Source organism: Pseudarthrobacter kochi (assembly GCF_055412805.1).
This window is the reverse complement of sequence record NZ_JBVAYV010000019.1, coordinates 1-56,842: the sequence shown is the minus strand read 5'-3', so window position 1 is coordinate 56,842 and position 56,842 is coordinate 1. Positions and strand designations below refer to the sequence as shown.

The window sequence follows — 56,842 nt, the reverse complement described above, 5'->3', positions numbered from 1 at the left end:
ATGGCACTGTCTGCGGCGCTGCTCGGCCCTCTTCATATGTTGGAAGTAGTCACACGTAACTCGATGCATATGATGCTGAAAAAGAAGTTTAAACAGGAAGACTGGTGGAATGCCCGGGGTGTCTATCTCCTACAGAAGCAGGAAGACGCTCTGACAAAGGTTGAGGATAAGTTCAAAGAGCGCGAACGAACCGAGCGTCGACCGCCGGCCACGGCTGATGACATTGTTGCCGCGCTTGATTTCGGATTTTGGTGCGGGATTCTCGGAAAAGGGCGAGCAGGAGATCCACATTACGACTACGAGCGAACGCTCTGGCAGCCAGCACTGCAACACGCGTTTCCGCAGTGGCGCGGACAACGAGATGTGTTAGCCCGAAAGATGCATGTAGCTCGTACCCTGCGCAATCGTGTAGGCCACCACGAGCCAGTTCATCATCGAGATACCGAGCAGGATTATAGGAACATCATCGCCGTCATCATGTATGTCAGTAAGCCTGTTTCCGAGTGGGTGGACGACAGGTCACTCGTCCCCTACATCTACAGCCTTCGCCCGGGTCAGCCGACCGTTGTGAGGCACTTCTAGAGGCGTAATTTTGAACGGCAACCTCGATCACTTCATGATCATGCTGCATCGCCGCAAGGAACTGGGTTCCGTCGCGGTGGCTACAGCGCCCGGTCAGGAGTTGGCCAAGGGTGCCTCGTGCCCTATACCAGTCTGCCACCCGACTAAGTGTGCCGCACCCGGGCAGTTAAGTTCGGGAATTGACCGTGTGGTCGTTCCGTCCAGGAACCTTTGGCAGCTTAGGAGGCGAACGCCATGGCGGCCCGCCACCACTGGAACGCCAGTGGATAGGCCACGTCGAGAACATCAATAACGACCCTTTGTGCCTGTACGGACCGAAAACCGGGCAGCCCTCTGAGGAGTCGGTTTTGGTGTCGCTGCGCTGCATCAGAGCTCGACTGCGAAATCTATGAGGAGGTTGCTGGTCGAAATTCCGTGAGCGACGGCTTTTGAATGAAGAGAACGGAGATCTGAACTCCAGGATGCTGCCGGGGGTGTTCCATAAGGCCAGGATCGGACCCTCCGGTTTCTCTAGCGCAGCTTCTTCGTTCGTAAGCTTCCCGGTCCGGAGCGAAAACGGAGGCGTGTGAGCGGGGGGCTCAGCGCAGGGAGTCGAGGTGGGATCGAAGGACGTCAATGGCCCAGGTCGTCGGTTCTTTGGGGTCTTTGCGCAGTAGGTGGAGTGCGAGACCGTCAATTAGGGCGTGCAGCCTTTGTGCTTCCGTCACGGGGTGCAGTCCCGGACTTGCCTCGCCCCCTCGCATGAGGAGATCAATAATGTTCCTGCAGCCGGCGGCCATTGCTTCGTTGGCGTTCTCGTAGGCAGGGCGTAGCCCAACGTCGGAGAGTGCCATGGACCCGATGACCAGGAACACCTCCATTTCCAAGCGGCGTTCTTCATCCAGCGGCAGCAGTTGAAGCATCGCGACCTCCACCGTTTCGCGGAGGCTGGGGCCGGGGGCGGCGGATGCGATCCGATGGTTGACCCGTTGCTGGACGCAGTCCAGGGAGTAGGCGAAGAGCGAGCGTTGCGTGGGGAAGGCCCGCCGGAGTGAGGCCGTTGCCAGGCCGGCCTCGGCAGCGACAGTGCGGACGGAGAGTTTCTTGATTCCGTCACGCTGCAGAACCCGCCAGGCAGCTTCTGCAACCTCGAGTTCTCGGGCCTTGTGATCGATAAGTCGTGGCACTAACTAAGCGTACACAACCGTGTTAGCATGCTGCCTACTAATACGACTGTACTAACAAGGGGCTTGCTGTGATACTGACGATCATCGTCGTGTGTGAGGTCGCGTTCTGGGTGGTTATCCTTCTGGGACTTCTTGCCCGGTACGTGGGTCGGGCGCCGCGTCTGGGTTTGTTCCTGCTTGCCCTGGCTCCCGTGGTCGACCTGGTTTTGCTCATTTCGACGGCGGTGCACCTTCGGTCGGGGAACGAGGCGACGTGGCACCACGGGGTGGCAGCGGTGTATATCGGCTTTTCGATCGCATACGGGCACCGCATGATCGGCTGGGCTGACGCCCGGTTCGCCCACCATTTCACCGGAGGCCCGAAGCCGGTCCGGTTGTCCGGCTGGGCGCATACCAAGTCGTGTTGGACGGATGTGCTCCGCACCGCGTTGGCAGCGGCGATCTCGGCCGGTGTCCTGTTGCTGCTGACCTGGTGGGTCGCTGACGCCGGACGGACGGCGGCGTTGCAGTCGTGGTATCCGGTCCTTTTGCTGGTGACTGCCATCGAGATCTTTTGGGCGGCCAGCTACACGGTTTCGCCGAAGCGCGGAAGGACCGCGCCTTCCGGTTCGGGGCGTTCCTGAGCCGGTGCCACGGGGCTGGAGCTGGTGGCCGGGTCCGAGCCCCGGGCCCGGCCGCGTTTTCAGCGCCCCGGGCCCGGCCACTTGAGGGAAGGGGACGTGCATTTGGGGGAACGCGCCGGCGAAGGAGAGTTTGCTGGAGTATTGGATGGACCGGACCCGAAGAGGTGGACGGCGAGTCGGAGGAGGAGGAATCCGGCGATGATGATCGTGGTGCCAGCACCCGGCAGCTAAAAACCTCGCCTCCGTAATCAATCCTTGTCAGAACGCTGGACTGGGTGATTTGACCAACCTTTGTGAGCACGTGAGGTATCGATCCGCTCGCGACGAGACCACCGTTCGTCGCAACCATGATTACCAACAACTTTCTGTCACATGCGAAGAGATGGTTATCCTTTGCATGACTTAGAATAAATAACGGGTTAAGTGACATAATTGGATTCCAGCCTGGCTTGAAATTCACGTGTCACTTAAACGAACGTATAAATGACGAAGGAGAAGTTCCGTGCTGGTCGGATATATGCGTGTCTCCAAGGCGGACGGCTCCCAAACCACGGACCTGCAGCGCGACGCGCTCCTGGCCGCCGGCATAGGCGCGGAATCCCTCTATGAAGACCGTGCCTCCGGGAAAAAGGACGACCGGCCCCAACTGGCTGCCTGCCTCAAAGCTCTACGCCACGGCGACACCCTCATGGTCTGGAAGCTCGACCGGCTCGGACGGGACCTGCGGCACCTGGTCAACATCGTCCATGACCTCACCCAACGCGGAATCGGGCTGAAAGTCCTCACCGGGCAGGGCGCCGCCATCGACACCACCACCGCCTCCGGAAAGCTTGTATTCGGAATCTTCGCTGCCCTCGCCGAGTTCGAGCGCGAACTCATCTCCGAACGCACGACAGCAGGGCTCGCCGCCGCCCGCGCCCGCGGCCGCAACGGCGGACGCCCCTACAAGATGACCCCGGCGAAAATCCGGCTCGCCATGGCGTCCATGGGCAAGCCCGGAACCAAAGTCAGCGACCTCTGCACCGAACTCGGGATTACCCGACAGACGCTCTACCGGCACGTCTCACCCACAGGGGAGCTGCGGCCCGGCGGTGAGAAACTACTCTCGCGATAGCAGTAGACCCGCCCGTACCAGCAGCGGCCGGCACCACCGCCCTGGCCAGCGCATCCGGCCTCACCGGCGTTCCCTTTCACGCCCAGTCACCGGTCGCTTCACCGGACGGGGGTTACGGGACGCCGATGGACTCTAGCTCTCAATCATGCAGTTCAGCGGTGTGCGCGACCGGTGGGGGACCGGCTTACGAGCGCCGTTGAACCGCTCAGGGTGCCGGGTCCTAGTTGCATTTTCCGTACGGAATCACTCCCAACTACAAGTCGGCGCAGCCGGTCAGGACATTGGCTGCTGGAGCCCACTAGAGTCAGTAGCGAGTAGCGCAATCGAACACGATCCTGCACTCATGGCGAGAGGGATAGTGTGACCGATGCATCGGCTCCGCAGAAGCGGCTGGACCCCCGTGGCATGCTCCGAGAATGGGCAAATTCGTCTGACGAGTGGGTGCGCCACATCGTTCGTCACGTGCTTGCCGACGGCGCAGAGCTCGGGAGCGACGAAAAAGCGTTGTCGTATGACCTGTTTCGCCAGGAAAAGGCTTTCGATGCCCGCCTACTGCCCGCGGAGGAGCTGCTGGGGACGCTTGAGCGCGAGGAAGAAGCTATTGAGCCCCTAACCCTCACGTCGCTTTCCGCTATAACCGGCGTCAACGCCTTAGTTGAAGGCGGCGTCATCGAGCCACACGCGGGCCTAACTATATTGTTCGGCGAAAATGGCACTGGTAAGACGGGCTACTCCCGGGTCTTCAAGGGTCTTGCCGCCAGCCGGACTGCGGACGTGATCCTAAGCAACATCGAAGCAACTACCCCGCAGACCCAATCTGCGCTGGTCGGTTACACGCTTGGCGGGGAACCAAAGACATACGCCTGGACAGGGAAGCAGGGAGTCGCCCCGTTCACGAGAATGTCAATCTTCGACAGTCCTTCTGTCAGCTTCCATGTTGACGATGACCTTGAATACGTCTACGTTCCTGCCGCCCTAGCGTTGTTCAACCACGTGATCGCTGGCATCAAATCGGTGCAGAGCCAGATAGACCAGGCCGTCCACGAACTGAAGTCAGGGTCCTCAGGGATTCTTTCCCGCTTTCCACGCGGGGCCAGCGTTTACCCGCTCATCGAAACCCTCGGAGCAGCCACCGACCTCGAGCAGCTCAAGGCGGCTGCCGATCCTGATACAGACGTCGACGGTCGAATTGCTGGTTTGCGTCGCACTGTCGCAGCGCTCGAAGCCAACACGATCGGCGCCGAGATCAAACTTCACCAGCGCGTGGAACGCATGCTGACTCAAGCAGCAGCTATTGCCACCGCTGTCGTCGACTTCAACGTCGCTGGCTACGACCGTGAGCTCGAGGCTCTTGCCACCCTCGAACTGGACTACCGCGTCTTCCGTACCGTCTTGTTTGAGGCAGCAGATCTTCCCGCTGAGCCTGACGACACTTGGAATGCATTCATCCAAGCCGGGGAGGCTTACGAGACGCATCTCACCGCACTTGGTGCGCACGACGCGGACCGCTGCCTCTACTGCCGGCAGCCCCTGGGCGAAAAGGCGCATGCCCTCATCGGCAAGTACTCCGAATATCTGGAAGACAAAATCACCACGGACATAGCGGCCTCTAAGACCCGACTTGACGCTCTCACCGGTCCGATAGTTTCGGCCAAGGCCGGCGATGCCCAGACTTTCTCCAATGAATACGCTGACACGAATGACAAGCCGCCCTTCCATGTGGAGCTAGACCGGACGCTTGCCACCCTTGTCACTCTTACCGAGAACATTCAATCCACGTCGCAAGTGAAAAAGGAACTGACCGACCGCGCGGTGGAGGACCGGGGGGTACTCACAGCCGCACTGGCGACCACCACCCAGGCACTGGGTCAATTGAAAGATCAGGCAGCCACACGGGCGGATACGCTCGCAGATACCAAAAAAGCTCTTGTCGAGCTGGAGGCGGCGGCGGAACTGACCAGGTCGTGGGCGCTCATCGAGTCGTACGTGCGGGACGCAAAGCAAGCCGACCGGTTGACGCTTCTCGCCAGGCCCATGCCCGGCTTGCTGCGGAGTGTCACAGGCCTGGCGAAGACCGCAAGCGATCAGATGATTAACGAGAGCTTCGACGCACTTTTCAATGAAGAGTGCATTGCGCTTCGAGCGCCCACGCTACGAATGGAGTTCGTCGGCCGTCAAGGGCGTGCCCAACGCCGCAAGGTCCTCAGCGGAAAGCACAAGCCATCCAAGGTTCTATCGGAAGGTGAACAAAAGGTAATCGCGATGGCGGACTTCCTTGCGGAGGCACGGCTCGCTGGTATCACGGCACCGGTGATCTTCGATGACCCTGTCTCCAGCCTCGATCACCGGAGGATCAACGAAGTCGCACAAAGGATCACCTCCCTCGCCGAGACGACGCAGGTAATTGTCTTTACCCACGACATTTTTTTCGCTACCACGCTGCTTACGCTCATGGAGGCGACCAAACGATGCTCGTACTTCCACATCACTGATGAGGAAGGCAAAGGCCAGATTACCCGCGCCACCGGTCCCCGGTGGGACAGTTTGAGTAACCTCAAGAAGAACATCAACGAGACGATCCAAACTGCTAGGTCGCAACAGGGAGACGCTCGGGCAGCGCTTGTTCGTACAGGATACGACTGGATCCGTGCCTGGTGCGAAGTGTTCACAGAGACGGAACTGCTCCAAGGTGTCACTCAGCGCTACCAACCCAATGTGCGTATGACCAACCTGCCCAAGATCAAGGTTGGAGCATTGCCCGCCGCAGTCGAGACCGTCAATCGCATCTTCGAGGAAGCCTGTCGGTACATCGACGGCCACTCGCAGCCTCTCGCGAGCCTCAGCGTGAGCCCCACCTTCACCGGACTCGAAGCGCACTGGGCCGAACTGTCTCAGGCACGAACGGCTTACATTACCGCGGACGAATAGCCTCATTCACGACTAGCGTCGGATCCTAATAGTGCTTCCCAAGAGGAAACGAGGCAAAGTGTCCGTTGCCTAGACTCGAACGCATGATCAACGTTGTCAGCGACGCGTATTCTCGCCGGGCGGCGGAATACGTCGAACGCTTTGCTTCACTCGGTGCTGTGCACCCTTCAGATCGTCAACTGGTGGCGACGTGGGCGGATGGCATCGAGGGTGCGGTTATCGACGCCGGCTGCGGTCCAGGTCATTGGACGAACTTCCTCAGTGAAGCCGGGGTCCCTGCAGTCGGAGTGGATCTGGTTCCGGAGTTCATTGCGCACGCCCGCGATACTTATCCCGGCATTCCGTTCCGGACAGGCAGCCTCGACAACCTCGACGTCGGCACCGGGACAATTGGTGGAGTGCTCGCCTGGTACTCACTGATCCACTATGAGCCAGACACGATCCGCACTCCTCTCCTGGAGTTCAGTCGGGTCCTTAGCCCTGGCGGCGCCCTGCTCATCGGCTTCTTCGATGGTCAAGTCGTCGAGAAGTTCGATCATGCGGTCATCCCGGCATACCAGTGGCCGGTAAGGGATCTCTGCGACGAGCTGGTAGCCGCGGGCTTCAATGTGGTCGAGACGCACGCACGGACAACCACGGGGCAGCGATCTCACGGAGCCATTCTCGCCAACCGCTGAGGTGCTTGGTGGGGATCCCCGAACGGGTCGCTCCGGTGATCCAAAGTTGTTTCAGGACAGGTTCTCCAGTGAATATTGCGCCGTTCCGGTTCAGACGGACTCGTTCTGTCCTGACTCCGCCAAGGTGATGCCGGCGACAGACCAGTTCTCGCGGGGGAGCTCGTGCAAGATCACCCGGATCGTGTCGGGACGGATTTCCATGACCTCAGCGTAAGTGGCCGTTAGCGCAGCCAGCAGCTGACGCTTCTTTTCAGTGGAGGAGGGGGATGCATTGAGAACCTGAATGAGGGGCATGCACAGATTCTGGCATCCTCCGCAGAAGAACGGGTGGATCCCGGACCGGCTTGATGCGTCTCGAAGGGAGCAAATCGGCTGACGCTAGCCATCCTGGCCATGCTGGACCCGCCCCGCTAAGCCGTCCCGTTCAACGTTCCCCTTACGGGCCGGCTAACGGGCGCGACTCGACAACGGACACCGGTCCCTTGGTCGCGGCATTGAGTTGTTCGTTGTCTTGTGCGTCAAGATGGCATCATGCCTCTTGACGATCTGCTCGCCAGCCTTCAGGAAGTTCCTCAGTCAGGATCGCGAGACGCGTATCTGCGGTTCCTGACCTTTGTTGGGGACGCGGCGTTGCGTCGCGATGGCGGCCCGGAGCATGTCACAGGGTCCTGCTTCGTCTTTTCACCTGCTTTCGACCGTGTTCTTCTGTGCTTCCACCGCAAGGGGCAGTTCTGGGTGCAGTTCGGCGGTCACATCGAGTCGAAGGACGCATCGGTGGCGGAAGCAGCACAAAGGGAGGCCCGCGAGGAGTCCGGCATTGTCGACGTCGTCCTGCTATCTACCGCGATCGTTGATCTTGACCGCCACGATCTGCACGCGGGATTCTCGTGCACCGCTCATTGGGATGTTGGATTCGCTGCAACCATCGACCCTGATGTCGAGATCGCCGTGAGCGATGAAAGCGAGGACGTCCGATGGTTCCCAATCGACGAATTGCCCGATCAGGTGCCAACAGGCTTCGGTGCGCGCTTGGAATACGTCCGGCGCAGGGCAATCTCACTAATTGGCTGACCCATCGGCTGCGAACAACCGTCGTCCACTGGGATTCTCGCATTCCTGGGGAGACGGGCAATACAAGCAATGACTGCAAGCGTTGGCCTCACGCTTGAGCGCTCCGCTACGAACCTGAGTATCTCGGCTTGGTATGAGGGCGCCGTCATTGTTTTGCGCTCTGATCTCTAGGAGGCTGCATCCTCGCAAGCAAGCCCTCCTTTCTTGCAACTGCCCGCGTATGTGTCTTACATGTAGTATGTTTCGTAAGACAAGACGAATGGGAAGGAAGATTGATGGCTACGATCACGGTGCGCATTGACGACGCGGTAAGGGATGCCTTGCAGGCTAAAGCGGAGGAGGAACGCCAGACGCTGAGCGACTTTGTTCGAGACCGTCTCCAGGACGCAGTGTTTGCATTCCGAGAAGATGAACGAGGCAAGAGCGAGAGGGATAAGGAGTTGGGACCTGACACCCTGTCAGCTCTCGACCGACACACTCTGTCACTGTTGCATCGAATTCTCGGTCGGGTTTTGCCCGAGGACGCGAACGATGTGGATGGTGACAGGGAGTACCAGCTTGAGCGGGCGAAAGTTCTTGAACGTGGATTTACCAAGGAGTACTGGATGGAGTTCGCCGGCCTTCGCCCCGAGCTGAGCCCTCGCAACAGCGAGTTCGTCATGGACGTTCTCGAAATGTTCCGGATAGCGCTCTACAGCATCAACGATCTGCAGGAGCAGGGGGTAGTGATTGATGAATCGCTTCAGCGAGCACTGACATTCGACGGTTTCGATCACAATGACGCGCTGGAAGGCCAGATGTCCGACTACGTGCGTTTCCTTGTGCAGGACGATAAATGGACCGAACAGGAGGCGTTCGTACTCGGCCCGGATCGCGGGAACTCTCATCACCAGTCGGTTCCCATTTACTCTCGGATGTTGACCGAGTACCGCGAAGTGAAGCAAAACAAGTCCCGAAAAACGGGCAGAAAGAGTTATCTCCTGACCGAAGAAGAGCTCCGGAGGATCGCGGCTTCCCGGGTTCACCCCTCACGTCGCTAGCCGCCGGCCTCTTTGAAGTGCAGCAGCGGCTCCAGTAAGTAGGGGTGCGGCTGTTAATCCATCGGTGCCTTCGCTAGCGTGGAGGCAAACGGAGGGGGACGGCGCACATGGCACCGAGGAAATCTAAGAACCACATTGAGGGTCAGCTGAGTCTGGAGTCTTTGTGGGCCGAACCGGAAGAGGTAGTAAATGAACGAGCACGGCAGACACGCCATGGAAACTATGAAGAATCACGACCCGGAGAGCTTCGCGCAGATAGCGGACCCCGAGACACACTTTTCGACCTTGGGCCGGGAGATCCAGGAAGCGATCGTGGCTCTGAGCGCAGAACTGATACCCATGCGCGGCCAGGAAGAGCCAATGGAGTTCATCGGGATGGTGAACATGGCCAAGCTGCGGGCACGCGAGATGGTGTATCAGGAGATGATCTACGCCAGCCTTCCCGCGGAGCCGGAGGAGATGGAGCCGGCCTACGGGGCCCAGGAGGACGAGGAGAGCTAGACACCGAACCTCAGCCGGCAGCGGTTGCGACGGCTGGACGGTTCCGCCCAGCATCCCAGGCCGACCTTGCGCCATCGGGACAGAAGGCCCGCTTCGCAGCAAACGTTGAAGCAATCCGCATCGTCCGGGAGCTGGAAGACCAGCAGAGGCCGGCCACCGAGGTAGAGCAGCGTTCCCTGGCGCGGTGGTCCAGTTGGGGAGCGGTGCCCCAGCTGTTCGATAAGGCCGAATGGGCGGCCGAGCGCGCCCAGCTGCAGGAAGTCCTGAGCGAGCGCGAGTACGCCGCAGCGTCGCGGACCACGACGAACGCGTATTACACCGATGCCGCCCTGGTGAAGGAAATCTGGTCCGCCGTTGACCGGCTCGGCTTCACCGGGGGAGAGGTGTTGGAACCCGGATCCGGCGCGGGAACGTTCATTGGTTTGGCCCCGGAAGGTGCCCGGATGACCGGTGTGGAGCTTGATCCGCTGACTGCCTCAATTTCCCGTGGCCTGTATCCCGACGCGACGATCCGCGGCGAGTCCTTCGCGGACACCCCGATCAAGACCAACTCCTTTGACCTCGCCGTCGGTAACGTCCCGTTCAGCAAGAACACGCTTTACGACAAGACCCACAATGCCGACTCCCGGCATTCCATGCACAACCACTTCATCCTCAAGAGCCTGGCCGCTGTGAAACCCGGCGGCTACGTCGCCGTGCTGACCTCCAGCTTCACCACGGACGCAACCAACCCCACCTCGAGGCGGGAGATGAGCGCCATGGCGGATCTGGTGGGAGCCGTGCGTCTGCCCACCGGCGCCCACCGGCGCGCTGCCGGCACCGAAGCACTCACTGACCTGCTGCTGCTGCGCAAGCGCGAGCCGGGCCGGGAGCCTGCCAACACGGACTGGGAATCTGTCGGGCCTGTCATCATCGACGGCCGCGACGTGAAGATCAACAACTACTTCGATCTGAACCCGCAAAATGTCCTCGGGCAGATCACCGTTGGGAACGGCATGTACGGCGAGGAAACCGTCAGCGTCAAAGCCGACGACCTCGCTGCTGTCCCGCAGCTGCTCGCCCAGCGGCTCGACGTCGTTGTGCAGGAAGCACTGGACCGCGGCCTGAACCACGCCCCTGCAGAGCCGGCCCCGGGGAAGACCCCGGTGGCTCTGCTGCCGGCGGCCGGGCAGCAATGGGACGGCACCATCACCGCCCAATCCGACGGAACCTTCACCATCACCCGCAGCGGGGAACAAGAAGAACTCCCCGTGCCCAAGAAGCATGCTGCAGAGATGCGGGACCTGCTGGGGCTGCGCGACGGTGCACGGTCGCTGTTGGAAATGGAAGCATCGGACAACGAGGACACCCCCGAGCTGGAAGCCCTGCGGGCTAACCTGACCGCCCGATATGCCAACTATGTGGGCAAGTACGGGCCAGTGAACCGCTACACCGAATCGGTTCGCACGGATAAAGAGACCGGCGATGACATTGTCACCCGTCGCATAGCGCCGGCATTCCGGCTGCTGATGTCCGAGGACCCTTTCGGGGCGCTTCCCGGTGCTCTGGAAAAATTCAATGACGAAACGCAGACGGCGACACCGGCTGGCCTGCTTCAGCACCGGCAGGTGGTGGCCCGCAAACCGCTCATGGGCGCGGACACCATTGACGAAGCCCTCGCCATCGCCCTGGACACCTACGGCGCCCCAGAGCTGGAACAGATAGCGGACCTGCTGGGCGTCACGGAAGAGGAAGCCCGCGAGCAGCTGGGCACGCTCGTGTTCGATGACCCGGAAACCGGCAAGCTGGTCACGGCACCGGAATACCTGTCCGGGAACGTCCGGACCAAGCTCGAAGCTGCCCGCGCTGCGGCGGTCGAGGACGAGCGCCTGAGCGTGAACGTCACCGCGCTGGAGGAAGTCCAACCGCCGAGGGTCGGCATGGAAGACGTCGAGGCACGCATCGGTGCGGTCTGGATCTCCCCCGAGGAACACCAACGCTTCGTCCAGGACATCCTGGCTGATCCCAACGCCAGCGTGACCAGCGTCGGCAGCGGCATCTGGCGGGTCAAAGCCAACCGGGGAACAGTCCGTTCCACGAACGAGTGGGGGACGGGCCGCCGGCCCGCCCCGGACCTGCTGCAAAGCATCCTGGAACAAAAGAGCATTCAGGTCGAGGACAAGAACGAGGACGGCAAACCCGTCGCCAACCTCGAAGAAACCGAAGCGTCCCAGGAAAAGGCCGAGGCCCTGCAGGAACGCTTCGCCGAGTGGGTCTGGGAAGACCCCGAACGTGCCAGCCGGCTCATTGACGAATACAACCGCCGCTTCAACTCCCTTGCGCTGCGCGACTACACCAAGGAAGGCGGCCGGCTGACCCTTCCGGGGCTCGCTAAATCCTTCGTCCCGCATCCGCACCAGCGCACCGCCGTGGCGCGCATCATCTCCGAACCGGCCGTGGGCCTCTTCCACGAAGTCGGGGCCGGCAAGACCGCCGAAATGGTGATTGGAGCGATGGAACTCAAACGCCTGGGCATGGCCTCCAAGCCCATGGTTGTCGTCCCGAACCACATGCTGGAGCAGTTCACCCGCGAGTGGCTGGAACTGTACCCGCAGGCCCGCCTGCTCTCGGCAGGGTCCGATGACATCAAGACCAAGAGCGGAGACCTGGCCGCGCGCCGGCAGTTCGTCGCCCGCGCCGCGGCGAACGACTGGGACGGCATCATCATGACCCAGCAGGCCTTCAAGAGCATCGGCGTGAAAGCCGAAACCATTGAGGCCTACCAAGAGTCGATCATCGCCGACGTCCGGCAGACCATCGTCAACGCCCAGGCCGAAGGCGAAGACCGGACCACGGTGAAAAAGCTTGAAACGAAACTCCAGGCCGAAGAAGAGCGCATGAAGAAGCTCATGGACACCGCACCGGACCTTGGACTGACATTCGAGGACACCGGGGTGGACTACCTGTTCGTGGACGAAGCCCACGACTACAAAAACCTGCGCACGGTCACCAACATCAAGGGCGCAGAAATCGCGGGCTCCATCCGGGCCACCGACATGCACCTGAAGCTGGAATACCTGCGCAGCACCCACGGGGAACGCGTCGTCACGATGGCGACCGGCACACCGATTGCCAACTCCATCACCGAAGCCCACGTCATGCAGCGCTACCTGCGCCCGGACCTGCTCCAGGCTGCCGGTGTGGAGAACTTCGACGTCTGGGGAGCGACATTCGGGGAAACCGTCACCGCCATCGAGATGGACGCCGGAGGCCGGCTGAAGAACAAGCCGCGCTTCGCGAAATTCAAGAACGTCCCCGAGATGCTGCGGTCCTTCCACGTCTTCGCCGACGTGAAGCTCTCCGAAGACCTGACCTACCTCGAAAAGCCGGACCTCGCCCGCCGGCCCGGAGACGGGGAACGGCAGCCGGAACTGGTGCTGATCCCGCAACCGCCCGAACTGGCCGAATACATGAAGGGCCTCGCGGACCGGCTGGATTCCCTCTCCGGCTGGGCTGAGAAAGGCGCGGACAACGCCCTGAGCGTCTACAACGACGGCCGCAAAGCCGCCCTGGACCTGCGCATGGTCGGCATCGAACCCGAATCCGGGACGAAGCTGGACCACGTGGTCGCCAAGACCCTGAAAGTCTGGGAGGAGAACCGGGAGAACGAGTACGAAACCAGCTTCGAATCCGGGATCCCTTCGGCGAACAAGGGTGCGCTGCAGATCATCTTCTGCGACCTCAGCACACCATCCAAGAACACCGGTCCCGACGGCAAACCGGTCTGGACCGCCTACCAGCAGATCAAGGACCAGCTCGTTGCCGGCGGCATCCAGGCAGAGCAGATCCGGTTCATCCAGGACGCGCCCAAGCCCGAGCAGAAAGCCCAGCTCTTCGCCCAATGCCGCACCGGCGAAGTAGCCGTGCTGATCGGCTCCACCGCCATGATGGGGACCGGCGCCAACGTCCAGCTCCGCGCCAAAGCGATCCACCACGTCACGTGTCCCTGGCGGCCAGCTGACCTGACCCAGCGCGACGGGCGCATCATCCGTCAACGGAACGCCAACGCGGAGGTCCACAACTTCCAGTACGCCACCGTCGGCAGCTACGACAGTGCCGCCTGGGATGGGATCCAGCGCAAGGCCACCATGATCCAGCAGGTCCTTCGCGGACGACTCGATATCCGCGAGATCGAGGACGTTGGAGACCTTGCCCTCAACGCCGCACAGATCAAGGCAGCGACCAGCGGCAACCCGCTGGTGATGGAGAAGATCGAGGCCGACGCCGCCCGGACCAAACTCGAACGGCTCAAACGAGCCCACGAGAAAGGACAGAGCACCCTCTCCTGGACACGGGCCGCCGCCGAAACCAGCATCACCAAAGCCGAAAGCAAGCTGCCCGCATTGCAGGCCGCTCTCCCGCGCATCACCCCGATGGCCGGGGATGCCTTCACCGCGACCATCGACGGCAAGAGCTACACCAAACGTCCGGAGGCCGTCACGGCTATATCTGAATGGGTCCGTACCCACACACCGGAGTACGGAAATTACTACCGCCAAAAACAGGACCACGGCACGATGGCCACCCTCGGCGGCCACGAGCTGCAGGTCCGAAACGCGGCCGACGACTCCCGGCTCGGCTCTTACCAGGACCTCGCTGTCACCCTCAAAGACGTGCCGGCACCACCGCTTGTCTTTACCCGACTGGAGCTGTTGGAAGGAAGTGCCGGGATCATCACCCGGCTGGAAAACAAAGTAGCGGGGCTTCCCGATTACGAAGCCCAGCTGCGCCAAACCATCACGGACAAACAGGCGGTGCTTGCCGACGTCGAGAGCCAGGCCGGGAAACCCTTCAAGTACGAGGCCAAACTTGTCACCGCCCGCGCGAAGTGCGCGGAACTGGACGGGAAGCTCAGGGCCTCCATTGAGCCACCGAAGCAGAACTCCGCCGACGCGCCTGACGTTGCGGATGTCGTCGATCCTGCACTGGCACGCTTTAGAAAGCTTCACGACGCCAGCTTCCCTACAGGCCCCAGCCCCAGCCGGCCATCGCCGGCGTCAACCCAGGCGCCTTCAACCAGACATCCACACCACGAGAGAAGCGGAGGGCTGGAACGATAGATCATCCGTCCGTCAAGAGCTGGGCTGGAATGACTCCGGAAGCTCCACGGCGGCCGGATCCCTCTGCCGCGGACATCGCGCCAGGGACGAACTGCAACACCGGAACGAGGTGGACTGAGAATGCCGAAACGGACAGAGGACGTGACCGAGGAACCTGCGTCGACGACGGTACCGGTGTTCCCCAGAATGCTGACCCTGGAACAAGTTCAGGAGGTCCTGAACGTCAAAAGTGCACTGGTCTATTCGCTCGTTCGCAGCGGTGAGCTCCCCGCCGGGCAGTTCGGTGGACGGGGTGTGTGGAGGGTCCGGGAAAGTGACCTCGCGGTGTACATCGAGGCAGCGTTCGCGAAGACCGCAGAGCGCATCGCGGCCGGTCAGATCAAGGATGACGACGTCACCGCGGAAGACTAAGAGAACACGGTTACGACGAAGGCCGGCACCTCGAAAAGGTGCCGGCCTTCGTCGTATCTGCCCATCGGAGCCGCATCTGGTCTATGGCTGAAAAGAGCCAGCCACAGCGCTCTGCCGACGTCGGAAGCGGCATGTCTTGGACCATGGGAAACGTTGCCGTTGGTGACCGGCCAGTTTCCAGGCTGTGCATGGCCGCCGGTCTCGCTGGTAAGGTGCGAGGCAGAGGTTCCCTGGCGGTTGTGTGCAGCCGATCAGCTGGGTCCCGTCGTCCCCATGTGTGCGGGAAAAGCAGCGGAGCGATTGGGCTTTTGCCGTGCCCATGGGGGCGAGGGGCTACTACTCAGGTCCGCCGGCAACCGGAACGGACTCCTGCGTGGTTTTCCGGCCACGCGGACGCCCGCCGGCCTTCTTGGCCGGAGCGTCCAGACCGAAGCCCCGCAGGTCCGATTCGGTCCAGTCTGCGCGCAACGCTGCCTGATAGTCCTTGGCATACTTCTGCTCAGCTACGGCAAGTAGCTGGGCGGCCTCCTGAACCTCAACTCCGCTGGCGGCGGCCCTCTTGACGGCGTTCACTTTGGTGTCCCTGGCGGCGTCGATCTTCGCGGCGGCTTTAGCGGCAATGTCGTTGATATCCATACCCAAACCCTATCGGGCACGACCGACACCCCCAAAGCAGGTTTTCGGTGATCAAGCGCGAAAGGCGAAAAAACCCTCAAAGAGGACCGGTCGGAGCAAGCTATACATTTACACGGGTGTAAATGGTTTGCCGCGCTCGACACTGGCGGTCGTGTGCGGCACACTGGTCAGTGTGGTCCCCGGTTTCGGGTCGCTGCGCTGGGCCTTTGAAGGGATGGATTGAATGGCGGATGAGGGATTCACTCACCGTTTCAATCTGTCGCGCCGGCGCCGTGAGAACTCTCCGGCCGGTACCAAGAAGCGCCGTGACCTGTGGGTCACTGTTGAAGAGGAAGCCGCGCTTGTTGCGAGGGCTGAGCGGGAGAAGATCACTGTCCCGAATCTGCTGATTACCTCGGCATTGTCCGAGATGCAGGAGACGACAACGGAACGCCGTGCTATTGCGGCGGAGCTGATGTCCTTGCACAATCTGTTGGCTCGTTCGTCCAACAACATCAACCAGCTCGCACGGCAGGCCAACGCCACGAGCGAGTTCCCCGTCGAGGCGCGCGAAGCGTTGAAGCACATCCGCTCCGTTGCTATGCGAATCGACGATGCCATCGACGGACTGATGTAGGGATGATTCCGAACATCACCCGGGGTTCGCGCATGGGCGGACTCATGGTTTACCTGGCTTCGACCGAGGCCAACAAGACGAAGAACGCGCACAGCGATCCCCGCCTGGTAGCCGGGGATGCTGCGATCATGGCGTGGTACGACGACGGTGTTCTGGACCGTGACGATGCCCTTGCAATCGCCAAGCACCTGGACCGCCCGCGCAAGATGTTCGGTGTCTCGGTGCAGATCAAGGACATGCAGTGGGATGCGGCCAAGAAGGAGCGCGTTCACGTCGGATACAAGGACGCCAGCGTGTGGCATTGTTCGCTGAGCCTGCGCGTCGAAGAGGGCGCGCTGACGGACCAGCAGTGGGGCGATATCGCCAACGATTTCGTGGACTCCATGGGCTTCACCGAAACCAGCGGAAAGGCCCGCTGCCGGTGGGTCGCGGTCAACCACGGCACGAGTGAGAACGGCAACCACCACATCCACCTGGCTGTCTCCTTGGTCCGCGAAGACGGCACCAAGGCATCCACCCACGGCGACTACAAGAGGGCTCAGGAATCGTGCCGTGAGCTGGAGGTTAAGTACGGGCTGGAACAGCTCTCCACCGTGCACGCCACCCGTGGCTACGACCGGGCCGAGAAGGCCACCGCCGTCCGGGACGAGCGGGAAATGCACCGCTCATCTTTGGCGCGGAAAGTACGCGCCAGCGCCAGCGCCTCGGCGACGGAAGGGGAGTTCGTCCGGCGGGCCCGCGACACCGGCATGCTGGTGCGGCCGCGCTACGCGAAGAACACAACCGACGTCATCGTTGGGTACTCCGTAGCCGAACGCCCCAAGCAGGGCGAGCGGCCCATCTGGTTCGCCGGCGGCACCCTCGCATCCGATCTGAAGCTCGGTGCCTTGCGTGAAGAGTGGATGGACTCACCGCACCTGGCTACCGAAGCTGCAGCCGAGTGGAACGCGGCGGCCCGCAACAGGCGCACCGTCTCCAGGACCGGCCCCGAGAACGGAACACCGCCGGCGGAAATGTGGGTCGAATACACCCGTAACGCGACCGCGCTGGCGGATCAGCTGCGGACCATTCCGCGTGAAGATCACGCGACCTGGGCGAAAGCAGCGAGGGAAGTATCCGGCGCGTTCGCGGCATGGTCCTACCGGCTGGAACCGACGCCGGGTCCATTGGCGGCCACCGCCGCTGAACTGTCCCGCACCGCCCAGCTGCGCGCCCCGCGGGAGCACAGCAAGCCCGTAGCTCTGCCTTCGATTGCCGGGACAGCCATGTTGTTTATGGCCGGGTCCAGTAAGAATAAGACGGCCGCCCAAACAGCACTCATGGTGCAGCTGATCAACACCGCCTTCGCCGTGTACGAAATGCACGCCCAGTCGGGACGGAGCCGTGAGGCGCAGCGCATCCGTTCAGTGGTCGAGCTACAGCTGGCACCGTTCACCGGCACCATGCCCAAGGCCGTGCTGGTGGGTGCGGAACAGCAGTCTGCGACGCAGGCAGGATTGCCGCCTAGGTCAATCGACATCGCACGGCGCGGCATGGTTCCCATCCGCCCGGGATCAGTAGTGCCCTCAACGCCAACACCGGCGACGCCGGCCAAGACTTCCCAGCCCAGCCGACGCGATTCCGGGCCGGGCCTGGACCGATAAGACTCACACGACTAGTGCAAGGGAAACACGATGAGTGAATCAGATGGAATGGACGACGTTGTGGACGGCGGGCTGCGGCAGTCGCTGATGATCGCCTCACGCATTGCGGAGACTCTGGCCCGTCGCCGGCAGGAATCCCAGCGGCAGCAGGAACACCAGGATGCCCAGGTGGGGCACGAAGCGCAGGGACGTCTCGCCGCCGAACGCAGCGCCGCCCACGCAGCGCTGGCGCCCGTGGAGAAGGACCAGTGGTGGGACAAAGCACAGCCCCACGACATCACTACGGCATACGCCGTCGCTGAAGGCTGGAAAGACCACGACCCCACCGCACTGGCCGCCTCGGAAAAGATCCGTCAGGAAGTGCTCACCCGCTACGGAATCGACACCCACGACGTCGGCACAGACAGCGCCTATCTGGAGTCAGGGATTCAGACCGCCGCCACGGAGAAGGCCCGGCAGGACGAACTGTCCCGCAGCCAGGAAGAGACACGCAAGGCCGCCGCCGAACACGAGAAGGCCATGCAGCTGCTCGCCGCGGCCCGCGTCGAAGAACTTCGCGCACAGGCCGTCGAGCTGGCCCCGGAAATGGAGCGCCACCAGGTGCCCGCGGAGTACCTGGCAAACCGTGAGCTGGCCCAGGCATTGCAGACCGCGCACTCAGCAAAGACCCCCGCAGCGGTGGCGGCCGCCGATGCCACCGTGCAGGAACGCCTGTTCCTCATCGGCAAGGACGGCATCAACGGCCCCGACATCGACCAGCTGCGCAAAGAGACCACCGCGAACATCAACGGCGCCGGCGACTCCCACTTCAAGGATCCCGCGTTCATGCAAGCCGCCAAGGACATGCACGAAGCCAATCTCCTGGCCGAGGGCGGGTTCAAAGGCTCCGAACGGACGCCAGTGGCACAACGGTACGAACGCGCGGAGAAGGAACTCTTTGCCCGGATGGAAGGCCTCGGCCGCGAGATCGAAAACCGCGTCACCGGTAGCGACAGCAGCGGGCTCAAAGACCGAGGCCTCGATGCAGAGAGCACGCCGGATGCCGACTACGGCTCGGCCGAACACCACGAGAAATTCGTTGAGTCCCTGGCCAACACCGGCGCCAACGAAACCCAGATACGTGGGCGCCTCGCGGCAGCCCGCAGCGAAGGCACCCACCCCAGCGCTGCCGTGACCACGGGCAAGGGCGCCGCCAAAGCCAGGAAAGCACGCACAGGGGCAGCAGTGGGCTCCGAGAGGGGAAAGAACGGGCTATCCAGGTAACTGGCTCTTCAAGGTTCCCGGGGAATGGTCTGCTGAGATGATTGCTCATGCGGCTATCCGGGCTGCACTTCTCAAGAGGATACGCGATTTGTAGTTGTCGGGGTTTCGGTAGCCGCGGCCGGTTCGTTTGATGTGTTTTATGGCCGTGTTATTGGCCTCCACCTTGGCCGTGGTGGCTCCGGTGACGATGAGGACTTCGATCTCGGCCCACCAGCGGCACACGGTCCTGTAGAGCCTGTTTGTTTCCGGCATCGCGGCCCGTTCCACGAGGTCCGTCAGGGCAGACTTCGCCGCGGCGGCGTCGTCGAGGGAGCCAGTGTTCAGCAGGGTGCGGAGTTGTTCCTTGACTTGCCAGGCGGCCTGGAGGCTGCCGGTCGGATCATCGGCGGCGAACACGCCGGCCAGCCGGTGGTGGCCACGTTTTGAGAGGTTCTCCTCGGCCTTCAGCAGCAGCATCCGGTTAGCCCAGGCCGGGTCCGTGGCCCTGCCCCGCCGGCCCCGCACCTGCTGGGACAGGCCCTGACGGACCGAGGTGAGCATGTCGTTGGCAAGCATCGTGACATGGAAGAGATCCACCGAGACGGCGCTGCGCGGCAGCCACATCCGCAGCGCCTTCCTGAACGCCGCGGACGGGTCGATCGCGACGACCTGCACCCCGAGCCGCCACTGCAGCGGGCGCGCGAAGAGCCATTCCCCAACGCCCTTGTGGTCCCGTCCGTCCACGATACCCAGCACCTGGCCGGTATCCAGATCCACGATCGCGGTCATCCACGGCTCGTACCGGGTCCAGGCCATTGTGCCGGGGTCCTGGAAGAACCGCACGGACCGGTAGCGGTGCTCATCGATGCCCAGCATCCGCGGCGCCAGGAGGTCCACGTCCGGCAGGCGCAGGGCGGCGTCGCCGATGGCCTGCTGGACCAGCCACCACGAGATTCCGAACGCCATGGCGGTCTCGGACACGGCCCGGCCCGAGGTGATGACCGCGTCCAGCACCGTCTCCCGCAGCCGCCGCGTCGACCGTGCCCGGCGCGGGACCTGCGGCGTGGCCTCACAGAACGATTTCCGCTCGCACTCGAACTCGTCACAGAACCAGCGGCGCTTGTCCCAGAGGAGCACCACCGCGCCGGCGACCGGGATGTCCCGCAGCCGCTGGCACCGGCGTTCCTTCACCCGGGACGCGATCACCCCGCAGCTCGGGCATCCCGGCGGGAAGGTCGACTCGACCGTGACATGGCGGGCCCCATCCGGGAGCTGCACGGTGGCGGTGACACGGTAATCGGGCAGGTTGAAGATCATGCTGGCAGCATCATGGCCAGCCACAGTAGGCTCTAACAAGGCTCGTGGTTCCTGTTCAGGTTGAATGCGTAGTAACACTCATCCCAGCAGGACCACGAGTCCTCTGCTAGCTACAACACGAACCTATTTCCCCGGGAACCTTGAAGAGCCAGGTAACTTGTGATTATTGAAAGGGCGGGACTGCGGGAAGGCAGCGCCCTCCCTTTCCGCGATCCACGGTACCGATCACTCCCACGAACTTGAGCGCACCGTTCACCATGCCAATGACAGGACCGTCGCTGTCGCCGTGGTTTGCAGCCTTGTTCGGTGACCCAGTGCAAAGAATCCCGGGGGCTTGGTGGCGTTAGGACAAATACGTAGGGGATAAGGACTCGTCAGGCTCGATGCTCCACACCCGAGAGAACGTCCAAGTCGAGGCTTTCAGTCTGGCTGAAACGTTGATAACTCATCTCAACATCAGAGAGCACCTCCACCTCGAAGGAAATGACTTCACGGTTGAGTGAGGGTCGGAGCAACGTGCCCTGTATCAGCTGTCCGAACTTAGCCCATAGGTTTGCCAACGTGGTCGCGTCACCGCCAGAATTCTGCAGGATGAGCGTCGACACGCGATCCAGATCCAGCCGGTCCCCAGTTTCGCCTTGCTTCAGGCCTCGGATGCGTTTCAGGTCCCATTCCCAGCTGGGATCGGTATCTTCGATTGGGATTAGCTGAGCCTCAGGAACGATTACATAGAGAGTTAAACGACGGCCTGGCTTGGCCCATTGGTCGGCGGAGACGCGAAGATCCGTCACCAAGTCGATGACCTTCCCAAAGGCGCTTTCTGTCCCAGACTTAGTCTGGACACGGCCGCGCAGATCCTTGAATACGGGATACACCTCGTCAGGAAAGGGGAACCTGCTAAAGGCACGCCCAACTCGAGCAGCAATTATTCTCGTACCGTATTCGCTCGCTTCAGCTCCGCAGCGGGCCAGCAGCTTACGCCCAGCCAGCAAAGCCTTGGGGATCGAAGTGGCCCTCTCCATGTCAGCCACATACGCAACGCTGCCGTCTTTTACCGATTCTAGGTACAGCAGAAGCGGCTTTCGTCCCTTTCTAGCATCTGAAAGATCCTGCTTACTTGGATCAATTACGGGGGCAACTAAGCATCGGGTTTTGCTCGGCTGGACGATGTCGCAAGTTTGGCTGAGGATGGCCACACCCGCTGGCGTTTCGACGATTACCGGGGAACCATCGTCTACGCCAGAAAGGATCAAGCAGGTCACGTCTGCAACGTCGCCTTGGCGCAGATTTAGGCAATCATTCGCAACAAATTCTTCAGTCACAGAGAGATGCGATCCCGAACCGACGCTGCGCCAACCTGCAGCTGGGTGTCCGGCTTCAGCTGTTGGAGCAACTTATGAAACAGGCTTTGCCCCTTTGATGAGTCGAGCAGTGCAGCCCGCCGTTGTTCAGGCGTTTCTCCGTCAACCGCGTTTACTAGCGCAAGGATCTCGGATACGCGTTCTGCATGTTGACGAGCCATTGTGGCACCACTCAGCCAATTGTGTACGGACCGCCTGGAGACCCCTAGGAGCCGGCCCACTTGGTCCGTTGTCAATCCGGAAAGCAGACGCAGATCTGCTATGAGCTCAGATGGAGTGCGGGCCACTTGCGACTCCTGCGCGACCGAGACAGTTGTCGGAGAACTAGAGGTCGTTGGCCAGTCAGTGGCGTGCGATTGGCCGCCCATGGAAGTAACAGTCCATGAATAGGTCGGTGCCGGAGCATAGGAAGCGCATGACACTACAAGGGCCAGGCCAAAGGCAAGCGAGTAAGGAAGCTTACTGAGGGGTTCGCCTACGCTCAACGACGTGCTAGTGGAAGTAATCATTCGTTTCCTCCAAATTCACGCAAAAATCCGTCAGTGATTACAAGTTTGAAGTAATCGTATGCAGCATCAGATAGCTTGCCTGCCCTAGTCACGATCGACTGAACGTCGAAAGGCTCAAATTGCTCGGAGGACGCATCAAGATCGAGAACCCAAGAAGAGCCGGGCACTGGAGGTATTGCCGGATCTGCAGTCTCGTTGGGTGGCAAGACGCCGGACCGCACTTGGAGGTTGACGTCGCCAATCGCATATCGCACTTGGTTGGCGCTGCTAACGACGTTGACATCCGGTGATGCTGGAGTCAGCGAAAGATAGCCGAGAACCTCCGGGCGTACGTACTCCGAAAGCCTGGAGATTAGGGCGGTGTCGTCGAGCCTGTTGACATAGCGCACACCCACGCGCTCTATCAATGGTGCTCGGACGTGTGTGTGCACACTTTCGAGGACCTTCACCAAGCGTTCACTGAATTCATCGAACGCTACGTAGCTAGTCGAGTACAGGCTTACGAAACGACGCCCAAGCATGACATGCCACGTTCGATCAACAGAGGCCCAGCGATAAAGAGTGTCGCCAACGCTTTGATGGACGCCATCCGGGGTTACCTGGTATCCGACCTCCTGTATTTCCTCGTAAATTGGGTAGTCCGGCAAGGCAGAGCCAAAATTTAATGCAGTCGCCTTGAGATTCGTCTGCAAATGCGCCAGCTCTGGCCACCGAACTTGACTGAGGACTAGAGCCAAGGGGTTCGATTGCAGTCGAATGCTCTTGGAAGTGTCACCAGTAAATGGGCGGAAACGTTCTCTATCTGCCATGCTTCACACTGTACTTCACACCTGCGACATAGTAGTAGAGCTTGAACCGAGAACGACCGATGTTCCGAGATGGGGTTCCTTGGAGTAGCCGCCGGGCCAGAATCTTCAACAGTCACACCATCAGGACAACCAGTCATAGATGGTGCGGAGATTGCCGCACAGGTCATCCCACCGTCCCGGGAACCGTCCGTCGGTGGCCCATTCCCAGCCGCTCCACGCCCACGATTCCGGGCGGAAGCCGACACGCCAGACCCTACAGGCGGCCTCGCCGCGTCAGTCGTGCAGAAACCATCAGCCTGCGTCCGCGAACACACGTGCGGCGGCCAGCACCTGCGGGCCGGCGTCATCCAGCTGACCGACCCGAATCAGGCGAGCCGGCGGGACATCGTCCAGCTGCGGGTTCATGCCCTGGAACCAGGCCTGCACTACAGCCCGGGAATCACGCTCCGCGAGCAGGGCGGCCACGTGATAAGCCGTGCGGAGCCGGTGCATCACGTCGGCGGAGGGTTTCCGTTCCCCGTCGGCCCATTGCCGGACGGCTCGGGTTTCCTTCACGGAACCGATGTACGCGACCAGCTTCGCTCCCAGGAGGTCCCTCAGGTCCCGGACCAGCACGTCGTCGGCCAGCCGGATGGAATCGTGATGCGCCTTCAGCCCGCCGCGGGCGCCCGTCACTGCAGTCATAGTTCATGGTCCCACGAAAACGCCCGGGTAATCAATGGTCTAAACACAACCCAGATCACACCCGGAATCACAGATATCCGTGATTACGTCAACCTAGCGCCCCGAAGGGGCCACTTGGGGGTCGCTCTGGGCGTTTCACTATTACCGTCTCGCTTCAAGTTTCTCAGCGACATGGGCGTTGTCCATCAATGTCGTCGTGGTCGGAGGAAGTCAGAACTTCAATAACTACGAGTTGGCTGGTTGTGTCAGGGACGCCTGGGAATTGAACCTGGGGCGCATCAACGGCTGTCATCGTCAGCCGGCCAGCCCAATGAATGCGAAGGAGCGCGACGGCGGAAATGAGGAACCAAGCAATATTCGTGGCCACGGAGGGCCATGCTTGGTGGAAGGCGCCATTGACAATGAAGGCAAAGGCGCCGAGGAGGTTTGCCGTCTGGAAGCCCCTGCCGGCCTTCAACCAACCCATGGAGACGGTCAGATACGCGCTGAGTATTGCAGCCGCGCCTGCCCACCCGGCGATTTCCCACAGCAGTTCCATGGTGTCCTTTAGAGGTGGTGCCCGGCTGCTCGCGGCTGGGCGGGGTGTTGATGGTGGGCTTTAGGAGTTTGTTTCGGGTGAAGGACATTACCGAATGGATCAGGCATCGCCCTGCCGCCACGGTTCGTCCTCGGAGACATCCAAGCCCGCGCCGCCGACAGCGGGGAAAGGGGCACCGCGGAAGCGGCCGAACGGGGTGCGTGCCCCGCCGAGAATGACGGGGTTCTGCTATCTGAGTTCATGGGGTTGCCTTTCGAGGCGTGAACGGGAGAAACAGCAAAGATGTTTGCGCGGGGCGCATTAGTTGATGGCGGATATGCCGGTGATGGAGCGGCCCATGGTCAGGGCCTGTACGGTTTCGGTGCCCTTGTAGGTGTGCAGGGCATCGATGTCTGTGTGGCGGGCGACACGGTTAGCGAGCAGGATGCTGGTGCCCCCGAGTAGATCCCTCGCGTTGGACGCAATGGAGCGAGCGGCCCGCGTGCAGGTGAACTTCGCCAGCGAAGCCTGCACTCAGCCCGATTACCACGCAGCCAGCCCCAGGGCTCCGCCAGCCGCCAGGAACTGTTCCTCGTGGGCGGGGTCAATCAGCAGTGTCCGGCCCGCCCTGCTCGCCACAATTCTGGTGCCCATATATGCCACGTCTACCAGGATCTGGTCCCAGTGCCGGTACTGCACATCATGTCCTTCATCGGGATACACCCGTTCCACCAGCGTGCGTTCGGGATCCCGGGCGCTGGTGCTTCCTAAGTCGAGTGCTGCCTTCCAGCGGTCCAGCTGAGTGAGCGGGACGAGTTCATCGGTGTTCCCCCAATACAGGAACACCGGAGCCCGGACGGCTGAGAGGTCCGGGAGCGGGGTGGTGGCGTAGAGCTGAAAGGCCTGCTGTAGCCCTTCCGGCGCCCGGTCCCTTCCCTTGGCGAACAGGCCACGGGTGGCTTCCTCGATGACGGAATCGTCGAAGCCCGGAATCGCATGCACGGAGCTTTCGGCAGGGAACCGCCACCAGGCAACGGGGTCCGCGGCCACCGTTGCGGCGTCGAAGTGGGGTCCCGCGCCCTCGATGGGTTCCGCGAAGGCGCAGGCAAGGTGCAGTGAGCGGATCCTGTCCGGTCGGGCAGCGATCAGGCGGGCCGCGTAGGGGCCGCCGCCTGAGATGGCAATCACTGACACTGTGCTGATGTCCAGGTTGTCCAGCACGGACCAGACATCTTCGGCATACTCTGCAAAGCCCACGGCTGGGTCGAACTCGCTTTGTCCCAGGCCGTTGCGTTCCACTGAGACCACGCGGATTCCCAGTTCCTGTCGGAAGGACCGAGTGAACTCGAGCAGCCGGAAGGCTCGGACGGTGGTACCGGCGCCGCCCAGGAAGAGCAGCGGCACGGCGCCGGGATCGCCGTCGTCAATGTAATTCACGGTGCGGCCCGAGGCCGCGGCTACGGTGCGCACCGCCGGGCCCAGCGGGTCGAAGCCGGAGTTTCGGACCTGAATCCCATTGAGGGCGGTCAGCGTATCCATCGGGTCCTTCAGTTGTAGTCGTAGAAGCCGCGGCCGCTTTTGCGGCCCAGCATTCCGGCGTCCACCATGCGCAGCAGCAGGGGCGGCGGCGCGTAGTGGGGTTCCTTGAGTTCCTCGTAGAGCGAGTTGGCCACGTGCAGGGTGGTGTCCAGTCCCACGAGGTCTGTGAGTTTAAGTGGACCCATTGGGTGTGCGCAGCCAGCCACCATGCCGGTGTCGATGTCCGCGGCGGTGGCGTGGCCGGCTTCCACCATGCGGATTGCCGAAAGCATATAGGGGATCAGCAGGGCGTTGACCACGAAACCGGCGCGGTCCTTGGCGACAATGACCTTCTTGCCAAGGCCCTCAGCGAAGGCTTTGGCCCGCGCCATTGTGCCGTCACTTGTCTGCAGCCCGATGACCAGTTCCACGAGAGGCAGCACGGGCACGGGGTTGAAGAAGTGCACCCCGAGGACCTGTTCCGGGCGCCGGGTGGCCGCCGCGATCCTGCCGATCGGCATGGAGGAGGTGTTAGAGGCCAGGATCGCCTCCGGATCCTGAAGGACGGCGTCGATCCGCCGGAAGGCATCGAGCTTGAGCTCGATGATCTCCGGGACTGCCTCGATCACCAGCTGGCGGTCCGCGAACGACCCGATGTCTGTGCCGAAGCTGATCCTAGCCAGGATGTCATCGCGAACGGCACCGTCCAGCCGTCCCGCCGCCACAGCCTTATCTAGCGACGTGATGACACGTTTGCGGCCGGATGCGACGGCGTCATCGTTCGCCTCCACCACCACCACCGCAGCGCCGGAGCGGGCGCAAACCTCGGCGATTCCCGAGCCCATGAGCCCGCAGCCGAGGACGCCAATCCGTTCCACGCCGCCGGCGTTCATTGTCCGCCCTCGGCCGGACGGTTCAGCGCGGCGTAGGCAAGCTGTTCGATCAGAAGCGAGGCGGAGGCTGAGGACTCGGCGGCGACATCGATCGCGGCCTTGGTCCAAGCCACCGCCATGGCGGGCTGCCCGGCCAGGACGGCTGCCCGCTCCAATGCGATGGGGAGGGCCTCACCGGCTGGCACCACTTCGCGGACCAGACCGAGGCGGTGGGCCTCGGATGCGCTAAAGCGTTCACCGAAGAGGATGATCTCCTTGGCGATGGCTGGCCCGACTGCCCGGACCAGCCGCGTCAGCCCGCCGGAGCTCGGGAGAATCCCGAGCCCCACCTCCGGCAGGCCAAAGCTCGCCGTTTCTTCGGCGATTCGGATATCGCAGGCCAGCGCCAGCTCAAAGCCGGCTCCAAGGCAATATCCGGACACCGCGGCCACCGTGGGCTGCGGCAGCCTGGCTACTGTCTCGTAGAGCGAGCCGCTGCCCCTGTAGTAGGCGGCGATCCGCTCCGGCGTCATGTCTGGCAGTTCGGAAGTGTCAGCCCCTGCGGAGAAGGCGCTTGCCGATCCGGTGAAGATGATGGCCGCTGCCCCGGCCACGGCGGACGAGCGCAGGGCATCAATCAATTCCTGCTCGAGAGCGGTCGATAGGGCGTTGAGTTTGTCGGGACGGTTCAGCTGCAGCACTGCGACGTTCCCGTGGTGCCGCAGCTTCACGAGGGGCGCGTCGCCGACCGCAGGGGTTGCCGGACCTTTGGCGGTCGCCATCTCCGCGGCCCTGGACGTCACTGGGGTACCGCCCCGGCGTAGGCCAGCAGCCCCCCGGCTCCGCGCTTCTTGATTTCGTTGCCGATAATGATGGTCTGGATTTCGGAGGTGCCTTCCCAGATGCGGTCCACGCGCAGTTCACGCCACAGTCGCTCCACCGGGTTTTCGCGCATGTAGCCCCGCCCACCGAAGATCTGCAGGGCGTTGTCCACGCAGCGGTTGGAGGCCTCGGAGGCGCCGAGCTTGATGACGGCGGCCTTGGCATTGAGCAGTTTGCGGTCCATGCCCTGGTCCGCTTCCCAGGCAACCTGGTAGGTGAGGGCGCGATTGGTCATGATGTCCACTGTGTTCTTGGCCAGCATGTTTTGGATCAGCTGGAACTCGATGATGGGCTGGCCGAATTGAACGCGTTCCTTGGCGAACTCCGCGGCCAGCAGTGTGGCCCGCTCAGCTGCCCCGATGGTGCGGGCCGCGATCATGAGGCGTTCCTCGACGAACCAGTCACGGGTGAGTTCGTAGCCCTGGCCGATTTCGCCCAGGATCTTGTCCGCGCCGACGCGTACGTCCTCGAAGAGGAATTCGGGGTGCTCATAAACAAAGGTATGGGTGTAGCGCGGGGTTCGCGTGACCGAGACGCCCGGCAGATCCTTGTCCACCAGGAACATGGTGGGGGCCCCGTCCACGCTGGCCAGCACCAGGATGAAGTCGGCTGCGTCGCCCACCGTGACGAAGAGCTTTTCGCCGTTGATCAGGTAGGAGTCGCCATCTTTGACGGCGGTGGTTTGGATATTCTGCGGGTCCGACCCGGCGTCGGGTTCGGTGATGGCGACGGCGTCGCGGCGCTGGCCGAGGATTTCGGGGATGAGGTATTCCTCCCGCTGCGCCTGGGTGCAGGCTTTGAGGGCGTTGGCCGGGCGCCACAGGGTGTCCCACAGGGCGCCGGTCAGCTTGCCGACCTCTTCTGAGACGATGGCGTGCTCAAGGACGTTCAGGCCGGCGCCGCCCCATTCGGCTGGCATGTTGATGGCGGCCAGGCCATGGTTGATGACCAGCTGCCTGACCTTGGCGTGCTGGTCCTCGGTGAGGCCGTTGTTCATTTCGCAGTCAAGCTCATACTGCATCATTTCGTTGGTCCAGGCGGCAGCGCGCTGCTTGAGTTCGATCTGCTGGGGTGTCATCCGGAAGTCCATGGGTGTTCTCCTTCTTAGGTGGGGTTGTGGTTGTTCAGTTCCGGCTCAGCCGAGCACGATACGGGCATCGAGGGCGATAGCTCCGGAGGGCGTCGCTGCCACCGGGTTGCATTCGATCTCGGTGATCTCGGGGTGGGCCGCAGCCAGGGTCGAAAGACGGGCAACAACGTCGGCGGCCGCGTCCAAGTCCACCGGCGCCCGGCCGCGGGCTCCGGTGAGCAGAGCTGCTCCGCGGAGGGATAGCAGCATGTCTTTGGCCTGTTGTGGGGTCACCGGTCCCAGCGCGCAGCGGACGTCGTGGAGGATTTCGGCGAACACCCCGCCCAGTCCCACCAATACGAGGGGGCCAAAACGAGGGTCGCGGCGCACGCCGACCAAGAGCTCCACGGCGCCCGTGAGATCCGCCATTTCCTCAATGGAGCACGACGGCGGTGCCAGCCGGCGGGTGACGTCCCGCCACGCGGCAAGCAGCGCAGACTGGTCTGGGATGTTGAGGATGACTCCGCCGCGGTCGGACTTGTGTTCGTCACCGAGGGCTTTGAGTACCAGCGGGTATTTCAGGCCTGCGGCGACGCGAAGGAGCTCGTCTTCCCCTGAGACTTCGGCCGCCGCAACAAACGGGATGCCGGCGTCGGAGAGAAGTTCGCGGGAGGGGTAGTAGCCGGCGTCCTCCACCGGCGCCGCGGCTTCCGGAAGCCGCGGGATGCCGGTGGCTGGTTCGGCGTGCCGGCGGGCCAATCTGCCGAGCGCCCACGCGGCTTCCTCGATTCCGCGATAGACGGGTATGCCGCCCTCACGCAGGGCACCCGCCGCGGGGGACTGCCAGTTCATGGTTTGCACCAACACGGTTCCGCCATGGGCTGCCGTTTCGGTGGCCATCTGCTGGGCGGCCTCGATTTCGCGTTGGGCCAATTCCGGTCCGTAGCTTCCGTAGCCGCCGAAGTAGCCGCTCATCAGGGTAGCGTCGACATCGTTGCTGGTGGTCAGGTGCGCCAGCACGCGCTTGAAGCACATGATGTCTTGTTCGCCGCCGCCGGCCACGTCCACGGGGTTGCTGACAGCAGCGGTGGGCGGCAGTTCGGCGGCTACGGCAGCCTGCAGGGCGGCGCCAAATTCGACGACGTCGAGACCTTGACTGGCTGCGCTGTCGCTCGCCACGGATGCCTGGCCGCCGCCGTCAGCGAATACAGCTGTGCGCCGCCCCTGCGGCACCCGGCTGCGGACGAGGGCCTGCAGCAGGTGGGCCATCTGGGCGGGTGAGGTGACCTGCTCGATTCCGGCGGCACGGCACGCGGCATCCACCACGATCCCGGAGGAAACCATGGCGCCCGTGTGCGATTTGGCGTTCCTGACAGAGGCGTCGGTGGCTCCGACCGTCAGCAGGACCACGGGCTTTCCGGCCTCCGCCGCGCGCTGGGCGGCGCGGGCGAAACGGCGGCCGTCCAGGAAGTCCTCGCAGTACACGGCGATCGCGGCCGTGCCTTCGTGGTCCACATAGGCGTCGATCAGGTCGGCGGCGTCAAGATCCGCCTGGTTGCCCAGGGAGGCGAAGCGGGAGACGCCAAGTCCGTGGTCCACTAGGAGTCCGGCGAGTTCGAGCGCAAGGTTTCCGCTCTGGGAGATCACCCCGACGGTGCCCACCGGGAATTCGTTGGAGGCGAGTTTGAGAGAGCTGGTGTGGTCCAGCACACCCAGGCAGTTGGGACCCAGCATCCGGGCACCTGCGGCGCGGATCTTGGCCGTGATCCGCTCCTGCATCGCGAGCCCTTCCCCGCCGGCTTCCCCGAGCCCGGCGCTGATACCCACAATGGCCCTAGCGCCGCCAGCCAGCGCGTCGTCAACAGCTTCCTCGAAGCCTGCGGCCGGGACGGCGATGACGGCAAGGTCGATCTGGCTGCCGATGGCGACGATGCTGGGTACCGTGGGCCGGCCCAGAACGGTGGGCCGGGTGCGGTTCACGAGGTGGACCGGCACGCCGCCGGTGAGGGCCTGCACGGCGATCCAGTTGCCGTACTTACGGGTGTCGTCGCTGGCGCCGATGATGGCGACAGCGTTGGGCGAGAAAAGGGCGCTCAAGCTGACGGAGGTTTCTTCTTCGGCTTCGTCGGGCCGGGCGCTCGGATCCAGGGTGACAGTCATTTAGTACTCCTTTGCGGGGACGGGCCGGCCGGATCCCCAGGCGTCGGCACCGCCGTCGATGGCGATGGTGGTTCCGGTGATATAGCGTGCTGCGTCGGTGGCCAGGAAAGTGATGACCTCCGATACGTCTTCGGGTTGGCCGAGTCGGCCCAAGGGGACGCCCTGTTCCCACTCGGCGCGGGCCTGGGCTGGGTACTGTTCCAGACCCTCGCTGATGATGCTGCCGGGCGCCACCGCTACCGAACGGATGCCATAACGGCTCCATTCAAGGGCCAGTCCGGACGCGAGGTTCTCAACGGCCGCCCGGGCTGCGGTGGCATGCACCATGCCCGGTATGCCACGGCGCGGCGAAAAGGCCATGAAAACTACCAGGCCGGAGCGGTTGGGGATCATGCTGCGCGTGGCCACCTCGCGGGTAAGGTTCCAGACGCTTTCCACGGAGAGGCGGTGCACGGCGCGCCAACCGCTAAGCGAAATGTCCTCGGCCGGGGCCTGAAACTGGCCGCCTGCGTTGTTGACCAGAATGTCGATCCGGCCGAACGTCGACAGGGCCTCGTCGACGAGCTGCGCAGCGTGTTCGGGTTCCCGGATGTCCCCTGCCACGACGTGGGCTTCGCTGCCCGCGGCGCGGACGAGCTCGGCCGTTTCTTTGAGGAGTGTCTCGCGGCGCCCGGCGACCACCACATGGGCACCGCAGCGGGCCATGGACAGGGCCGTGGCGCGGCCGATGCCCGTGCCTCCGCCTGTGATCAGTACAACCTTGCCAGCGAGGGCTTTAGGGTGAAGGCTCACGGCGGGGCGGGTGTTCACAGAGACCTTACGGGCAGCAGTGGGGAACCGGCCGCGGTTTCCGGCAGCGTTGCACGCAGCTGGAAGTTCGGCGTGGCTTGGATCAATGACTGTGTATATCTGTGTTGTGGGTTTGCGAACACGCTTTCCACCTCTCCGAATTCGACGATCCGGCCGCGTTCCAGGACAGCCACCTGCTGTGCAATGTTCCGCACCAGGGCGATGTTGTGGGTGATGAAGAGTAGCGTCAGGCCCATCTCTGCCTGCAGGTTCCGGAGCAGGTCCACCAGAGAGGACTGCACCGAGACATCCAGGGCCGAGGTGATCTCATCGCAGATGAGAACCTCGGGTTCGGTTGCCAGTGCCCGGGCGATCGCCACGCGCTGACGTTCTCCGCCGCTGAGCTGGTCCGGGTATCGCAAGGCATGGTCGGGCCGCAGCGAAGCCCTTTCCAGGGCGTTTGCCACGATTTCCCTACCGTTGCGGACCTTCCCGCGCACCGCGGTGACGGGTTGCAGGATCAATTCCTCCACGGTCCGGCGCGGATTAAGGGACTCGTAGGGGTTCTGGAAGATGTATTGGACCCGCCGGCGCTGTTCTTTGCTGCGTTTGAAGCTGCTCGCGGCGAGGGGTTCTCCGTCGAGCGTCAATGACCCGGTGAATTCGTGGTGCAGTCCGGCGATGCAGCGGCTCAGGGTGGTCTTGCCGGAGCCGGACTCGCCCAGCAGTGCCACGCAATCGCCAGCGAAGACCTCAAGGTTGATGTCCTGCAGGACCGTGTTGCTGCCATAGCCGGCCTTGAGTCCGTCGATCCGGACAACGGCCATCTCATCCGCGGGCCGTGCCGGACTGTTCGTCCGGACAAGAGCGCGGACAGCGGGAAGAGGCATGTCGGCTTTGAAACAGCGCACCGAATGGCGGGGCCCGACGTCGGTGCTTGCCGGGGCTGCGGAAGTGCAGGCATCATCGGCAAGCGGACAGCGCGGGGCAAAGGCGCATCCTGCCGGTCTGGCCATGGGTGAGGGCGCGTGGCCGGGAATGCCGATCATGGGCCGCTGGGCGTCCAGGTCCGGGACGGCCAGCAAAAGGCGGCCGGTGTAGGGATGGCTTGGATTGGCCAGAACCTGGGCGGTACTGCCGATTTCGACGATCCGGCCGGAGTACATTACAGCGATGCGGTCCGCCAACTCGGCCACAACAGCCATGTCGTGGCTGATGTAGACGGCGGCACAGTCGTAGATCGTGCACATATCCCGAACGGTCTTCAGCACGTGCTCCTGAGTACTGACGTCCAGACCCGTGGTCGGCTCGTCCATGACGATCAGGGCCGGTCGGGCGGTAAAGGCCATGGCGATGGCCACGCGTTGCTGCTGCCCGCCTGAGAGCTGGTGCGGGTAGCGGGCCAGGAAGGCGTCGCTGTCATCCAACGCCACCTCGCGCAGGACCTGGCGGACCCGCTCCAGCACCGCCGCGGGTTCGCCGGCAAGGCACTCCTTGAGCTGGGTGCCGATGCGCAAGGCAGGGTTTAGGGCCGACGCCGGGGACTGGGGGATGTAGGCCACGGTCTGGCCGCGCAGCCGACGCACCTCGCGCCAGTGCAGCCCGGCAAGTTCCTGCCCTGCGACGCTGACGCTGCCGCCCCCCAGCACGGTGCCTTCCTTGCAGTAGTTCAGCAGGGCCAGGCCCAGGGTGGTTTTGCCGGAGCCGGACTCTCCCACGACCCCCAGGATTTCTCCGGGGCGCACCTCCAGAGAGAGTTCCTCAACAATGGCAGCCATCGACGGAACGCCGACGATCTTCAGGTTGTCCACTACCAGGGTGGGCGCCGTGGTGCTCATACCGTGACTCCTTCGTCGCTGCCGATGGCGGCCTTGGCCAGTCCGTCCGTGACCAGGTTGGTGCCCACCGTCAGCACCGCGATGGCGATGACCGGCAGAGTCACCGACCACGGCGAGACCGTTAGGGCAATCCGGTTTTCATTTATCATCAGGCCCCAGTCCGGGGTGGGTGGCTGCATACCCAGGCCCAGGAAGCTCAGGCCGGCCACGAGGCCGATCGAGTAGGTCAGGCGAAGGCCAAACTCCACAGCAAGGGTGGAGCTGATATTGGGGACAATCTCGCCCACGACGATGCGCCAACGCGGGATCCCCACGGATTCAGCAGCTTTGATGAAGTCCCGTTCGACGACGGACATCGCGGCGCCGCGTACCACCCGCGCCACCCGGGGCAGATGCCCCAGGGCCACCATTAGCACCAGCAGCCAAAGTTGCGGTCCAATAATGGACAGGAAAAGCAGCGCAAGCACAATTTGCGGGAAGGCGAGTGCGACGTCGCCGGTGCGCATCAGGGCCTCGTCCAACCAGCCGCGATGGTACGCGGCGGCCACGCCTATCAGGGCGCCCAGGGAAACGCCCAAGGCCGTGCCCAGCAGGGCAAGGATCATCAGGGTTTGCCCGCCGGCCAAAAAGCGCGAGAGCACGTCCCTGCCGAGGTTGTCTGTGCCGAAGGGGCCGCCGATACCGGCGGGTGAGAACGGCGCCGCGACAAAGTCGGTGGGCGAATGGGGGGCCACCAGCGGGCCCAAGAATGCCAGGGCAAAGATCAGCCCGGTCATCATCATTCCGATCATGGTCCGCCGGGATTTGAGGGCCCGCCGGAGAAGACCCTGCTTGCGCTTGGTCCGAGTGGGCACGGCGGAGCGGTAAATGGCCGTATTGGCCACGCCATTGCTCATAGCGCTGTCCTGACTTTCGGGTTGGCAGCGAGGGTGACGACGTCGGCCAAGAGGTTTACGACGACGTAGAAGAGGGCGATGATGATCGTGAGGGCCTGCACTACCGGCATGTCACGGTTTGTGACCGCATCGATCAACTGGAATCCGACGCCCGGGAAACGGAAGAGGAACTCCACGATCACCACGCCGCCAATCAGCCAGGCCAGCTGCAGGGCAATGACCTGCGCGACCGGGCCGATGGCGTTCGGGATGGCGTGGCGCAGGATGACGGTGCGCTCCGGCAGCCCCTTCAGTCGCGCCTGCTGGACGTACTGGCTGTTCAGTACCTCCAACATCGTGGCCCGCATAATCCGGATGATGTACGGGCAGACGGCCAACACCAACGTCAGGACCGGCAGCACCAGTGCGGCCGGATTGTTCCAGACCTGCTGGCCCGGGACCTGGACAAAGACGGCCGGGAACAGGTGGAACAGACCGGTAGAAAGCAGCAGCACCAGCAGCACGCCGACCACAAACTCAGGCAGCGAGGCCAGTACCAGAGTCACAATGCCTGTCACGTTGTCTACGGCGGTGTCCTTCTTCAGTGCGCTCCATGTTCCGATGCCGATTGCCAACGGGATGGCGATTACTGCGGAGAAGAGCATCAGGACGGATGAGTTCAGTAGCGTCGGGGCCACAGCCGAGCTGACCGGTACGCCGCCTGCGAGCGATGTGCCGAGGTTGAAGGAGAGCAGGTTGCCGAGCCAAGCAAAGTACTGCTCCGGCAGTGAGCCGCCCAGGTGGAGTTGTTCGCGCAGGGCGGCAAGCCGCTCCGGTGTGGCCTCCCGGCCCAGAATGGCCTGGGCCGCGTCGCCCGGAAGTGCCTGAGTAGCAAGGAAGACCACCAGTGACACGACCCAGAGGGTAAACAAACCGAAGAGAAAGCGCCGCAGGAACAACCGGCTCATCCCGCCGCGTTGGGTCCTAATCACTGAGCCAACCAGGCGTTGCGGAATCCGTAAGAGGTCAGCGGGATGCCGCTCTTGTCCGGGGTCAGTCCATTCACTGAGGCACTATGGGCGTCGACGCTGTTAGGGAAGCCCCAGATGATGTAGCCGCCGCGGTCGAATTCGATCTCCTGCGCTGCCTTGATCAAGTCGCATCGTGCGGCCTCATCGGTAGTGGCCTGTGCCTTGGCGACCAGATCTGACCAGGCCTTGTCGTCCCAGTGAGTCTCGTTGTACGGCGAGTTGGCGAAACCTGAGTTGGAGGTCTGGGGCAGATAATCCCGGGTGAACCAGAAGTCCTGGGAGAACGTCCGCTTAAGATACTGGTCACCATAGAACTCACCCGGATCAACCTTCTTGACGTTGACGGTGACGCCGGCTGCCTTGGCCTGCTCGGCGAACACCTGGGCCGACTCGACCAGTCCGGCAGCGGCTGAGGAGGTCACCAGATCAACGCTGAGGTTGCTCTTGCCGGCCTCGGCCAGCAGCGATTTAGCCTTGGCGATGTCCTGGTTTCGCTGCGGGACGTTGTTGGGGTAGCACGCGTCCAGCGGTGCGTACATGTCATTCCCCACTGTGCCGTGGCCCCCCAGCACCTGGTCCACCATCTGCTTGCGGTCCACGATCAGGCGGAATGCCTGACGCACTTTGGGGTCGTTGAAGGGTTCCTGGTCCACGCGCATGGTGAACGGAAGCCAAGAGCCGGTGGAAGATTCAAGCACCTTAATCGCCGGGTTGGCCTTGACTACGTTAACCTGCCCCAGCGGCAGTTGGTCGATGGCATCCACCTGACCGCCCAGGAGTGCGTTCACCCGGGCGGTGTCATCCGGGAAATCTATGATCGTGACCTTATCCAGATAGGGCTGGCCCGCGCGCCAGTAGTTCGGGTTCTTCACGAACACGCTCTGTTGCCCGGGGGAGAAGCTTTCCAGTACGAACGGACCGGAACTGACGGGTTTCTTCGGATCGTAGCCGGTGGGCACAATGCCGGCGGCGTACTGGGCCGCAATGTCCGGGAAGGTCGCGAAAGGAGCGCTGAAAGTGAAAACGGCCGTCTGCGCATCGGGGGCGGTCATCTCATCCCGCTTCAAGGTGGCCAGGGAGGTGGCAGTGGCCATGGGCGACGCGGGATCCGTGATCCGTTTGAAGGTGAAGAGGACGTCCTCGGCAGTGATGGGCTTGCCATCGCTGAACTTCAGGCCGGCACGCAAATGCACCGTCCAGGTGGTGGCGTCCGCAGAGGGCGTGACCTTGTCAGCCAAGGCCATCTGCACCTTGTGGTCGTTGTCGTAGCTGACCAGTGTGTCGTACAGCTGGATCACCCGGGCCTGGTCCGGGTGAGTGACGGGCGAGTGGGCGTCCAGGCTGTCCTTGGCCGAGCCGCCGACGATGCCGACGCGGAGGTTTCCGCCGGCCTTCGGGGAGGACATCGCGGAGGAGTCGGACGGGGCCGCAGTAAGTCCCGATGAACAAGCGGCCAGACCCAGGAGCGACGTACCTACGGCTAAAGCTGTGATGAGACGGACCTTGCGGCGGTTGTGCGAAGTCATTGGCATGCCTCCTGCGGCGATGAAGGAAGTGGAGGACTGAACCGCGTCTAACTGACGCGTCGGTCATTGGCTCAGCATTGTGGTTTTCATCACTCGTGTCAAGCATGAGCCGCGCGGTGGTCATTTAGCCTTGCATCTGCGGGCTTTTGCGCTGGTCACAATGGCGACAAGTTGCTGTTCCGATTCATTCGACTATCGAAATTATTGACTGAAGCGTCAGTTTTTGGCCTAAGCTAAAGCTAAGCGAGAACGAGCCAGGCTCCACGTCCCCAAAGGAATCCGCCATGACAGACGCCGCAGAGACCCGCGGATCGCAGGAACGCAGGAATGCGATCCTTGAGGCCGCCTGGCAATTGGTTGCCGAACGCGGCTACCACCATGTGCGGGTCCAGGACATTGCACGGATCTGCGGGACAAGCACCGGTACCATTCACTACTACTTTCCCGGCAAGGACGATGTCCTCCGAGAGGCGCTGCGTTATTGCGTGGACCAGGCGTTCACGCGCCAGGGAGTGGTGCTGCGGCAGATCGATAATGCGCACAAACGGATGTTGGCTTTGATCGAGATGCAGCTTCCCGTAGGGGCGCAGGTCCGCAACGAATGGTCAATCTGGCTCCAGTTCTGGGCCGAAACCGCGCTCAACCCCTCCTTACGTCCGATCCATAACGACTTCTATTCACGGTGGATGGACGCCGTGGTCAGCATCGTGAAAAGGGGCCAGCGCCAGGCCATCTACCGCGACGTGGACCCGGTTCAATTCGCCCGGCTCTTGAGCTCCGCCACGGACGGTGCCGCGATCAAGATCCTCACTGGTGCCCCCGACATGACCATCGATGCCATGCGGACCATGCTGGTAACCATCGTGGAAAAGGAACTCAGTTTGGCATCGTCGCATGTCTGATGTCCTCCCCGCGCGTGAACTGGACACGCACCGGCTGCTCATCGAAGAGCGACTTGGCGGCAAAATGCCCGTAGATATAACCGTGGTTCCGGAGGGAGATCCCGCCGCACGCCGAGCCGCAGTCGTGATCCTGCTGTTCGAACACCGCGGGGTCTCGTCATTCCTGATGATCAAACGTGCCGCACGCGGCTCAAACCCGGGCCAATGGGCGCTGCCGGGCGGCATGGTCGAACCCGGCGAAACTCCGGAGGAGGCGGCCCTCCGCGAACTGTGCGAGGAAACCGGTGTGGGTGCCGGACCCGACGATGTGCTGGGGGTTCTGGACGACTTCCGTACCCTCCGTGGCATCGTGATCACCCCGGTGGTTGCCGCCGTCGCGGGTCGTGTGACCCTGCGGCGAAACCCATCCGAGGTCGCTTCCATCCATCCGATCGCTCTGTCGCGGCTGTGCGAACCGGGGGTTCCGCGGTGGCAGCAGAATGCTTCCGGGGAACCGGTTCTTCAGATGCCGCTGCGCCACGACATGGTGGTGCACGCTCCTACCGGTGCCATCCTGTGGCAATTCGCCGAGCGCGCCCTGCGGGGGAATCCGGTGGACGTATCCGGCTTGGTCCAGCCCGCGTTCACTGCGCGCTAGAGATATGAGGCGTGGCGTAGGACTGGCCCCCCGGGTTCAAAGAGGTACGTGGGTTGCCCGTCCAGGGTCTGTTCCGCAGTCTCGTGCGGGTGTGGACTGCTAGAGCCACATTCGACTGGAGCTTCATGTCATACGTGGTGGTGTCAAGTAGCTCTGGGACCACCCTCTTTGGCGTGAGGTGGTTTATCTAAGCTACCTGAGTCCGTAAGTCAGGGAACCAACCCTCCGGTGCCTTCTTCGGCTCCAGGCTCTCCGGATCCCGGTGCTTTTGCATGTCGCATTTGTAGAACGGGCCGCGTGGGTCCAGGAGCACGCTCATATGGTGGTCCGCGTGGTCCTTGAACCAGACACTGATTCCTGTGGCTCCGTCCAGCCTGAGGTGTTCCCACGCCCGCCACAGAGCTTCTACCCGGGTGACTGCTTCCGGATGGTAGTACCACTCGATGCACCATTTCGCGGCGCGTCCGTCGACGTCACGGACGTACGTTGGCAGCAGCTGCTCGTGCAGGAACTCTTCGGCTGAGCCGTAAACCAGTTCAGCTGGCTTCTGCTCTTCTGCCGGGGTGTCCGCAGGTGGCTCAGTGTCGCTTGAGCTGAATCGGCCGATGTCGTTAGTCATCTCAGAACCTCCTACCCGTGACCCAGGGATTAGCGACCGGAGCGGAGGGCACCAGGACGACCTCCGGTTCCTCCGGGCGGGGGCTGTATTTCTTGATGGAGGCTTCCACGGCGTCCTTGTGCGGGCCGGTGTACCAGGGCATGGTCCGGACCAGGGTGGCCGGGGCGCCGGAGGCGAGGACTACGGCGCGGCCGCGGTCGAGCTCCGCGAGGTTGGAGACGTCGAAGATGCGTTCCTTGCCCTCTTGGCGGGAGCGGCTGGAGCCGGACTTGCCGGAGGAGACGGAGACGTTGGTGTAGCTGTAGTCTCCGATCAGGTCTGAGAGTGCCCGGAGGAAGCCTTCTTCGGCGACGCCGCCGCCGTAGACCTTGACGTTCGCGGCCGACCAGATTTTCCGCATGTTCGCCTCTCCCCAGAGTTCGACGCCTTGGGACCAGGATTGCAGGATGCCCATGACGATCAGGCCCTTGGAGCCGTAGTGGCTGAACTGATCGGGCAGGGCTGCCCAGCGGACGACGTTGGCCAGCTCATCGAGGGCGAACAGTGCAGGTTTGGGCAGGCGGCCGCCGCTGCGCTCGGCCCGTTCCTCCATTGCCTCAGCGATGGCTACCGTCAACGCTGTGGTGAGGGGGGAAGCGGAGCCGGCCCCTTCTTTGGAGAGGATGTAGATCGTCTCCTGCGGGTAAACCGGCTCGCCAACCAGTCCCGCACACTCAACCTCGGCGAGGTCGACATGCGACGGCTACGCAACCAGGAAGCCAAAGCAACCACCGGCTACTGGGAATAAGCCCCCACCGGACCCGCGGCGACAACGAATACCGGCCGGGCTGGCCAAGCATCCGCCCCGGCCGGTACCAGGTCCCCGGAACAGCAGTACCAACAACATCGACCACCCGTACCAACTCGTCCTATCCGCCACTTATATGCCTTCTCTTCGTCCGTGACATAGGAGAGCGGGTTCCACCACCACTCTGGTTCCTCCTGGGCGATCTTCTGCGGATCAAACACCCATACCGGGGCGGCCGTCACAGGCGCTGACACCAAACGACTCAAAGACCAGGGCGAAAGGACCGGGACCGGCTCAACTGCAGAGTACGGCTCCGCCGGCCATCACCAGGCGTTCGCCGAATCCCTGGCAGGCACCGCCAGCGAGGAACGCGACCAGGGAAGACTCGCAGCAGCACAGAGTGAAGGAACCCACCCCGGCACCGCACTCGCCCCAGGCAAATCACCCGCCAAGGCACGGAAGTCGAACGCCGGAGCAGCGCTCGGGGCGCAGAAATCCAGGAGCGGGCCCAGCCGCTAAAGGCCGCAGATTTTAGAGCGGATTCCTTCGCAGGTACTGGCCAAGGCCGGGAATGGCGAAGGCGACTTTGCCGTGGCCGGTGGACTCGATGAGTCCGGCCGCCAACAGCCGGGTGCGGTACTTGGCGACGAGCGTCGGTCGCGATCCGGTCCGCTGGACGATGTCGCCGACGGTTGAGGGGCCCTCATCCACTGCCATGGCGTGCAAAAACTCCAAGTCCTTCCCGGACGCCGTAGCGAGAGCGGCTTCAGTCACCACACGTTCGTTGCGCCGTATGGCTGCTGCTATTGCCCGGTCGACCGTGGCGGATGAGAGGGAACCGTCATGGTTTTCGGCTTCCCTCCACAGGAAGTAGCCGACCAGCTGAATCAGGAAGGGGTACCCGCCCGTGGCGACGGCTGCCTGGTGTATCAACTCCGGGGCGATGGTGATCCCGGCGGCGCCGAATGTTTCCGTGAACGATCTTTCGACATCGCGTATCGCAGCGGCATGCAGGTCTGTCTTGTCAGCCCGGCGAAGGAATGTCGCGACGCCCTCGTTCAGGAGGTCCGACACCGCAGAGGGCAGGCCGGCGAAGATCAGTGCGATGGGCAGCCGGTCCTGAATGAAATGTTGGACGTTCGCGGCCAACTGGGATAGTTCTGCCCGGTCGGCGGCATGGATCTCATCCACAGTGATCAGGAGCCCAGTTTTCCGATCGTCCAGAAGCCTGAGGAGGTTCTCCCCAAGCTCCCGCCAATCGACTTGTCGTTCTGGTGAAAGTTGGGAAGTGACGCCAAACCCCGCAACGGTAACCCCCGTGACGCGTCGCCGGGGGTCGGGCCCGGCACCGAGCTCTTCGGCCAGCCGACGCATCTTCTCGCCGATCCGGCCCATAAAGGCTCCGGTGGCGGTCTCTGAGACTACCGCCCACCCGTGGTCCCTGGCCAGATCATGGGCTGCGCCCAGCATGACGGTCTTGCCGATCCCGCGCGCGCCGGTGAAGATGGACAGCAGGCCGGGGGCGCCGGAGCCCAGTTGAAGGCCGTACTCGAACTCGTCAAGCAGTCCCGCCCGGCCTATGACCTCGGGCGGGGTAGCTCCGGCAGTTGGGCGGAACGGATTTTCCACGGAAAACATGGAGCCAGCCTACAGGTGAATTTGGGTGAATTTGGTGAATTTGGCCCGAATAGTGAATTTGGTGAAGTGTGGTCCCTCATCCTGTGACGTTCGGATCTCGTGGAGACGCTGCAGGGATTGCCGGCCGCACGTGAGATCGTCCCCGGTCCAGCCCTGACGAACGCTCAGTGGCTGCCCGTCCCTGCGGGGAGGACAGCACGTAGGCCCGGTGTTTCCAGCCTTTCACGAGAGTCCCCGCGCAGGGCAAAGGACAGTCATGATTTGCCCGGACACGTCCGCGCCGCACCTGCACCACAGCGGCCATCAGACGTGACAAGGAACCGGATGCAGTCCGCCGCCTGAACGACTGAGATGGGAAGAGACTGAACGAGAAAGGCACAACATCGTGACCGGATCCGACGCCACTGCCGACTGGCCAGGACGGCTGCCACCTGAGGTCGAAGCCTTGATCCTGGAGACGGTGGAAATGATCCAGGAACTCGATGACACTGGCCTGCACGAGATGACCCCGCTTTTCTATCAACACGGATAAGAGCAATTAAGGGCTCACAGTCCTCGGACACGACCCCGCCTGACACCGTTGGAGTAGCCTCCGGGTTCGTCGCTGGTGACATAGATTCAGGGTTCATTGCCGTTCGTCCGGCTGCTGATGGCCGCCGGAACCGCGAACGATGATTTCGCCGCAGGGACTGCCCAACGATCGAAAAGTCATATCAAGGCGGTGTCCCGTCCCGGGGCAGGGGAATAGCGAAGCCATGGTGTAGGTTGCATTTCCGTCAGATAAGAACGCTAGAGAAGAGAAACACGGCAGTGGCAACCGATTACGACGAAGTACGTTCCGACGTCAAGGAATCACAGGAGCGCTCCCTTGAGGCGCTGCAATCCGCGAACGCCCCGGATGCCAGAAGCGTCGTCCGCGACCTGGACGAGGCCGACGCGCTGGATGAGGCGATGACGCCCGGCGGAGAGTTCGTCGCCGAGGAACTGATCGTTCAAGTGATTCCCCAGGCGGAGGATGAGTTCACCTGTTACTCCTGTTTCCTGGTCCGGCACCGTTCCCAGCTCGCACGCGAAAAGAACGGCCACTCGTACTGCATCGAATGTGAAGGCTAGCGTGCCGCTCCGCCCGCTACCCGAATCAACAGCAACCACCTCAGCGTGAATGAGGCGGACTCCCAGGCCTTGGAAGCGCGGCATTGGATCAGCGGGCGTAAGGGGAAACCTGACCTTCTTCGTTGAACGGTTCGAACCAGTACTCCAGTGCCATGGGTGCCAGGCGGAGCTGCTGGTTCAATCCTTCATAGTGCTGGAAGCCGTCGAGACTCCGGTCGTAGAGCATGTCGCTGTCGGTGTCTTCGAGGAGCCGGTCGGTATGTGTGCCCCGCCAGTGCGGGTCAAGGTCCAGGTCGTAGGTGTCTGCGGTGATCTCGATCTGGTCCAGGAGGCACCGGACGGCGAGCTCCTGGGCCACGCAGCTGGGAGAGGTCCAGCCGCTGGTGAGTTTCGTGGTCATGTCAGCGGCCATCACGAGGAATCGCTGGGCGAAGAGTCCGTTGTACTTTTCCGCGTACTGCGGTGGCAGGCCCGAGAGAATCCAGGTTTCGTCGATGTCTTCGCGTGTGATCGACTCTTTTTCATGCAGCATGTGGATGTCTTCGAACAGCTGATCGATGAGAACTACGGAGGCGTGCCAGATGGCGCCGGCCAGAAGGCGGGCCCGGCTCAGGCTTCGCTGGCGGTCCTCGGCTGAAGTGCCGCCCATCCATTCCATCGTTTCGGAATCGATTCCGGCCAGGTCGTCGGCGGAGAGATCCCGGGGATCCGGAACGTAGCCGAAGTCTTCCAGGCTCAGACCTTGCAGGCGATCGGCGTCAGCGTCCATCTCCGCAAGAATGAGCTTTTGCTCCCTGTCCATGCAGCAGATGTTATCCCGACCGGATCCAAGACGCGCGTCAAGAGGATCCACCGGCGGCGATCGGGCGGCATGTTGCGGGCATCGCCACGGCGCGCGCGAGAATCCACCACATAGCGGCGCTCGAGCCCGCCACCACCTGGGACCCGGTTTGGTGACAGCGGACGCCAATAGACACAACACCACGAACCATCCAACTCCTCAGCCAGCGCTTGGTCAGGCTCTCCTGTTGGCCACAGCGGTCCCCGCGGCTGCATATTTCGGGTATATGCGTGTGGTTTGAGACGATGGCGCCATGAAACAGGACTACGACAGGCACCCGAACGGACAGGAGTCAGTCCTGGAGCTGCGGGTGCTTCTTGTCGACAGTCATCCGGAGATCTGGCGTCAGCTGGAGGTCCGGGGCTCAATATCGCTGGATCAGGTACACGGGGTCCTGCAGGTGTCCTTTGGCTGGGAGGATGCCCATCTGCACCGATTTACCGGCAGCGATCCCTTCGCGCCCCTGCGGCCGATTGGTGGCGAGATACCTGACGCTTTGCAGTGGCTCCCGACGCAGTGGTGCGAAGAACCGGGGGACCGGGCGGAAGAGGACTGCTCGTTGGATCAACTCCTGGCGAGCGGATCGGGGATGGCGTATGAGTACGACTTCGGCGACAGCTGGCTTCATCGGATCGAGCTGATTTCCCGCCACCCAGCGACGCAGACGACTCCGCCGGCGCGGCTGATCGGCGGAGCCCGGCGCGGGCCGCTGGAAGATTCCGGCGGCATGCCCGGGTTCGAGGAGATTCTGGATGCTCTGGCCGATCCGGCCCATCCTGACCACGTTGAACATTCGGCGTGGGTCGCCGAGATGACCGGCACCGACGAGCCCTTTGATCCCGCATTTCTGGACATCGAGGCAATTAACCGGGAGCTCACTGTGGCTCAGAAAAAGCGAGACCGCGCCGAGCTGACTTAACCGCAAATACGGGCAATTTGTGAGCGGGCATTCAGCTGGAAAGCGACGGCGCGAGGGGAATGGCTGCGGGCATAGCGGAACTTTTGAACCAGCCCTGGATGCCATCGCGGCCCCTGGTTGCGGGGCCCAAAGGCACGTAATCGGGTCGCAGCCACCAATCCTGGTTGCGCAGTTGAGCGCGTGAGACGTTGGCCTTCTCTGACAGCACGCTCTGCGATCGGCAAGCTAGGTGGTATCTCAGCTCTACGGCCAGCCGGTGGCCACTGTTTGGTCGCCCCGGAACGCGTCAAAGGACCTTGCTTGGCCTGCCTCGACCTAATACCCGCTATCGGCCTTCACTCAATGACTCACAGACTCCGGCACTGACAGACTTCCGGTTTCATGCTGCAATGGTCAGCTCTAGGGCTGATCTACGAACTCGACCGGTTCGTTTACGAGGCCACCGGAGTGCCATTTGATGGCTTTGGCCACGCCGTCAGCGATCCGGTGGAGGGATGCAGCGATGCTCGAGGGGAGAGCGGACAAGGCGCTTTTCTGCCGCATGACGATGGTGTAGATCTCAGACCAGGTTATCCATGCGACGGAGAGCGGAACCGAGGCAAGCAAGTCCTCGTAGTCTTCAGCGGTCATTCCGGCGCGGGCGCACAGGGACTCCAGACCTACGGCAACACCGGCGTCGACTTCGTGACGGCCACTCTTGGCGAGTTTGATGGGTGGGGGAGTTGTCAGGATCAGCAGGAGCAAGGGGGCGCGGTCGCCGCTGTGCGTCTGCAGGCACAGCAGCTCCCGAGGAAGTTGCTCGACGTTGAACGCGGCGCCCTTCTTGAAGCCTTTTGCCTCAACCAACAGTTGGACCGATGGGCCGGTCACCCAGACGTCCGGCTGTACGTCTATGTCAAGGGCAGGCAATAGGAGACTGCCGGGCAATACGTCCAGGTCGGAGTGTTCAACCTCATTGGCTCCCCTCAGGACAATGGACTGCATGCTGGACGTGCGGCGTTCCGCCCGCCGCTGCAGCATGGACAGTCGATAAATAGACGCGGTCGGCCGACGGCAGCCGGGTGCACAGCGCACAGGCGTCGGCTTGGACCTCCACGCCAACGTTCCGGCATGCTCGGCTAGCGAGGCTTGTAGACGTCCGCACGGTGCTCGATGCGGTGGACATATAAGGTGTGCTCTTCGATATCGAGGGTGAACAGCACGCGGTAGTCACCACGGCGGGCGGTGCGCAGGCCCAGGAGTTCATTTGTGAGGGGCTTGCTGAGCCGGCGGGGATTATCGACCAGAACACCGGTAACGAATTCGACGATTGCGGCGGCAGCCTTCTCCGGCAGCCGGCGAAATCCCTTCAGCGCAGGGCCGGTGACTTCGACCTTCCATGGCCCTTGCCCGCTTGATGGTTCCTCAGTCACCTCGGCGGCAGTCCAAACTCACGGCGCAGGTCATCGCCGCTGACCGTGTTCCCTTCCGCGATGTCGCGCCTGGCCTGGTCCAAATCTTCCCGAATGCCCGGCTGCGACAGCCAATGGATGGTTTCCTGAAGCGACTCGAGATCGTCCGCGGACATCAACACCGCTGACGGGTGCCCGTGGCGGGTGATCTGGATGATCTCATGCGTCTTGTCCGCCTCCTCCACAAGCGCGGAAAGCTTGTCCTTGGCTTCGCTCAGCGGCACAGTTTTCATGCTTTGATTGTAGCCCGAAGTCAGGCCAGTTAGTAGCCTGACTTTTAGCCGATAACCGTGATTACGTCAACCTGTACTCTGCGTATCTCATCAGATGAATCACGCGGCACTCTCCTGCTGTCCTTTCTCAATTTAGTTGGCCATTTTCGCAACTTACCTGGCCACCTACGGATTTCTGGGGTTTGTCGCAGTTAATCTGGCCACCATGGATGCTGTTAGCCCGCTGAGGTCGCTGCCTTCGAACTATGACGGACGAGACTCGTGTGCTGGCGCGCCTCGACGGGCGTATGGCGAATACGCCGCTTTCTGGGGCTCTTGCATCGCTCGGGCTTGAGTCGGCGCTCCCTATCGGCCGAGTTGGTGGCTGGTTTCCTGCCAAAAGAGCGCTAAGAATCAGGCCAGGCAATTCCCCTCCCAAATCATGGATTCGGGGAGTGCGCAGAGATTGAGATCACCCGGGCCCGGGCGGTTCCCAGTGTGTTGGGAACATGGGCCCGCCACCCCCAGATAGGTTCCTTGCGGCGCTGCCATTGCGAAGCGTGTGCGCCGGAAGGGCTGGAAAGCAGATGACGGTACCCATGTCCGTTCAAGAAAATATCAGAAGACTCGATTCCCAGGGAGTCCCGGGGCGTGAGATCGCCCGCACGCTGGGCATCAGCCGTGATTCGGTGGCCAAGTACGCCGAGCAGGAAGACTTCTCCCCGGCACCGCTGGCACGGCCCGGGGCTTCTGTGTTGACCGGGTTCGATCACATCATTGAGCAGTGGCTGAGCGAGGACCAGCGCCGGCCGCGCAAGCAACGGCATACGGCTAAGCGCATTTTCGACCGTCTCGTGGCCGAGCATGGTTTCACTGGCACCTATTCCCCGGTGCAACGCCACGTGAAGAAATGGGCGGCCCGGAACCGGCAGGCCGGGGAGGGCTTCACCGAACTGGTATGGCCCGCCGGCACGGCGCAGGTCGACTTCGGGCAGGCCGAGGCCATCATCACCGGGATCCGGCAGGTCCTGCACATCCTAGTGGTGACCTTCGCGTTCTCGAACATGCGCTTCGTGCAGGCGTACGGAACCTCACCGTCGGGTTGCGCCACGACGTCATCCAGATCCTCGACGAGCACTCCGAGCCCGTACGGTCCTTCCCGAGGGCCTTCGGCCGGCAGATCGAGACGATCTTCGAACCGGCATCCCTGTTGCCGTTGCTGGTGAACAAGCCCGGCGCGTGGGGCCATTCCCCGCTGCGTGCTCTGGTCACCGACCCGGTCCGCGATTGGCTGGATGCGGCCACGGCCACGGATCGGCGCCGGCTGCTCAACGCGGTGGATGCCGCGTCAGGGTCCGCTGGCTTCGACGCCGCAGTCCAGGCTGCCGACACCCTGATCCTGCGCGGGGACACCCCGGACATGGCCGCCTTGGGGATGCTCGCCCGCCGGCTGGCGCACGGCACCGAACCGGCCGCCGCCAACGTGGATCTGAGTGTGTATGACACCTTCACCACCCTGAATATCTCCACGGGAGAAGTTGCATGAATCCGATCACCGTCCAAGACATCCTCGAAGCGGGCAAGCATGCCTCACTGACCGGCAGCGTGTTGACCGAATGGGCAGAGAAGGGCACCCCGAAACAGCGCGAGTACCTTCACGGGGTCCTGCTGGCCGAGCAGGAATCACGGCAGGAACCACGGCGCCTGCGGCTGCTGAAATCCGCCAGGCTGCCGGCCCTGAAAACACTCACGGGATTCGACTACACCAGTGTCAGGTTCCCCGAAGACTATGGCCGCGAGTCCCTCGAATCCCTGGATTTCATCACGCGGGCCCACGACCTGGTCCTCTACGGGGACGTCGGCACCGGCAAAACCCACATGGCCACCGCACTCGTGGCAGCCGCCTGCCGACAAGGCATCCCGGCCCGCTTCTTCACTACCTCAGCCCTGGTCATGATGCTACGCCGCGCCAAGGACGAGGACCGACTGGATAAGGAGCTCGCATCCCTGGCCAAAAACCAGCTCCTCGCAATTGATGAACTGGGATATTTGCCGATCGACACCGAAGGAGCCAGGCTCCTGTTCCAAGTCATCGCGGACGGCTACGAGAAACGCAGCCTCATCATCACAACCAACCTCGAGTTCTCCCGCTGGAGAACCGTGTTCGGGGACGACAACATGGCCGCGGCCGTCATCGACCGGCTGGTGCACCACGGACGGCTCCTGCAGTTCCGCGGGGAGTCCTACAGAGTCAAAAATGCACTGATGAAATAGGCCCAACGCCGCAATGGCCGGAAACCGAGCCCACGCGGCCTGGTTCTTAGCGCCGAAATGGCCGACTTGAAGTTGACGAAACACAGCCCGGGGCGTTGGACGGTGATGGGCCGCTCAGGGATGGGATGCCGCACCGTCATGGGAACGTGACGTCCCTGTGGCGCAGCCGCCCCGGCCTGGCCTGATCCCGGGAACGAGCAGGCGGCAGGGTTCGCCTAAGGGGAGGGCGCGCGTAGCCTTTACTGCCGGTAACCTTCTACTTCCTTGACAGGCCGGGCGACCGCATCACCGGGGTCAGCCCCGGTAGCTTCTTTGGCCCTGCGCTGGCGCAGCAGATCCCAGCACTGGTCAAGGTCCTCCTCCACCCGCCGCAACCTGGCCCTGCGTTGCTCGTACGCCCCGTCCGCATCCCCGGGCTCAGGCCGCGCTGCCGCCGATTCGCGGAGCTGGTGTTCCTCGGCGACCAGGACCTGGATCCGGTCCAGGATGTCCTGATTATCCATCTCTGCCACTCCCTGATTCTTCCTTCGGGGACAACCTGTGGGAGCACCGCTCTCAAGACCCCACCGCCGCCGTTTCTGCTGCCGGGTCCGGCCGTCCTTTCTGCGCGGCCCTTATGGCCTGAAGGTCGGGTCAGGATCCGGCGTCAGGGGTCCGGGCCCGGGAGCTGGATCCGGTTCCGGACCGGGACCGGGAGGAAAGGGATTTGTTGGGTCGGGGGAACCTGGTGTTGGCTCCGGCTGGGGAGGAAACGGTGCAGGCTCGCGTTGCGGCGGCATGGTCATGGGTTGCTCCTTGGATTGGTCCGGGTACGGGCTGTCCGGATGGCAGTTCAGGATACGTCCGGGGAAGGGGAAAGAAAACAGTGTCACTGGTGAAACCGGACGGCCAGGGCCTGGACGGTGTCCCTGGAGGGCGGTGTCATGCGTGATGTTCGACGCCGTGATTCACCCGTCACCGGCCAGCCGTTCCCGGCAGCCCTGCCGCGCTGGGATCTGTCCATGGTCCGTCACGCACAAACGACCAGTGCCCGCCCGGGTGCTGCTGTTGTCCGGGTCCGGACATCACATGGGATGGATGTTCTCCGCCTGCGGGCCCTTCGGACCGGGGGTGATGTCAAACTGGACTTTCTGGTTCTCCTCCAGGGAGCGGTAGCCGCTGCTGGCGATTGCGGAGTAGTGGGCGAAGACGTCCGCTGACCCGTCGTCGGGGGCGATGAAGCCGAAACCCTTCTCGGCGTTGAACCATTTAACCGTGCCTGTTGCCATCGTTGCGTCCTTCGGTGACTGTGCTTCTCCGCCGGCTCTCAGGGCAGGCGTGGCGGAAGGTATCTTCCGCTGCCCCCAAGCTACGGGCCCGGAACCTGCCGTGCAAGGGTCAAGACTGCGGGGGCCGCATCAGTGAGCGCCACAGCCATGGCCAGGTACACGGCCGGCAAAGACCCGCGGATCCGGAATCGGCGGGCCGTGGAGATCCCGGATGCGTCGCGGCCGGTACTCGCACGCGAGCTGGGAGCAATCCACACCATCGACGCATCAATCGTGCAGGATATCCCTGCTGAATCCGGAAGTAGGCCGCGGTGCGGACGCCGCAATCGGAGCAACCGGTAAAACCAAAGTCCTGGAGCAAGCCATCTTGTCGACAGCGGCATGCGGACTTCAGTCCGCCTCCACGGTGGTCAGCCGTGATTTCCCGGTTGGCTCGCGGTCGGCAGTGCGTCCGGGATCCGGGGTTTCGTGTTTCCTGTGAAGGTGAACGTCGCGTCATCGCCGAAGCCGGCAACGTCGACGGCGATGATCTGGCCGGGCTTGATTTCGCCGAAGAGGATCTTCTCGGAGAGCTGGTTCTCGATCTCGCGCTGGATGGTGCGGCGCAGCGGGCGGGCACCCATGGCGGGGTCGTAGCCTCGGGTTGCCAGCAGGATCCTGGCCGCGGTGGTGAGCTCGATGCCCATGTCCTTGTCCGCCAGGCGCAGCTCCAGGCGGCCCACGAACATGTCCACGATCTCGATGATCTCGTCCTGGGTCAGCTGCGGGAAGACCACAACGTCGTCAACACGGTTCAGGAACTCGGGGCGGAAATGCTGCTTGAGTTCCTCGGTGACCCGGGCCCGCATCCGGTTGTAACCGGTCTGCGTGTCCGTGCCGGACTGGAAGCCGGTGGCAACGCTCTTGGAGATGTCCCGGGTGCCGAGGTTGGTGGTCATGATGATCACGGTGTTCTTGAAGTCCACGACACGGCCCTGGGAGTCGGTCAGGCGGCCGTCTTCCAGGATCTGCAGCAGCGAGTTGAAGAGATCGGCGTGAGCCTTCTCCACTTCGTCGAACAGCACCACGGAGAACGGACGGCGACGGACCTTCTCGGTCAGCTGCCCGCCTTCCTCGTAGCCCACATAGCCGGGAGGTGCACCGAAGAGGCGCGAGACGGTGTGCTTCTCCGAGTACTCGGACATGTCCAGGGTGATCATGGCGTCTTCTTCGCCGAACAGGAACTCGGCAAGGGCCTTGGCGAGCTCGGTCTTGCCGACGCCGGTGGGGCCGGCGAAGATGAACGAACCGCTCGGACGCTTCGGATCCTTCAGGCCCGCACGGGTGCGGCGGATCGCCCGCGAAACGAGCCTGATCGCCTCTTCCTGGCCCACCACGCGCTGGTGCAGCTCGTCTTCCATCTTCAGCAGGCGCGAGGACTCCTCCTCGGTGAGCTTGAAGACCGGAATGCCGGTCGAATTCGCCAGGACCTCGGCGATGAGATCCTCATCGACTTCGGAGATATCGTCCAGCCCGCCGGTCTTCCATTGGCGTTCCTTCTCTCTACGCACGGTCACGAGTTTCTGCTCCTTGTCGCGCAGCGAAGCGGCACCCTCGTAGTCCTCCGCGTCCAACGCGGACTCCTTCGCCATTTTCAGCGCAGCGATGCGCTCGTCCATCGTCTTGAGCTCCGGCGGGGCGGTCATCCGGCGGATGCGCAGCCGTGCGCCGGCCTCATCGATCAGGTCAATCGCCTTGTCCGGCAGGAAGCGGTCCGAGATGTAGCGTTCGGAGAGGGTCGCGGCGGCGACCAGCGCGCCGTCGGTGATGGTGACGCGGTGGTGTGCCTCGTACCGGTCACGGAGGCCCTTGAGGATCTCGATCGCGTCGGCGACGGAGGGCTCCTTGACCTGGATCGGCTGGAAACGGCGCTCCAGCGCAGCATCCTTTTCAATGTGCTTGCGGTAGTCATCCAGCGTGGTCGCACCGATGGTCTGGAGCTCACCGCGGGCCAGCAACGGCTTCAGGATCGAGGCCGCATCGATGGCACCCTCGGCGGCACCGGCACCGACCAGGGTGTGTATCTCATCAATGAACAAGATGATATCGCCGCGGGTGCGGATCTCCTTCAGGACCTTCTTGAGGCGCTCCTCGAAGTCACCGCGGTAACGGGAACCTGCGACCACGGAGCCCAGGTCCAGGGTGTAGACCTGCTTGTCCTTGAGCGTCTCGGGCACGTCGCCGCGGACAATGGCCTGGGCCAGACCCTCGACGACGGCAGTCTTGCCCACGCCCGGCTCACCGATCAGCACGGGATTGTTCTTCGTGCGGCGGGAAAGGACCTGCATCACGCGTTCCATTTCGGATTCGCGCCCGATCACAGGGTCCAGCTTGTTCTCGCGTGCGGCCTGGGTGAGGTTGCGGCCGAACTGGTCCAGGACCGCGGAACCGGCAGGGGTTCCTTCGGCCTGGCCTGGGCCAACGCCGGCACCGGTGGTTTCGTTGCCCTGGTAGCCCGAAAGGAGCTGGATGACCTGCTGGCGGACCCGGTTGAGGTCAGCGCCGAGATTGACCAGCACCTGGGTGGCAACGCCTTCACCCTCGCGGATGAGGCCCAGCAGGATGTGCTCGGTGCCGATGTAGTTGTGTCCCAGCTGCAGGGCCTCGCGCAGGGCGAGCTCCAGCACCTTCTTGGCGCGCGGGGTGAAGGGGATGTGGCCGGACGGGGACTGCTGGCCCGGGCCGATGATCGCCTGCACCTGCTCGCGGACGCCCTCGAGCGAAATACTCAAGGACTCAAGGGCTTTGGCGGCAACGCCCACATCCTCATGGATCAGACCCAAGAGGATGTGTTCGGTACCGATGTAACCGTGGTTCAGCAGGCGTGCCTCTTCCTGGGCAAGCACAACCACGCGACGGGCACGGTCCGTAAATCGCTCAAACATGTCGCCACACTCCTGACTGCCGCCTACCTTGATGCTACGTCGCCGCGGACCCCCATGGCGGCGTTTGTCCGACGCAGGATATTAGAGAGCCAGGTCACTGTGACTTTGCCGGTTAGGCGCAGGGTTTTCGCGCCCCTATCCGGCGTTCCACGGCGAGTGGGCTCCGCCGCAATGACACCTCCTTGGATGCCGATTCAATTCCCGCCACCGCGTACGGAACGCACGGTGGATGTAGGTGGCGGCACGCATATGAGTCCCTGGCGGCCGGGGTGCCCCGGGTCCTGCGGTTGTTGCTGCATTGACGGCGGGCTCGCCCAGCGCGGGTTCCGGCGCCGGGCGATCAAGCCGGATTGACGACCCGTATTGATGACCCGGTGGGTCCTGTCAGCGGCGCAGTGGTTTGAGGGCTCCGGCCCAGGCGATGACCTGGTCGAAGACCGCGCCCAGGCCCTGTACCGCCGGGGCGACGGTGTGAAGGTGGTGTAGTTTTCAAACTCCGTAGCCAGAGGCACGGCGACCTGCGCGCGGACATCTGCCATCTGCCATCTGCAGCTCCGCGGCGATGAGCCGCAGAGGTTCCACCGCCCGGGTCCCGCCGGTGCCGCCGTGACTGATGCCGCTTTGTTGTTCCACTCCCGGTAGAGGAAATCCAGGGCGTTTTTTAGTGCCGCGGGCACGGAGTGGTTGTATTCCGCGATGACAAAGACGTACCCGTCGAAGGATCCGATGGCTTCCGCCCGGGCCTTCGTGTGTTCCTCACGGTAGTGCCCCAGTGGCGGCTGGAGCGGTTCATCGAGCAGCGGGAGACCGAAGTCGGCCACATCGGCGAGTTCGACCTGCCCGGGGCGGGGACTTCCGAGCACGACCGCTATCCTGGCCATGAAGCCGCGCCTCCCGTCAACTACAGGGCTCCTTACCCGTTTTAACACTCCGGGACGGGCCCTGCTTCCCGTGGACCGGGCCGGCCGGACCTGTCCACGCCGCGAAAAACCGGCGCCGGTCCCCCGAAATATGCAGGTCCGTCCATGGACGGTTCAACCTATTCCCCGGGCTCGGGCGGCACTGCCGGTCATGTCGTTGAACCGGCCGGGGAGATGGGACCCGTCATGGCACTAACCGGCCGTCTCTCTATCCCCTCGGGGGTGGGTGCTGCCGGCGGCTTTTCCCGGCGGATCCGCGGGCACATTTCCCTGGGTTGATGGGACAATAGGACAAGGGCGGCCGTGCCCCGGCGCCGGACCGGCACCGGGGGACCCGGCCCAGGACACTAAGGAGGGATCCTGATGGACCCCACCAGCTATGTTATTGCCGGAATCATCGTCGTGCTGCTGTTCATCGTGGCGAAGATGTCCATCCGGATCGTGCGTCAGTATGAGCAGGGCGTGCTCTTCCGGCTCGGCCGGGTGACCGGGGTCAGGATGCCGGGGCTGCGGTTCATCATCCCCGTGATCGACCGTCTTCCGCTGGTCAGCCTGCGGATCGTGACCATGCCGATCCAGTCACAGGGCATCATCACCCAGGACAACGTGAGCGTCGATATTTCCGCGGTGGCCTACTACCGGGTGATCGACGCCGTGAAGTCCGTCGTGGCGATTGAAAACGTCTCGGCAGCCATCAACCAGATCGCCCAGACCACCCTGCGCAAAGTCGTCGGCCGGCACAGCCTGGACCAGACCCTGTCCGAAACCGAGCGGATCAACAGCGATATCCGGGAGATCCTGGATGCCCTCACACTGGAGTGGGGCGTCGAGGTTACCCTCGTGGAGCTGAAAGACATTCAGCTGCCCGAGAGCATGAAGCGCGCCATGGCCCGCCAGGCCGAGGCCGAGAGGGAGAAGCGGGCCAAGATCATCGCCGCCGAAGGCGAAGCCATCGCCGCGGCCGCACTCGGGGACGCCTCCGACATCATGATGGCCCACCCGCTGGCCCTGCAGCTGCGCAACCTTCAGTCCCTGGTCGAAATCGGTGTGGACAAGAACACCACCGTTGTCTTCCCTGCCCCCTTGATGAGCACCATCGGGGAACTCTCCGCGTTTCTGGCCCGGGAAAACCAGGCCGCGGCAAGCTCTCAAGAAAAACCACCGGTCCGGGCCGCATACCGCCCGCCGGGGCACAGTACGCCCGTTCCGGCCGAAGCAGCCGCCGTGCGCCTCCCGTCGGGCCGTTGACCCGTCGACGTCCATCCCGTCAGAACCCTTGGCGGGGCGGCCGGACCGTGCGAAGATCCGTTCATGAATGAAGGAAAAGAATCGCTTCCGCCACGGGCCGATCATGACGGAACGGAAAGGACCGATCATGCATCCCGGGTGCATACGATCGGCAGGTGGCCAGGGAGACGGCGGTGTTTCTGGCCGGCCATCAGCCGGTCATCGATTTTCCGCCCAAGTTCGATCTGGCTGACCTCACCGCCAGTTATGAGGACTTTCCTGAACAGCTCAGGCGGCACTTGGCAGCGGACCACTGAAAACGGCTTTGCCGCTTTACGGCACGGATCTGGCGGGGTCGGCGGGGGGCGATTCACGGCGCCTTCTTCCGCAGGGACGGTTGTTCCGTCAGGCGTACAGGCGGCTGTCGAAGACTGAACGCGGCCGTTGTGCGGGATCAGGATGGGCTATGACGACGCGAAGGCCGTCGGGGTCGCGGCCTTCGACAAACGTGACTTCACCGGCTGTGTGGGTGTCTGTGTAACTGCCCGCGTCCTTCAGTGCCTGTTCGAAATATTCCAGGCCTTGGGCGCTGTCTGTGGCCCACATCAAGAGGTGGTGTCCCAGCCCGCCCGGGTAGCGCTCAGCATGTTTGCCGCGTTCGATGATGTACAACTGGAAGCCCGCCGGAGTCAGGAGAAGGGCAGCATCCCCCGAGCGCAGGGTTACTTCACATCCGAATAGGTCGCGGTAAAAGTTCACGGACCGGTCAAGTTCGGATACGAACAGAACGGATGACGCGACCTTGGCTGAATACCCCATTCAGTCATTGTTGACCTGCCGGCCGCATATGGCCAGCACTGAGGTGTACTACTGATGTGAGACACAGTTTGAAAGGATTGTGCCCATGTCTTCCCGTCCCAGTTATTCCGATGAGTTCAAGGCCGATGCCGTGAATCTCGTCATTTCCTCTGGCCGTTCGCCCGCTTCGGTTGCCCCCGAGCTGGGGATCTCCGTGCCGCGACCAGAAACGCCCGGCTCGCGGCCATCCACGCGTTCTTCGGCTACGCCGCGGACCAGCATCCCGAGCACGCGGACCTCATCAGGCGGGTGCTGGCTATCCGGGCCAAGAACGCACCCAAAGCACAGATCAGCTACCTCACGGACGCCGAGGTCGACGCCCTACTCGCGGCCCCTCCCGAAGCCCGGTGGGTCGGAAAGCGCGACCGGCTGATCATCCTGACATTAGTCACCACCGGCCTGCGGATCTCAGAACTCACGCACCTGTCATGGGCCAATCTCCAGCTGACCCGCCCGGCTCACATCGCCTCCCACGGCAAGGGTCGCAAAGAGCGGATCACGCCGCTGGACACCGCCACGGCCATGGCCCTGCAGGCCTGGTATGAGGAAAACCTGTCACCGGCTCCCGCGTCCGCGGTCTTCACCGCCCAAGGCTGCGGCCGGCCGATGACAACCGACGCGGTCGCGCAACGGCTCCGCGTCCATACGACCGCTGCGACCAACACCTGCCCGACGCTGGCGGCAAAAACCGTTACCCCGCACGTCCTCAGGCACACCACTGCCATGCGGATGCTCGCCGCGGGCATCGACACCGCGACCATGTCCCTCTGGCTGGGCCACGAATCCATCGAATCGACCCAGGCATACCTGCACGCCGACCTGGGCATCAAGCAACGGGCGCTGGACCGGACCGCACCGCCAGCCACCACACCCGGACGCTACACACCGGCAGACACCCTGCTGGAATTCCTGGAAAACCTCTGAGAGATTATGCCGAACATTCCGGCGCCCACCCGGCCCTGAGCTGCGGGTTCAGGAAAACCTCGGCATAATCCGGACATCAGGATAATTTAGGTTATGCCGACATCGGCATAACCTGAAAAAAGTTTCGGCGTTCTTCGCCAAAGAACAACGGTAGAGGACCTCTACCGGCTTGTTCAGGAGAAGAACGCCGAATTCCCTGTCACCTGGATGTGCACCCGGCTG

53 protein-coding genes and 2 pseudogenes (1 of these 55 cut by a window edge) are annotated in these 56,842 nt (G+C 62.9%); 24 read left to right on the top strand and 31 right to left on the bottom strand.

Annotated features, from left to right (window positions below):
* On the top strand, window positions 1–582 hold the 3' portion of the coding sequence (locus tag ACZY0Y_RS11165) for a hypothetical protein (protein ID WP_463958028.1). It extends 150 nt beyond the left edge of the window; 582 of the gene's 732 nt are visible here — the last part of the coding sequence; its start codon lies off the left edge, out of view; the stop codon is at window positions 580–582.
* A gap of 578 nt (window positions 583–1,160) precedes the next feature.
* Here ACZY0Y_RS11165 and ACZY0Y_RS11160 read toward each other — a convergent pair.
* Window positions 1,161–1,748 (bottom strand): TetR/AcrR family transcriptional regulator, encoded by a 588-nt coding sequence (locus tag ACZY0Y_RS11160; RefSeq protein WP_463958026.1) that lies wholly within the window; start codon window positions 1,746–1,748, stop codon window positions 1,161–1,163.
* 68 nt (window positions 1,749–1,816) lie between these two features.
* Here ACZY0Y_RS11160 and ACZY0Y_RS11155 point away from each other — a divergent pair, with 68 nt between their 5' ends.
* From ACZY0Y_RS11155 to ACZY0Y_RS11140, 4 genes are all read left to right on the top strand, one after another.
* The gene (locus ACZY0Y_RS11155) at window positions 1,817–2,371 is read left to right on the top strand and encodes a hypothetical protein (protein ID WP_463958024.1); all 555 of its coding nucleotides are present in this window, start codon (window positions 1,817–1,819) and stop codon (window positions 2,369–2,371) included.
* Between the two features lie 502 nt (window positions 2,372–2,873).
* Window positions 2,874–3,485, top strand: coding sequence for a recombinase family protein (locus ACZY0Y_RS11150; RefSeq protein ID WP_463958022.1), 612 nt, complete (start codon window positions 2,874–2,876; stop codon window positions 3,483–3,485).
* Window positions 3,486–3,845: 360 nt separating this feature from the next.
* Window positions 3,846–6,413: an AAA family ATPase gene (locus ACZY0Y_RS11145; RefSeq protein WP_463958020.1), complete on the top strand. Its 2,568-nt coding sequence runs from the start codon at window positions 3,846–3,848 to the stop codon at window positions 6,411–6,413.
* 83 nt (window positions 6,414–6,496) lie between these two features.
* Window positions 6,497–7,090: a class I SAM-dependent methyltransferase gene (locus tag ACZY0Y_RS11140; RefSeq protein WP_463958018.1), complete on the top strand. Its 594-nt coding sequence runs from the start codon at window positions 6,497–6,499 to the stop codon at window positions 7,088–7,090.
* Window positions 7,091–7,180: 90 nt separating this feature from the next.
* On the opposite strand, the gene ACZY0Y_RS11135 is transcribed toward ACZY0Y_RS11140, so the two are convergent.
* Window positions 7,181–7,384, bottom strand: a complete 204-nt coding sequence (locus tag ACZY0Y_RS11135) for a tautomerase family protein (protein WP_226775800.1) — start codon at window positions 7,382–7,384, stop codon at window positions 7,181–7,183.
* A 237-nt stretch (window positions 7,385–7,621) separates the two neighbouring features.
* Here ACZY0Y_RS11135 and ACZY0Y_RS11130 point away from each other — a divergent pair, with 237 nt between their 5' ends.
* The 5 genes from ACZY0Y_RS11130 to ACZY0Y_RS11110 all read left to right on the top strand — a co-directional run bounded on the left by ACZY0Y_RS11130 (window position 7,622) and on the right by ACZY0Y_RS11110 (window position 15,212).
* Window positions 7,622–8,161: an NUDIX hydrolase gene (locus ACZY0Y_RS11130; protein ID WP_463958016.1), complete on the top strand. Its 540-nt coding sequence runs from the start codon at window positions 7,622–7,624 to the stop codon at window positions 8,159–8,161.
* Between the two features lie 275 nt (window positions 8,162–8,436).
* A complete protein-coding gene (locus ACZY0Y_RS11125; protein ID WP_346925833.1) occupies window positions 8,437–9,201 on the top strand; it encodes a YfbU family protein in 765 nt (254 codons plus the stop codon).
* Window positions 9,202–9,390: 189 nt separating this feature from the next.
* Window positions 9,391–9,702: a hypothetical protein gene (locus ACZY0Y_RS11120; RefSeq protein ID WP_463903712.1), complete on the top strand. Its 312-nt coding sequence runs from the start codon at window positions 9,391–9,393 to the stop codon at window positions 9,700–9,702.
* 203 nt (window positions 9,703–9,905) lie between these two features.
* Complete coding sequence (locus tag ACZY0Y_RS11115) at window positions 9,906–14,801, top strand: helicase-like domain-containing protein (protein WP_463958014.1); 4,896 nt, start codon at window positions 9,906–9,908, stop codon at window positions 14,799–14,801.
* A 120-nt stretch (window positions 14,802–14,921) separates the two neighbouring features.
* Window positions 14,922–15,212 carry a helix-turn-helix domain-containing protein gene (locus tag ACZY0Y_RS11110; protein WP_463958012.1) on the top strand — a complete coding sequence of 97 codons (291 nt, stop codon included), beginning with the start codon at window positions 14,922–14,924 and terminating at the stop codon, window positions 15,210–15,212.
* 336 nt (window positions 15,213–15,548) lie between these two features.
* On the opposite strand, the gene ACZY0Y_RS11105 is transcribed toward ACZY0Y_RS11110, so the two are convergent.
* Complete coding sequence (locus tag ACZY0Y_RS11105) at window positions 15,549–15,848, bottom strand: hypothetical protein (RefSeq protein ID WP_463958010.1); 300 nt, start codon at window positions 15,846–15,848, stop codon at window positions 15,549–15,551.
* 223 nt (window positions 15,849–16,071) lie between these two features.
* Here ACZY0Y_RS11105 and mobC point away from each other — a divergent pair, with 223 nt between their 5' ends.
* The 3 genes from mobC to ACZY0Y_RS11090 are packed head-to-tail and all read left to right on the top strand — an operon-like array spanning window position 16,072 to window position 19,370.
* Entirely contained in the window at window positions 16,072–16,464 is a 393-nt protein-coding gene (gene mobC, locus ACZY0Y_RS11100; RefSeq protein WP_463958008.1) for a plasmid mobilization relaxosome protein MobC, read from the top strand.
* Window positions 16,465–16,466: 2 nt separating this feature from the next.
* Window positions 16,467–18,107, top strand: a complete 1,641-nt coding sequence (locus tag ACZY0Y_RS11095) for a relaxase/mobilization nuclease domain-containing protein (RefSeq protein WP_463958006.1) — start codon at window positions 16,467–16,469, stop codon at window positions 18,105–18,107.
* A gap of 30 nt (window positions 18,108–18,137) precedes the next feature.
* Entirely contained in the window at window positions 18,138–19,370 is a 1,233-nt protein-coding gene (locus ACZY0Y_RS11090; RefSeq protein WP_463958004.1) for a hypothetical protein, read from the top strand.
* A 45-nt stretch (window positions 19,371–19,415) separates the two neighbouring features.
* On the opposite strand, the gene ACZY0Y_RS11085 is transcribed toward ACZY0Y_RS11090, so the two are convergent.
* From ACZY0Y_RS11085 to ACZY0Y_RS11010, 16 genes and pseudogenes are all read right to left on the bottom strand, one after another.
* Window positions 19,416–20,705: an ISL3 family transposase gene (locus ACZY0Y_RS11085; protein WP_463958003.1), complete on the bottom strand. Its 1,290-nt coding sequence runs from the start codon at window positions 20,703–20,705 to the stop codon at window positions 19,416–19,418.
* A 335-nt stretch (window positions 20,706–21,040) separates the two neighbouring features.
* Window positions 21,041–21,988: a hypothetical protein gene (locus ACZY0Y_RS11080; RefSeq protein ID WP_463958001.1), complete on the bottom strand. Its 948-nt coding sequence runs from the start codon at window positions 21,986–21,988 to the stop codon at window positions 21,041–21,043.
* A gap of 544 nt (window positions 21,989–22,532) precedes the next feature.
* Window positions 22,533–23,345 carry a TIGR04255 family protein gene (locus ACZY0Y_RS11075; protein WP_463957999.1) on the bottom strand — a complete coding sequence of 271 codons (813 nt, stop codon included), beginning with the start codon at window positions 23,343–23,345 and terminating at the stop codon, window positions 22,533–22,535.
* A 291-nt stretch (window positions 23,346–23,636) separates the two neighbouring features.
* Window positions 23,637–24,029, bottom strand: a complete 393-nt coding sequence (locus ACZY0Y_RS11070; protein WP_463957997.1) for a hypothetical protein — start codon at window positions 24,027–24,029, stop codon at window positions 23,637–23,639.
* 163 nt (window positions 24,030–24,192) lie between these two features.
* The gene (locus tag ACZY0Y_RS11065) at window positions 24,193–24,567 is read right to left on the bottom strand and encodes a CBU_0592 family membrane protein (RefSeq protein WP_463957995.1); all 375 of its coding nucleotides are present in this window, start codon (window positions 24,565–24,567) and stop codon (window positions 24,193–24,195) included.
* A gap of 300 nt (window positions 24,568–24,867) precedes the next feature.
* Window positions 24,868–25,077: pseudogene (locus ACZY0Y_RS11060) on the bottom strand (acyl-CoA dehydrogenase family protein); the annotation flags it as partial.
* 12 nt (window positions 25,078–25,089) lie between these two features.
* A complete protein-coding gene (locus tag ACZY0Y_RS11055; protein ID WP_463957993.1) occupies window positions 25,090–26,085 on the bottom strand; it encodes an alpha/beta fold hydrolase in 996 nt (331 codons plus the stop codon).
* Window positions 26,086–26,093: 8 nt separating this feature from the next.
* Window positions 26,094–26,957 (bottom strand): 3-hydroxybutyryl-CoA dehydrogenase, encoded by an 864-nt coding sequence (locus ACZY0Y_RS11050; RefSeq protein WP_463957992.1) that lies wholly within the window; start codon window positions 26,955–26,957, stop codon window positions 26,094–26,096.
* Window positions 26,954–27,718, bottom strand: coding sequence for an enoyl-CoA hydratase/isomerase family protein (locus ACZY0Y_RS11045; RefSeq protein WP_463957990.1), 765 nt, complete (start codon window positions 27,716–27,718; stop codon window positions 26,954–26,956). The genes ACZY0Y_RS11050 and ACZY0Y_RS11045 overlap by 4 nt, the downstream gene beginning before the upstream one ends.
* 17 nt (window positions 27,719–27,735) lie before the next feature.
* On the bottom strand, window positions 27,736–28,908 hold the full coding sequence (locus ACZY0Y_RS11040; protein WP_463957988.1) for an acyl-CoA dehydrogenase family protein: 1,173 nt from the start codon (window positions 28,906–28,908) through the stop codon (window positions 27,736–27,738).
* A gap of 45 nt (window positions 28,909–28,953) precedes the next feature.
* Complete coding sequence (locus tag ACZY0Y_RS11035; protein WP_463957986.1) at window positions 28,954–31,047, bottom strand: acetate--CoA ligase family protein; 2,094 nt, start codon at window positions 31,045–31,047, stop codon at window positions 28,954–28,956.
* Complete coding sequence (locus tag ACZY0Y_RS11030) at window positions 31,048–31,857, bottom strand: SDR family NAD(P)-dependent oxidoreductase (RefSeq protein WP_463957984.1); 810 nt, start codon at window positions 31,855–31,857, stop codon at window positions 31,048–31,050.
* Window positions 31,854–33,674, bottom strand: a complete 1,821-nt coding sequence (locus tag ACZY0Y_RS11025) for an ABC transporter ATP-binding protein (RefSeq protein WP_463957982.1) — start codon at window positions 33,672–33,674, stop codon at window positions 31,854–31,856. The genes ACZY0Y_RS11030 and ACZY0Y_RS11025 overlap by 4 nt, the downstream gene beginning before the upstream one ends.
* Entirely contained in the window at window positions 33,671–34,570 is a 900-nt protein-coding gene (locus ACZY0Y_RS11020) for an ABC transporter permease (protein WP_463957980.1), read from the bottom strand. The genes ACZY0Y_RS11025 and ACZY0Y_RS11020 overlap by 4 nt, the downstream gene beginning before the upstream one ends.
* Window positions 34,567–35,517, bottom strand: coding sequence for an ABC transporter permease (locus tag ACZY0Y_RS11015; protein ID WP_463957978.1), 951 nt, complete (start codon window positions 35,515–35,517; stop codon window positions 34,567–34,569). Before ACZY0Y_RS11015 ends, ACZY0Y_RS11020 begins: the two co-directional genes overlap by 4 nt.
* Window positions 35,518–35,537: 20 nt before the next feature.
* A complete protein-coding gene (locus ACZY0Y_RS11010) occupies window positions 35,538–37,106 on the bottom strand; it encodes an ABC transporter substrate-binding protein (RefSeq protein ID WP_463957976.1) in 1,569 nt (522 codons plus the stop codon).
* A 284-nt stretch (window positions 37,107–37,390) separates the two neighbouring features.
* Here ACZY0Y_RS11010 and ACZY0Y_RS11005 point away from each other — a divergent pair, with 284 nt between their 5' ends.
* On the top strand, window positions 37,391–38,008 hold the full coding sequence (locus tag ACZY0Y_RS11005) for a TetR/AcrR family transcriptional regulator (RefSeq protein WP_463957974.1): 618 nt from the start codon (window positions 37,391–37,393) through the stop codon (window positions 38,006–38,008).
* A complete protein-coding gene (locus ACZY0Y_RS11000) occupies window positions 38,001–38,645 on the top strand; it encodes an NUDIX hydrolase (protein ID WP_463957972.1) in 645 nt (214 codons plus the stop codon). The genes ACZY0Y_RS11005 and ACZY0Y_RS11000 overlap by 8 nt, the downstream gene beginning before the upstream one ends.
* A 187-nt stretch (window positions 38,646–38,832) precedes the next feature.
* Here the strand turns inward: ACZY0Y_RS11000 and ACZY0Y_RS10995 are convergent, their stop codons facing one another.
* From ACZY0Y_RS10995 to ACZY0Y_RS10985, 3 genes are all read right to left on the bottom strand, one after another.
* Window positions 38,833–39,264 carry a DUF4913 domain-containing protein gene (locus ACZY0Y_RS10995; protein ID WP_463957970.1) on the bottom strand — a complete coding sequence of 144 codons (432 nt, stop codon included), beginning with the start codon at window positions 39,262–39,264 and terminating at the stop codon, window positions 38,833–38,835.
* Between the two features lies 1 nt (window position 39,265).
* Window positions 39,266–39,928 carry a type IV secretory system conjugative DNA transfer family protein gene (locus tag ACZY0Y_RS10990; RefSeq protein WP_463958051.1) on the bottom strand — a complete coding sequence of 221 codons (663 nt, stop codon included), beginning with the start codon at window positions 39,926–39,928 and terminating at the stop codon, window positions 39,266–39,268.
* Window positions 39,929–40,582: 654 nt separating this feature from the next.
* Window positions 40,583–41,689, bottom strand: a complete 1,107-nt coding sequence (locus ACZY0Y_RS10985) for an ATP-binding protein (RefSeq protein WP_463886420.1) — start codon at window positions 41,687–41,689, stop codon at window positions 40,583–40,585.
* A 385-nt stretch (window positions 41,690–42,074) separates the two neighbouring features.
* Between ACZY0Y_RS10985 and ACZY0Y_RS10980 the strand changes: the two genes are divergently transcribed.
* Both ACZY0Y_RS10980 and ACZY0Y_RS10975 read left to right on the top strand, forming a co-directional pair.
* Complete coding sequence (locus tag ACZY0Y_RS10980) at window positions 42,075–42,221, top strand: hypothetical protein (protein ID WP_463957969.1); 147 nt, start codon at window positions 42,075–42,077, stop codon at window positions 42,219–42,221.
* Window positions 42,222–42,499: 278 nt separating this feature from the next.
* On the top strand, window positions 42,500–42,802 hold the full coding sequence (locus ACZY0Y_RS10975) for a DUF4193 domain-containing protein (RefSeq protein ID WP_463886416.1): 303 nt from the start codon (window positions 42,500–42,502) through the stop codon (window positions 42,800–42,802).
* A gap of 88 nt (window positions 42,803–42,890) precedes the next feature.
* On the opposite strand, the gene ACZY0Y_RS10970 is transcribed toward ACZY0Y_RS10975, so the two are convergent.
* The gene (locus ACZY0Y_RS10970; RefSeq protein WP_463957967.1) at window positions 42,891–43,604 is read right to left on the bottom strand and encodes a hypothetical protein; all 714 of its coding nucleotides are present in this window, start codon (window positions 43,602–43,604) and stop codon (window positions 42,891–42,893) included.
* 292 nt (window positions 43,605–43,896) lie between these two features.
* Here ACZY0Y_RS10970 and ACZY0Y_RS10965 point away from each other — a divergent pair, with 292 nt between their 5' ends.
* Window positions 43,897–44,562 (top strand): plasmid pRiA4b ORF-3 family protein, encoded by a 666-nt coding sequence (locus ACZY0Y_RS10965; RefSeq protein WP_463886412.1) that lies wholly within the window; start codon window positions 43,897–43,899, stop codon window positions 44,560–44,562.
* Between the two features lie 399 nt (window positions 44,563–44,961).
* Here the strand turns inward: ACZY0Y_RS10965 and ACZY0Y_RS10960 are convergent, their stop codons facing one another.
* The 3 genes from ACZY0Y_RS10960 to ACZY0Y_RS10950 all read right to left on the bottom strand — a co-directional run bounded on the left by ACZY0Y_RS10960 (window position 44,962) and on the right by ACZY0Y_RS10950 (window position 46,246).
* A complete protein-coding gene (locus tag ACZY0Y_RS10960) occupies window positions 44,962–45,582 on the bottom strand; it encodes a hypothetical protein (RefSeq protein WP_463957965.1) in 621 nt (206 codons plus the stop codon).
* A 98-nt stretch (window positions 45,583–45,680) separates the two neighbouring features.
* Window positions 45,681–45,974, bottom strand: a complete 294-nt coding sequence (locus ACZY0Y_RS10955; protein WP_463886408.1) for a type II toxin-antitoxin system RelE family toxin — start codon at window positions 45,972–45,974, stop codon at window positions 45,681–45,683.
* A complete protein-coding gene (locus ACZY0Y_RS10950) occupies window positions 45,971–46,246 on the bottom strand; it encodes a type II toxin-antitoxin system Phd/YefM family antitoxin (RefSeq protein WP_463886406.1) in 276 nt (91 codons plus the stop codon). Before ACZY0Y_RS10950 ends, ACZY0Y_RS10955 begins: the two co-directional genes overlap by 4 nt.
* A gap of 578 nt (window positions 46,247–46,824) precedes the next feature.
* Between ACZY0Y_RS10950 and ACZY0Y_RS10945 the strand changes: the two are divergent.
* A pseudogene (locus tag ACZY0Y_RS10945) lies at window positions 46,825–47,771 on the top strand (IS21 family transposase).
* Window positions 47,768–48,499 (top strand): IS21-like element helper ATPase IstB, encoded by a 732-nt coding sequence (istB, locus tag ACZY0Y_RS10940; RefSeq protein ID WP_463957963.1) that lies wholly within the window; start codon window positions 47,768–47,770, stop codon window positions 48,497–48,499. The pseudogene ACZY0Y_RS10945 and the gene istB overlap by 4 nt, the downstream one beginning before the upstream one ends.
* Before the next feature lie 239 nt (window positions 48,500–48,738).
* On the opposite strand, the gene ACZY0Y_RS10935 is transcribed toward istB, so the two are convergent.
* The 4 genes from ACZY0Y_RS10935 to ACZY0Y_RS10920 form a co-directional block, all read right to left on the bottom strand.
* A complete protein-coding gene (locus ACZY0Y_RS10935) occupies window positions 48,739–49,002 on the bottom strand; it encodes a DUF2630 family protein (protein WP_463958050.1) in 264 nt (87 codons plus the stop codon).
* Between the two features lie 561 nt (window positions 49,003–49,563).
* Window positions 49,564–49,767, bottom strand: coding sequence for a cold-shock protein (locus tag ACZY0Y_RS10930; protein ID WP_326968500.1), 204 nt, complete (start codon window positions 49,765–49,767; stop codon window positions 49,564–49,566).
* 410 nt (window positions 49,768–50,177) lie between these two features.
* The gene (locus ACZY0Y_RS10925) at window positions 50,178–52,691 is read right to left on the bottom strand and encodes an ATP-dependent Clp protease ATP-binding subunit (RefSeq protein ID WP_463957962.1); all 2,514 of its coding nucleotides are present in this window, start codon (window positions 52,689–52,691) and stop codon (window positions 50,178–50,180) included.
* Window positions 52,692–52,885: 194 nt separating this feature from the next.
* Window positions 52,886–53,491, bottom strand: a complete 606-nt coding sequence (locus ACZY0Y_RS10920; RefSeq protein WP_463958048.1) for an NADPH-dependent FMN reductase — start codon at window positions 53,489–53,491, stop codon at window positions 52,886–52,888.
* Here ACZY0Y_RS10920 and ACZY0Y_RS10915 point away from each other — a divergent pair.
* From ACZY0Y_RS10915 to ACZY0Y_RS10905, 3 genes are all read left to right on the top strand, one after another.
* A complete protein-coding gene (locus ACZY0Y_RS10915; protein ID WP_463958052.1) occupies window positions 53,372–53,617 on the top strand; it encodes a hypothetical protein in 246 nt (81 codons plus the stop codon). The two genes, ACZY0Y_RS10920 and ACZY0Y_RS10915, sit on opposite strands and share 120 nt — an antisense overlap.
* A 357-nt stretch (window positions 53,618–53,974) precedes the next feature.
* Complete coding sequence (locus ACZY0Y_RS10910) at window positions 53,975–54,859, top strand: slipin family protein (RefSeq protein WP_463957960.1); 885 nt, start codon at window positions 53,975–53,977, stop codon at window positions 54,857–54,859.
* A gap of 155 nt (window positions 54,860–55,014) precedes the next feature.
* On the top strand, window positions 55,015–55,155 hold the full coding sequence (locus ACZY0Y_RS10905; RefSeq protein ID WP_463957958.1) for a hypothetical protein: 141 nt from the start codon (window positions 55,015–55,017) through the stop codon (window positions 55,153–55,155).
* 88 nt (window positions 55,156–55,243) lie between these two features.
* On the opposite strand, the gene ACZY0Y_RS10900 is transcribed toward ACZY0Y_RS10905, so the two are convergent.
* Window positions 55,244–55,657 carry a VOC family protein gene (locus tag ACZY0Y_RS10900; protein WP_463957956.1) on the bottom strand — a complete coding sequence of 138 codons (414 nt, stop codon included), beginning with the start codon at window positions 55,655–55,657 and terminating at the stop codon, window positions 55,244–55,246.
* Window positions 55,658–55,945: 288 nt separating this feature from the next.
* On the opposite strand from ACZY0Y_RS10900, the gene ACZY0Y_RS10895 reads away from it, so the two are divergent.
* A complete protein-coding gene (locus ACZY0Y_RS10895) occupies window positions 55,946–56,620 on the top strand; it encodes a tyrosine-type recombinase/integrase (protein WP_463957954.1) in 675 nt (224 codons plus the stop codon).
* The last annotated feature ends 222 nt before the right edge of the window (window positions 56,621–56,842 follow it).

Excerpts from the sequence above, each read along its gene's own strand:
- ACZY0Y_RS11140 (WP_463958018.1), top strand. The coding sequence starts at position 6,497 with ATGATCAACGTTGTCAGCGACGCGTATTCTCGCCGGGCGGCGGAATAC.
- ACZY0Y_RS11135 (WP_226775800.1), bottom strand. The coding sequence starts at position 7,384 with ATGCCCCTCATTCAGGTTCTCAATGCATCCCCCTCCTCCACTGAAAAG.
- ACZY0Y_RS11130 (WP_463958016.1), top strand. The coding sequence starts at position 7,622 with ATGCCTCTTGACGATCTGCTCGCCAGCCTTCAGGAAGTTCCTCAGTCA.
- ACZY0Y_RS11125 (WP_346925833.1), top strand. The coding sequence starts at position 8,437 with ATGGCTACGATCACGGTGCGCATTGACGACGCGGTAAGGGATGCCTTG.
- ACZY0Y_RS11120 (WP_463903712.1), top strand. The coding sequence starts at position 9,391 with ATGAACGAGCACGGCAGACACGCCATGGAAACTATGAAGAATCACGAC.
- ACZY0Y_RS11110 (WP_463958012.1), top strand. The coding sequence starts at position 14,922 with ATGCCGAAACGGACAGAGGACGTGACCGAGGAACCTGCGTCGACGACG.
- ACZY0Y_RS11105 (WP_463958010.1), bottom strand. The coding sequence starts at position 15,848 with ATGGATATCAACGACATTGCCGCTAAAGCCGCCGCGAAGATCGACGCC.
- mobC (WP_463958008.1), top strand. The coding sequence starts at position 16,072 with ATGGCGGATGAGGGATTCACTCACCGTTTCAATCTGTCGCGCCGGCGC.
- ACZY0Y_RS11095 (WP_463958006.1), top strand. The coding sequence starts at position 16,467 with ATGATTCCGAACATCACCCGGGGTTCGCGCATGGGCGGACTCATGGTT.
- ACZY0Y_RS11090 (WP_463958004.1), top strand. The coding sequence starts at position 18,138 with ATGAGTGAATCAGATGGAATGGACGACGTTGTGGACGGCGGGCTGCGG.
- ACZY0Y_RS11075 (WP_463957999.1), bottom strand. The coding sequence starts at position 23,345 with ATGGCAGATAGAGAACGTTTCCGCCCATTTACTGGTGACACTTCCAAG.
- ACZY0Y_RS11070 (WP_463957997.1), bottom strand. The coding sequence starts at position 24,029 with ATGACTGCAGTGACGGGCGCCCGCGGCGGGCTGAAGGCGCATCACGAT.
- ACZY0Y_RS11065 (WP_463957995.1), bottom strand. The coding sequence starts at position 24,567 with ATGGAACTGCTGTGGGAAATCGCCGGGTGGGCAGGCGCGGCTGCAATA.
- ACZY0Y_RS11055 (WP_463957993.1), bottom strand. The coding sequence starts at position 26,085 with ATGGATACGCTGACCGCCCTCAATGGGATTCAGGTCCGAAACTCCGGC.
- ACZY0Y_RS11050 (WP_463957992.1), bottom strand. The coding sequence starts at position 26,957 with ATGAACGCCGGCGGCGTGGAACGGATTGGCGTCCTCGGCTGCGGGCTC.
- ACZY0Y_RS11045 (WP_463957990.1), bottom strand. The coding sequence starts at position 27,718 with ATGGCGACCGCCAAAGGTCCGGCAACCCCTGCGGTCGGCGACGCGCCC.
- ACZY0Y_RS11040 (WP_463957988.1), bottom strand. The coding sequence starts at position 28,908 with ATGGACTTCCGGATGACACCCCAGCAGATCGAACTCAAGCAGCGCGCT.
- ACZY0Y_RS11035 (WP_463957986.1), bottom strand. The coding sequence starts at position 31,047 with ATGACTGTCACCCTGGATCCGAGCGCCCGGCCCGACGAAGCCGAAGAA.
- ACZY0Y_RS11025 (WP_463957982.1), bottom strand. The coding sequence starts at position 33,674 with ATGAGCACCACGGCGCCCACCCTGGTAGTGGACAACCTGAAGATCGTC.
- ACZY0Y_RS11020 (WP_463957980.1), bottom strand. The coding sequence starts at position 34,570 with ATGAGCAATGGCGTGGCCAATACGGCCATTTACCGCTCCGCCGTGCCC.
- ACZY0Y_RS11015 (WP_463957978.1), bottom strand. The coding sequence starts at position 35,517 with ATGAGCCGGTTGTTCCTGCGGCGCTTTCTCTTCGGTTTGTTTACCCTC.
- ACZY0Y_RS11010 (WP_463957976.1), bottom strand. The coding sequence starts at position 37,106 with ATGACTTCGCACAACCGCCGCAAGGTCCGTCTCATCACAGCTTTAGCC.
- ACZY0Y_RS11005 (WP_463957974.1), top strand. The coding sequence starts at position 37,391 with ATGACAGACGCCGCAGAGACCCGCGGATCGCAGGAACGCAGGAATGCG.
- ACZY0Y_RS11000 (WP_463957972.1), top strand. The coding sequence starts at position 38,001 with ATGTCTGATGTCCTCCCCGCGCGTGAACTGGACACGCACCGGCTGCTC.
- ACZY0Y_RS10995 (WP_463957970.1), bottom strand. The coding sequence starts at position 39,264 with ATGACTAACGACATCGGCCGATTCAGCTCAAGCGACACTGAGCCACCT.
- ACZY0Y_RS10985 (WP_463886420.1), bottom strand. The coding sequence starts at position 41,689 with ATGTTTTCCGTGGAAAATCCGTTCCGCCCAACTGCCGGAGCTACCCCG.
- ACZY0Y_RS10970 (WP_463957967.1), bottom strand. The coding sequence starts at position 43,604 with ATGGACAGGGAGCAAAAGCTCATTCTTGCGGAGATGGACGCTGACGCC.
- ACZY0Y_RS10965 (WP_463886412.1), top strand. The coding sequence starts at position 43,897 with ATGAAACAGGACTACGACAGGCACCCGAACGGACAGGAGTCAGTCCTG.
- ACZY0Y_RS10960 (WP_463957965.1), bottom strand. The coding sequence starts at position 45,582 with ATGCTGCAGCGGCGGGCGGAACGCCGCACGTCCAGCATGCAGTCCATT.
- ACZY0Y_RS10950 (WP_463886406.1), bottom strand. The coding sequence starts at position 46,246 with ATGAAAACTGTGCCGCTGAGCGAAGCCAAGGACAAGCTTTCCGCGCTT.
- istB (WP_463957963.1), top strand. The coding sequence starts at position 47,768 with ATGAATCCGATCACCGTCCAAGACATCCTCGAAGCGGGCAAGCATGCC.
- ACZY0Y_RS10935 (WP_463958050.1), bottom strand. The coding sequence starts at position 49,002 with ATGGATAATCAGGACATCCTGGACCGGATCCAGGTCCTGGTCGCCGAG.
- ACZY0Y_RS10930 (WP_326968500.1), bottom strand. The coding sequence starts at position 49,767 with ATGGCAACAGGCACGGTTAAATGGTTCAACGCCGAGAAGGGTTTCGGC.
- ACZY0Y_RS10925 (WP_463957962.1), bottom strand. The coding sequence starts at position 52,691 with ATGTTTGAGCGATTTACGGACCGTGCCCGTCGCGTGGTTGTGCTTGCC.
- ACZY0Y_RS10910 (WP_463957960.1), top strand. The coding sequence starts at position 53,975 with ATGGACCCCACCAGCTATGTTATTGCCGGAATCATCGTCGTGCTGCTG.
- ACZY0Y_RS10900 (WP_463957956.1), bottom strand. The coding sequence starts at position 55,657 with ATGGGGTATTCAGCCAAGGTCGCGTCATCCGTTCTGTTCGTATCCGAA.